Source organism: Lactovum odontotermitis (assembly GCF_054658595.1).
This window is the reverse complement of sequence record NZ_BAAGGQ010000015.1, coordinates 1-57,542: the sequence shown is the minus strand read 5'-3', so window position 1 is coordinate 57,542 and position 57,542 is coordinate 1. Positions and strand designations below refer to the sequence as shown.

The 57,542-nt window shown below is 44.8% G+C and carries 54 protein-coding genes; 12 read left to right on the top strand and 42 right to left on the bottom strand.

The genetic code is table 11. The features are described from left to right. Positions 1–106: 106 nt before the first annotated feature. Positions 107–1,057: a helix-turn-helix domain-containing protein gene (locus ACYQ2E_RS08740; protein WP_460017681.1), complete on the top strand. Its 951-nt coding sequence runs from the start codon at positions 107–109 to the stop codon at positions 1,055–1,057. Further along, a complete protein-coding gene (gene mscL / locus ACYQ2E_RS08735; protein WP_460017680.1) occupies positions 1,050–1,412 on the top strand; it encodes a large conductance mechanosensitive channel protein MscL in 363 nt (120 codons plus the stop codon). Before ACYQ2E_RS08740 ends, mscL begins: the two co-directional genes overlap by 8 nt. A 97-nt stretch (positions 1,413–1,509) precedes the next feature. Here mscL and nusG read toward each other — a convergent pair whose 3' ends face one another. From nusG to ACYQ2E_RS08705, 6 genes are all read right to left on the bottom strand, one after another. Further along, on the bottom strand, positions 1,510–2,073 hold the full coding sequence (gene nusG / locus ACYQ2E_RS08730) for a transcription termination/antitermination protein NusG (RefSeq protein ID WP_460017679.1): 564 nt from the start codon (positions 2,071–2,073) through the stop codon (positions 1,510–1,512). A gap of 59 nt (positions 2,074–2,132) precedes the next feature. Further along, complete coding sequence (locus ACYQ2E_RS08725; protein WP_460017678.1) at positions 2,133–2,600, bottom strand: NUDIX domain-containing protein; 468 nt, start codon at positions 2,598–2,600, stop codon at positions 2,133–2,135. A gap of 102 nt (positions 2,601–2,702) precedes the next feature. Beyond that, complete coding sequence (secE, locus tag ACYQ2E_RS08720) at positions 2,703–2,903, bottom strand: preprotein translocase subunit SecE (RefSeq protein WP_460017677.1); 201 nt, start codon at positions 2,901–2,903, stop codon at positions 2,703–2,705. A gap of 248 nt (positions 2,904–3,151) precedes the next feature. Further along, positions 3,152–3,301, bottom strand: coding sequence for a 50S ribosomal protein L33 (gene rpmG, locus ACYQ2E_RS08715; protein ID WP_460017676.1), 150 nt, complete (start codon positions 3,299–3,301; stop codon positions 3,152–3,154). A 39-nt stretch (positions 3,302–3,340) separates the two neighbouring features. Then, positions 3,341–4,084 (bottom strand): coiled-coil domain-containing protein, encoded by a 744-nt coding sequence (locus tag ACYQ2E_RS08710; protein ID WP_460017675.1) that lies wholly within the window; start codon positions 4,082–4,084, stop codon positions 3,341–3,343. Positions 4,085–4,106: 22 nt separating this feature from the next. Next, a complete protein-coding gene (locus ACYQ2E_RS08705) occupies positions 4,107–6,242 on the bottom strand; it encodes a transglycosylase domain-containing protein (RefSeq protein WP_460017674.1) in 2,136 nt (711 codons plus the stop codon). Positions 6,243–6,288: 46 nt separating this feature from the next. On the opposite strand from ACYQ2E_RS08705, the gene ACYQ2E_RS08700 reads away from it, so the two are divergent. Then, positions 6,289–7,161, top strand: a complete 873-nt coding sequence (locus ACYQ2E_RS08700; protein WP_460017673.1) for an RluA family pseudouridine synthase — start codon at positions 6,289–6,291, stop codon at positions 7,159–7,161. Here ACYQ2E_RS08700 and ACYQ2E_RS08695 read toward each other — a convergent pair. The 12 genes from ACYQ2E_RS08695 to ACYQ2E_RS08640 all read right to left on the bottom strand — a co-directional run bounded on the left by ACYQ2E_RS08695 (position 7,158) and on the right by ACYQ2E_RS08640 (position 15,520). After that, the gene (locus ACYQ2E_RS08695) at positions 7,158–7,388 is read right to left on the bottom strand and encodes a hypothetical protein (protein ID WP_460017672.1); all 231 of its coding nucleotides are present in this window, start codon (positions 7,386–7,388) and stop codon (positions 7,158–7,160) included. The genes ACYQ2E_RS08700 and ACYQ2E_RS08695 overlap by 4 nt on opposite strands. 2 nt (positions 7,389–7,390) lie before the next feature. Then, positions 7,391–7,873 carry a competence type IV pilus minor pilin ComGF gene (gene comGF, locus ACYQ2E_RS08690; RefSeq protein WP_460017671.1) on the bottom strand — a complete coding sequence of 161 codons (483 nt, stop codon included), beginning with the start codon at positions 7,871–7,873 and terminating at the stop codon, positions 7,391–7,393. Further along, the gene (gene comGE, locus ACYQ2E_RS08685; RefSeq protein WP_460017670.1) at positions 7,848–8,168 is read right to left on the bottom strand and encodes a competence type IV pilus minor pilin ComGE; all 321 of its coding nucleotides are present in this window, start codon (positions 8,166–8,168) and stop codon (positions 7,848–7,850) included. The genes comGF and comGE overlap by 26 nt, the downstream gene beginning before the upstream one ends. Next, positions 8,140–8,547 carry a competence type IV pilus minor pilin ComGD gene (gene comGD / locus ACYQ2E_RS08680; protein WP_460017669.1) on the bottom strand — a complete coding sequence of 136 codons (408 nt, stop codon included), beginning with the start codon at positions 8,545–8,547 and terminating at the stop codon, positions 8,140–8,142. The genes comGE and comGD overlap by 29 nt, the downstream gene beginning before the upstream one ends. Next, positions 8,531–8,845, bottom strand: coding sequence for a competence type IV pilus major pilin ComGC (gene comGC / locus ACYQ2E_RS08675; RefSeq protein ID WP_460017668.1), 315 nt, complete (start codon positions 8,843–8,845; stop codon positions 8,531–8,533). Before comGC ends, comGD begins: the two co-directional genes overlap by 17 nt. A 44-nt stretch (positions 8,846–8,889) precedes the next feature. Beyond that, positions 8,890–9,846, bottom strand: coding sequence for a competence type IV pilus assembly protein ComGB (gene comGB, locus ACYQ2E_RS08670; RefSeq protein WP_460017667.1), 957 nt, complete (start codon positions 9,844–9,846; stop codon positions 8,890–8,892). Beyond that, complete coding sequence (gene comGA / locus ACYQ2E_RS08665; RefSeq protein WP_460017666.1) at positions 9,800–10,807, bottom strand: competence type IV pilus ATPase ComGA; 1,008 nt, start codon at positions 10,805–10,807, stop codon at positions 9,800–9,802. The genes comGB and comGA overlap by 47 nt, the downstream gene beginning before the upstream one ends. A gap of 153 nt (positions 10,808–10,960) precedes the next feature. After that, complete coding sequence (locus ACYQ2E_RS08660) at positions 10,961–11,563, bottom strand: hypothetical protein (RefSeq protein ID WP_460017665.1); 603 nt, start codon at positions 11,561–11,563, stop codon at positions 10,961–10,963. A gap of 76 nt (positions 11,564–11,639) precedes the next feature. Continuing rightward, a complete protein-coding gene (locus tag ACYQ2E_RS08655; RefSeq protein ID WP_460017664.1) occupies positions 11,640–12,281 on the bottom strand; it encodes a hypothetical protein in 642 nt (213 codons plus the stop codon). Positions 12,282–12,356: 75 nt separating this feature from the next. After that, positions 12,357–12,878, bottom strand: coding sequence for a hypothetical protein (locus tag ACYQ2E_RS08650; protein WP_460017663.1), 522 nt, complete (start codon positions 12,876–12,878; stop codon positions 12,357–12,359). 30 nt (positions 12,879–12,908) lie between these two features. Beyond that, positions 12,909–15,131, bottom strand: coding sequence for a hypothetical protein (locus tag ACYQ2E_RS08645; RefSeq protein ID WP_460017662.1), 2,223 nt, complete (start codon positions 15,129–15,131; stop codon positions 12,909–12,911). 2 nt (positions 15,132–15,133) lie between these two features. Next, positions 15,134–15,520, bottom strand: a complete 387-nt coding sequence (locus tag ACYQ2E_RS08640; RefSeq protein WP_460017661.1) for a Spx/MgsR family RNA polymerase-binding regulatory protein — start codon at positions 15,518–15,520, stop codon at positions 15,134–15,136. A 348-nt stretch (positions 15,521–15,868) separates the two neighbouring features. On the opposite strand from ACYQ2E_RS08640, the gene ACYQ2E_RS08635 reads away from it, so the two are divergent. After that, a complete protein-coding gene (locus ACYQ2E_RS08635) occupies positions 15,869–16,423 on the top strand; it encodes a TetR/AcrR family transcriptional regulator (protein WP_460017660.1) in 555 nt (184 codons plus the stop codon). Between the two features lie 267 nt (positions 16,424–16,690). Here ACYQ2E_RS08635 and ACYQ2E_RS08630 read toward each other — a convergent pair whose 3' ends face one another. Further along, positions 16,691–17,161, bottom strand: a complete 471-nt coding sequence (locus ACYQ2E_RS08630) for a hypothetical protein (protein WP_460017659.1) — start codon at positions 17,159–17,161, stop codon at positions 16,691–16,693. A gap of 489 nt (positions 17,162–17,650) precedes the next feature. Here ACYQ2E_RS08630 and ACYQ2E_RS08625 point away from each other — a divergent pair, with 489 nt between their 5' ends. Beyond that, complete coding sequence (locus ACYQ2E_RS08625; RefSeq protein WP_460017658.1) at positions 17,651–17,977, top strand: hypothetical protein; 327 nt, start codon at positions 17,651–17,653, stop codon at positions 17,975–17,977. 282 nt (positions 17,978–18,259) lie between these two features. Here ACYQ2E_RS08625 and ACYQ2E_RS08620 read toward each other — a convergent pair whose 3' ends face one another. From ACYQ2E_RS08620 to ACYQ2E_RS08600, 5 genes are all read right to left on the bottom strand, one after another. Beyond that, positions 18,260–19,360, bottom strand: coding sequence for an SIS domain-containing protein (locus ACYQ2E_RS08620; protein WP_460017657.1), 1,101 nt, complete (start codon positions 19,358–19,360; stop codon positions 18,260–18,262). A 5-nt stretch (positions 19,361–19,365) separates the two neighbouring features. Continuing rightward, positions 19,366–20,133 carry a Cof-type HAD-IIB family hydrolase gene (locus ACYQ2E_RS08615; RefSeq protein WP_460017656.1) on the bottom strand — a complete coding sequence of 256 codons (768 nt, stop codon included), beginning with the start codon at positions 20,131–20,133 and terminating at the stop codon, positions 19,366–19,368. Positions 20,134–20,199: 66 nt separating this feature from the next. Continuing rightward, positions 20,200–21,513, bottom strand: coding sequence for a PTS sugar transporter subunit IIC (locus ACYQ2E_RS08610; RefSeq protein WP_460017655.1), 1,314 nt, complete (start codon positions 21,511–21,513; stop codon positions 20,200–20,202). Beyond that, a complete protein-coding gene (locus ACYQ2E_RS08605; RefSeq protein ID WP_460017654.1) occupies positions 21,474–23,924 on the bottom strand; it encodes a glycoside hydrolase family 9 protein in 2,451 nt (816 codons plus the stop codon). Before ACYQ2E_RS08605 ends, ACYQ2E_RS08610 begins: the two co-directional genes overlap by 40 nt. 16 nt (positions 23,925–23,940) lie before the next feature. Beyond that, entirely contained in the window at positions 23,941–24,885 is a 945-nt protein-coding gene (locus ACYQ2E_RS08600) for an ROK family protein (RefSeq protein WP_460017653.1), read from the bottom strand. 321 nt (positions 24,886–25,206) lie between these two features. On the opposite strand from ACYQ2E_RS08600, the gene ACYQ2E_RS08595 reads away from it, so the two are divergent. After that, a complete protein-coding gene (locus ACYQ2E_RS08595) occupies positions 25,207–26,265 on the top strand; it encodes a LacI family DNA-binding transcriptional regulator (protein ID WP_460017652.1) in 1,059 nt (352 codons plus the stop codon). 73 nt (positions 26,266–26,338) lie between these two features. Here ACYQ2E_RS08595 and ACYQ2E_RS08590 read toward each other — a convergent pair whose 3' ends face one another. Then, positions 26,339–30,826: a PolC-type DNA polymerase III gene (locus ACYQ2E_RS08590; RefSeq protein ID WP_460017651.1), complete on the bottom strand. Its 4,488-nt coding sequence runs from the start codon at positions 30,824–30,826 to the stop codon at positions 26,339–26,341. A 124-nt stretch (positions 30,827–30,950) separates the two neighbouring features. On the opposite strand from ACYQ2E_RS08590, the gene ACYQ2E_RS08585 reads away from it, so the two are divergent. Next, entirely contained in the window at positions 30,951–31,520 is a 570-nt protein-coding gene (locus ACYQ2E_RS08585) for a hypothetical protein (RefSeq protein WP_460017650.1), read from the top strand. Positions 31,521–31,644: 124 nt separating this feature from the next. On the opposite strand, the gene tgt is transcribed toward ACYQ2E_RS08585, so the two are convergent. Together tgt and ACYQ2E_RS08575 are read right to left on the bottom strand one after the other, a co-directional pair. Continuing rightward, positions 31,645–32,793, bottom strand: a complete 1,149-nt coding sequence (tgt, locus tag ACYQ2E_RS08580; protein WP_460017649.1) for a tRNA guanosine(34) transglycosylase Tgt — start codon at positions 32,791–32,793, stop codon at positions 31,645–31,647. 130 nt (positions 32,794–32,923) lie between these two features. Beyond that, complete coding sequence (locus tag ACYQ2E_RS08575; RefSeq protein ID WP_460017648.1) at positions 32,924–34,180, bottom strand: MFS transporter; 1,257 nt, start codon at positions 34,178–34,180, stop codon at positions 32,924–32,926. A gap of 313 nt (positions 34,181–34,493) precedes the next feature. On the opposite strand from ACYQ2E_RS08575, the gene ACYQ2E_RS08570 reads away from it, so the two are divergent. The 4 genes from ACYQ2E_RS08570 to ACYQ2E_RS08555 all read left to right on the top strand — a co-directional run bounded on the left by ACYQ2E_RS08570 (position 34,494) and on the right by ACYQ2E_RS08555 (position 40,419). Continuing rightward, on the top strand, positions 34,494–36,320 hold the full coding sequence (locus tag ACYQ2E_RS08570) for a PTS mannitol-specific transporter subunit IIBC (protein ID WP_460017647.1): 1,827 nt from the start codon (positions 34,494–34,496) through the stop codon (positions 36,318–36,320). Between the two features lie 126 nt (positions 36,321–36,446). After that, a complete protein-coding gene (locus ACYQ2E_RS08565) occupies positions 36,447–38,381 on the top strand; it encodes a BglG family transcription antiterminator (protein WP_460017646.1) in 1,935 nt (644 codons plus the stop codon). 165 nt (positions 38,382–38,546) lie between these two features. Next, positions 38,547–38,978 (top strand): PTS sugar transporter subunit IIA, encoded by a 432-nt coding sequence (locus ACYQ2E_RS08560; RefSeq protein ID WP_460017645.1) that lies wholly within the window; start codon positions 38,547–38,549, stop codon positions 38,976–38,978. 289 nt (positions 38,979–39,267) lie between these two features. Beyond that, on the top strand, positions 39,268–40,419 hold the full coding sequence (locus ACYQ2E_RS08555) for a mannitol-1-phosphate 5-dehydrogenase (RefSeq protein ID WP_460017644.1): 1,152 nt from the start codon (positions 39,268–39,270) through the stop codon (positions 40,417–40,419). 50 nt (positions 40,420–40,469) lie between these two features. Here ACYQ2E_RS08555 and ACYQ2E_RS08550 read toward each other — a convergent pair whose 3' ends face one another. From ACYQ2E_RS08550 to ACYQ2E_RS08515, 8 genes are all read right to left on the bottom strand, one after another. Continuing rightward, the gene (locus ACYQ2E_RS08550) at positions 40,470–40,904 is read right to left on the bottom strand and encodes a PTS sugar transporter subunit IIA domain-containing protein (protein WP_460017643.1); all 435 of its coding nucleotides are present in this window, start codon (positions 40,902–40,904) and stop codon (positions 40,470–40,472) included. 17 nt (positions 40,905–40,921) lie between these two features. Continuing rightward, positions 40,922–41,767, bottom strand: a complete 846-nt coding sequence (agaD, locus tag ACYQ2E_RS08545) for a PTS galactosamine transporter subunit IID (RefSeq protein WP_460017642.1) — start codon at positions 41,765–41,767, stop codon at positions 40,922–40,924. After that, positions 41,757–42,572, bottom strand: coding sequence for a PTS galactosamine transporter subunit IIC (agaC, locus tag ACYQ2E_RS08540; RefSeq protein WP_460017641.1), 816 nt, complete (start codon positions 42,570–42,572; stop codon positions 41,757–41,759). Before agaC ends, agaD begins: the two co-directional genes overlap by 11 nt. A 61-nt stretch (positions 42,573–42,633) precedes the next feature. Continuing rightward, positions 42,634–43,116 (bottom strand): PTS galactosamine transporter subunit IIB, encoded by a 483-nt coding sequence (agaB, locus tag ACYQ2E_RS08535; RefSeq protein ID WP_460017640.1) that lies wholly within the window; start codon positions 43,114–43,116, stop codon positions 42,634–42,636. 151 nt (positions 43,117–43,267) lie between these two features. Beyond that, on the bottom strand, positions 43,268–44,230 hold the full coding sequence (lacD, locus tag ACYQ2E_RS08530) for a tagatose-bisphosphate aldolase (protein ID WP_460017639.1): 963 nt from the start codon (positions 44,228–44,230) through the stop codon (positions 43,268–43,270). A 17-nt stretch (positions 44,231–44,247) separates the two neighbouring features. Then, complete coding sequence (gene agaS, locus ACYQ2E_RS08525) at positions 44,248–45,393, bottom strand: SIS domain-containing protein (RefSeq protein WP_460017638.1); 1,146 nt, start codon at positions 45,391–45,393, stop codon at positions 44,248–44,250. 299 nt (positions 45,394–45,692) lie between these two features. After that, complete coding sequence (locus ACYQ2E_RS08520) at positions 45,693–47,018, bottom strand: family 4 glycosyl hydrolase (RefSeq protein WP_460017637.1); 1,326 nt, start codon at positions 47,016–47,018, stop codon at positions 45,693–45,695. Between the two features lie 25 nt (positions 47,019–47,043). Then, positions 47,044–47,817, bottom strand: coding sequence for a carbohydrate deacetylase (locus ACYQ2E_RS08515; RefSeq protein ID WP_460017636.1), 774 nt, complete (start codon positions 47,815–47,817; stop codon positions 47,044–47,046). Positions 47,818–47,956: 139 nt separating this feature from the next. On the opposite strand from ACYQ2E_RS08515, the gene ACYQ2E_RS08510 reads away from it, so the two are divergent. Further along, on the top strand, positions 47,957–48,673 hold the full coding sequence (locus ACYQ2E_RS08510; RefSeq protein WP_460017635.1) for a MurR/RpiR family transcriptional regulator: 717 nt from the start codon (positions 47,957–47,959) through the stop codon (positions 48,671–48,673). Between the two features lie 52 nt (positions 48,674–48,725). Here ACYQ2E_RS08510 and ACYQ2E_RS08505 read toward each other — a convergent pair whose 3' ends face one another. From ACYQ2E_RS08505 to ACYQ2E_RS08475, 7 genes are all read right to left on the bottom strand, one after another. Then, positions 48,726–50,774 carry a glucose PTS transporter subunit IIA gene (locus ACYQ2E_RS08505; protein ID WP_460017634.1) on the bottom strand — a complete coding sequence of 683 codons (2,049 nt, stop codon included), beginning with the start codon at positions 50,772–50,774 and terminating at the stop codon, positions 48,726–48,728. A 223-nt stretch (positions 50,775–50,997) separates the two neighbouring features. Further along, entirely contained in the window at positions 50,998–51,657 is a 660-nt protein-coding gene (locus ACYQ2E_RS08500; protein ID WP_460017633.1) for an HAD family hydrolase, read from the bottom strand. Continuing rightward, the gene (locus ACYQ2E_RS08495) at positions 51,654–53,081 is read right to left on the bottom strand and encodes a DUF4874 domain-containing protein (protein WP_460017632.1); all 1,428 of its coding nucleotides are present in this window, start codon (positions 53,079–53,081) and stop codon (positions 51,654–51,656) included. The genes ACYQ2E_RS08500 and ACYQ2E_RS08495 overlap by 4 nt, the downstream gene beginning before the upstream one ends. 68 nt (positions 53,082–53,149) lie before the next feature. Continuing rightward, positions 53,150–53,641 (bottom strand): PTS system mannose/fructose/N-acetylgalactosamine-transporter subunit IIB, encoded by a 492-nt coding sequence (locus ACYQ2E_RS08490; protein WP_460017631.1) that lies wholly within the window; start codon positions 53,639–53,641, stop codon positions 53,150–53,152. A 33-nt stretch (positions 53,642–53,674) separates the two neighbouring features. After that, a complete protein-coding gene (locus ACYQ2E_RS08485; RefSeq protein ID WP_460017630.1) occupies positions 53,675–54,487 on the bottom strand; it encodes a PTS system mannose/fructose/sorbose family transporter subunit IID in 813 nt (270 codons plus the stop codon). Then, positions 54,474–55,376 (bottom strand): PTS mannose/fructose/sorbose/N-acetylgalactosamine transporter subunit IIC, encoded by a 903-nt coding sequence (locus ACYQ2E_RS08480; protein WP_460017629.1) that lies wholly within the window; start codon positions 55,374–55,376, stop codon positions 54,474–54,476. Before ACYQ2E_RS08480 ends, ACYQ2E_RS08485 begins: the two co-directional genes overlap by 14 nt. 235 nt (positions 55,377–55,611) lie before the next feature. Continuing rightward, positions 55,612–57,396: a glycoside hydrolase family 35 protein gene (locus ACYQ2E_RS08475; protein WP_460017628.1), complete on the bottom strand. Its 1,785-nt coding sequence runs from the start codon at positions 57,394–57,396 to the stop codon at positions 55,612–55,614. Positions 57,397–57,542 lie beyond the last annotated feature (146 nt).

Sequence of the window (57,542 nt, the reverse complement as noted above, 5' to 3'; positions counted from 1 at the left end):
GTTATGATTCAAGCCCTATCTGCAAGCTGAATTGTTTTTTTAATGAAATTTTTATTGTATAATTATGGAATAATTTATCCATTAACTCATTTCATTTTGGAGGTGTATGTCAAAAGTTTTAAGTAAAACAAGTCAAAAATTCGGTGAAATTTTCCGAGATTTCAGAAAAGCTAAAAAATTCACATTGGGTGAGACGGCCAATGGAGTTTTATCTCAATCCCAATTGGCCCGTTTTGAGAGTGGACAGTCAAAACTCTCAACTGATTTATTTTTTCAGATTTTACAGAATATTAATGTCTCCGCTCACGAATTCGAGGCTATATCCAGTAGTTATACTGCTTCAAAAGACATTTCTATCAGCACTTTCGGGATTAATATGGCTTTTTTGTCTCAGAATACTGCAGAGCTTGAGTATTATCTGAGTGAAGTTCAAATTAGGCTGAATAAAGAGCCGAAGAGTCTTAAGCTGCGGTTGAATAAAATTGTCATTGAAGCTGCAATTTTTATGGCTGATTCCAGCAAAAAAATTCCTAAACGTGATTTGGATTTTCTTAAACATTATCTTAAAAATATTGATATCTGGGGTGATTACGAGACTGGATTGCTGCAGTGGACTACCGGCGCATGGGATTCTTACACTTTGGCTGTTTTGACTTCTGCTATGCTGGCTCCTGTGCGGCTGGGGCAGAAAACCTATCAGAGCGAAATTTTTCTGATTCAAACTGTTTTAAATGTTATTAACACTTTTATTGAGCAGAATAATTTGAATCAAGCGCAACGCTATATTAATTATCTTAACGAGCGCGGAATCAATGAATATTTTTTGAATGAGCGTCTAACTTTGAATTGTCATCGTGCTCGATTGGCCTGGAAGTCTGGGGATAAAGCTGGCTTGGAGATGCACAGGAAAAATCTCGAAGTTTTCAATTACTGCGGATGTTTTAATTTGGCAAAACTAGTTGAAGCTGAGATTCGTGAGATGGAAGAGGAAGAGATGGAAAAAATGCGTGCTCACAAACACACTAGCAAAAGGAGAAAAATAATTGCGGATGTTTAAAGATTTTAAAAACTTTCTGGCTCAGCGAAGCATGCTTGACTTGGCTGTTGGAGTCATTATCGGCGGAGCCGTCACGACGGTTATCAGGTCCATTGTGGACAATTTGATTAACCCTTTAATCGGCGTTTTTGTAAGCAGTACTGCCCTGAAGAGCTTGCAATTCAAAGTTTCTACGGCAACTTTTTATTATGGTAGATTTTTAAATGATTTGCTCAATTTCCTGATTACGGCGTTCATTGTTTTTCTGATTATACGATTTATCCGAAGAGCTTTTCCTGCTAAGCCTGCCGAAGAAGAGACTGACGAGGGGCTCGAAACTTTGAAGGAAATACGTGATTTGCTTAAGGAAAAATAATCTTATGTAGCTAAAAAACTTGCAGATAAATGGTGTCCGCGCTGGATGTCATTTATCTGCAAGCTTTTTTGCCCGTTTTAATTATTTGGCTGCGTGTTTATTCCTTAACGTCCTCAATCTGATGAACATCCAGCTCCAGCGGGGTTCTACGGCCGAACATGTCAACTTCGACTTTGATGTGGTCCCCGTTTATTTCCGTGATTGGAGTTTCTAAGCCTGCAAAAGCGCCGTCCATGATGCGGATTTTCTTGCCGACAAAGAGGTCAAAGTCGATTTCTTGTGGCGCAGCCTCTTCAGAGCCCATGCCGCGCAGGATTTCCTGAATTTCTTCTTCAAAAAGCGGTGTTGGTTTCGAGCGGTTACCGTGGGAGCCGACGAATCCTGTGACGTTTGGCGTGTTACGCACAACAAACCAGGCTTCATCGGTCATGTTCATCTCGACCAGCACATAGCCCGGGAAAAGGTTTTCTTCAACGTCTTTCATTTTGCCGTTGACTTCTTTGCGGACAGTTTCCATGGGAATCTCTACGCGCAGGATTTTGTCGGCCATGTTGTAGGTGTCAGCCCGCTCAAGCAGGTCTTCTTTGACTTTCTTTTCGTAGCCAGAGTAGGTTTGTACAACGAACCAGCCTTGGTCTAAGTTGATTGAATTTTCATCCATTTTTTGTTTCTCCTTTAATATAGATAGCGCTCGGCCATGTTTTTATTATCTTTCAGTTGTCAGTAAAATACTTTTTTCCAGGTGTCGCCTTCTATCTCATAAGCAAACTCATCATATTTGTGCTCGAGCATGATTTCTGACATTTCGAGAAAACCCGAGGCGAGGTTCAAATTAGGCAGTTCATCAATATCTGTCCAGAACACTCGTCCCTCTTCAGTCGCTTCCAGCAATCGGCCGGAAAATTCGCTGCACTTATACAGGAAAACAATGTAACGACGATTCAAGTCTGTCTCAAACCAGTCCTTAATTCCACAGAGTGTCGGCTTTTTGATGTCAAGTCCAGTTTCTTCTTTGATTTCACGAATTGTGGAAGGAATGATTGCTTCGCCTTTCTCAACGTGTCCGCCGGGGAAGCTTATTCCAGGCCAGGATTTGACACGTTCTTGAACCAGGACTTTTCCGTTCTTTTCATCAATTATCGCGCACATGTTCGTCAATTCAACTGATTCTAATTCATGCTTTGTCATAATACAAGCTCCCGTGTAATGCGGTTTCCAGTCTGAGTGGCTTAGCATTATACTTTACTTCGAACTAAAAGAAAAAGCCTTTCGGCAATTTCCTATATTCTATCATTTTTTGCCGATAAATGGAAGCAAAAAGTCTATTGTTCTCTGTAAACCATTTGAAATAAGCCAATCAAACAGCATGATAAAAATCATGAAGAAGATGGTGTATTCAACAACCATCCAAAAATCATGCCATCCCTGCTTGCGGTTTGGCCAGGTGGTCATTTTCATTTCGTGTCCGATGGAACCTAAAAATTTAAACATATCTTTTAACAGAGTTCAACACGCCTGAAGCTAGAGAATTAGAAAAGCAGGCTGTTGCGGCTTCAGCTACTTACAGATTGCTTTCCCCACCACCGTGGGATAAATTTGTAACCTGCCTGACGGCAGAACTCATTTTTCCTATCTCCGCTGCTCTATAGCTTCGAATGTCCGTTTTCTCTACTTGATAAAGCAAGTGAGAAAAAGGCAAATTCTTACGCTTCAAAACGGGCGTGTTTCACATCTTCTCCTTATCTTGTTTCCTTGTGCAAGGTGTGCTTACCACAATGCTTGCAGAATTTCTTAATTTCTAGCCGCTGCTCGTGCCCGTTCGCTGAGAGCTCAATTGAATAATTTCGTGAGCCGCAAACTGTACAGGCTAAACTTCCCTTTTTTAACATCTTATTATTTTAACAAATTAAAACCGAATTGGCAAATAACTAGTACCAATGGTTGACAATCCAAAATTCCCAGGCTCTTGCCCAAGAGCCGTAACGTCCTTCAACATAAGCCTGTGCAGCCGCGTCCTGCTCAGCGGGCGGGGTGCCGGGTGTCATGTAGGCCATTTGATAGGCGCCGTACATGATGCCGTTCACTGCCTCATAGTTCCCGCCAGATTCACGCGCCACGATGTTTGCCCGCGCATCTTCTTCAGAAATATTTCCTAAACTGGCATATTCCGGATTCTGCGGTGTAAAGCTTGCTTGCGGTGTCGCAGCAGCTAAACTTTCTTTGAGTTTCTGGTCGTCCTGATCAAGCTTGACACTAGCAGCTTTTTGTTCTTCCAAAGTCTGAGACTTCGAAGTTTTAGACTCTCTGAGCTGCTTCAGCTGCTGATTAGCCGATTCATTGATAAGGTTAATGGCAACTATCTGCTCAATAAAATCTGAAATTGACTGCGAAGACAAAATAATGCTAATCGTTGACCGTGTCGGAGCAGAAACCTGAATCCCTCTGGCAATTTCATTCGCGGATTCCTGATCAGCTGCTATTTTGGCATCAAGCGCTTCAATTTCCTTCTGCAAAGTGTCAACCGTTTGACGAGTGGTATTTATCTTTGCAGTCAACTCCTGCTGCTGAGCCATTAAATCTGAGACTGTATCAGACTTTCCGCTCGCGGGAGTCAATAAAAGCAACAAAATCAAGGCGATACAGAACAGTTTTATAGAGTTCGTATGTCTCATCGGGCTATATTATACCATATCTTTACTTAAATAAGTTTGTGAATTTGTCCCAGAGGCTCTCTTTCTTGTCAGACGCGGTTTCTGAGCTTGAGGGAGTTGTTGACGCAGTGCCCGAATCGTCCGATGAATCTGCGTTGCCCGAAGTTCCAGTTTTTGCCTGCTCATTGTAGACGATATTGTTCTGCTGCTGGCGAAGACTTGTCCAGGCTGGGTATTCAGAGCCTATGTCATGCATGACGTAAGCATTTTTCTCGCTGAATTTCGTCCCGGCAGTATATGGGAAGACGTAGCTTGCTTCTTGCCGGAAAATCTGAGAGGCAACTCCGGCTGAGGTTCCGTCAAGTTGATAGGCCGAATCTGAATAGCCTAGCCATTCTGTCATGACAAGGTCCGGCGTGTAACCGACCACCCACTGGTCAACGTCTTCGTTGGTTCCGGTTTTCCCGGCTAGAGTATAATTGACAGGGTCCGCCCAGAGTCCTGTGCCGTTACTATAAGTGCCCAGCATCATCTCTGTCATCTTCTCGGCGGTGGAGCTAGAAATGACTTGTGTTGACTTGACATCGGCTGTTTTGATGACTTTTCCGGACGCATCTTCAATTTTTGTAATGAAATGCGCCTCATTCATCACGCCGCCATTTGCAAAGGTCGAATAAGCCTGTGCGATTTGCAGCGGATTCGTCTGCACAGCGGCTCCCAGAGCGGTGGGCAAAATGTCGTTTTTAGCAGTCAGCTTCAGACCGAATTTGCGGCCAAGCGCATTTCCAACGCTGGGACCAATTTCCTTGTAAGTATTGATGGCCGGAATATTGTAAGAGTTTGCCAGTGCCTGATAGAGCGGCATGTCGCCGTGGAAAGTGCGGTCGGCATTTTCAGGTTTCCAACCGTCATAATCGGTGGGCGCGTCATGGACGGTTTTGTCAATAGACCAGCCAGCTTCAATGGCCGGTGAATAAACAATCATCGGCTTAATGACTGAGCCTGGGCTTCGCTGAGATTGCGTGGCATAATTGAAGTCCGTGTAGGGATTGTAACCCTCAACCGGTGAATTTCCAACCAGAGCCTCGACTAACCCTGTCTTCGGGTCAAGTGCAACGGAGCCTGATTGAGCCAGTGTTCCGTCGTCAGCCTGCGGAAAGAGCCAGCTTTGAGAGTAGGCTTTCTGCATGCCTGTCTGCATGTCTTGATTCAGGCCTGTATAGATTTTGTAACCTTTGCTCTGAATTTCTGCTGCTGTCAGGTCATAATCTTTGATTGCCTCAGAAACAACTGCGTTGTAGTAGCTTGGATAAGCCATTTCAATCGTCTGCCCTTGATAATTATCGTTCAGCTCCTGCGTCATATCCACTGCCATGGCCGCATCTGCTTCTTCTTTCTTGATATAGCCGGCATCTACCATGTTCAGCAGCACTGTATTGCGGCGATTTGTGGCTTTTTCAACACTGTAGAGCGGATTATAAATCGCGGGGCCTTTCAGCAATCCAACCAGTGTTGCTGCTTCATCCAGCGTCAAATCTTTGGCATCCACACCAAAGTATTTATGGCTGGCGTCCTGAATTCCCACGATTCCATTGCCGTAGCCGTTTGAGTTCAGATACATGCTCAAAATGTCGTCTTTGCTGTATTTTTTGGTAATCTGCAGGGCCAGGAAAATTTCACGCGCTTTGCGGTCAATGGTCTGCGCCTGCGTCAGATAAGAGTTCTTGGCCAATTGCTGAGTAATCGTTGAACCGCCGCCGAAATGACCGGCAGTAAGCATCGCCAGGATTGTCCGCTGATAATTGACACCGCCGTTTTTGTAAAAAGTCCTGTCTTCTGTCGCAACTGCGGCATTTTTGACGTTTTGCGGAATCTCAGAAAAATCAATGGTCGTCCCTTTTTGGGTGGACAGGCTGCCTGCGACCTCTCCTTTGTAATCCATGACTTGCGTTGATGAATAGAGAGACTGTTTAAGTATACCGACATTGGCCACTTTAGAAAGATAGTAAAGATAACCTGTTACAAAAATCAGGAAAATTGTCACGGCCAACAGAAAGACACGCGTCAAATTGTGCTTTTTCCAGAAACGTTTAACCGGTTTTGGAATTAAGCTGAATCGCGCAGATTTCTGATTTTCAGACTCTTCAACTTGCCTTCTTCTGAAATTTCCATTATCCATTATGCTTATTTTACTAAAAAAGAAGTTATGATACAATAAAAACACTATGGAAACGATAGAAATAAGAGTTCCAGCGATTTTTTCCGGGCTGACAATTGATGAATTGCTGAAAAAATGGCTGATTCCACGCAAGGAAAGATACTTGCTGCATATGGAGAAACGGCTATTTGTCAACGATAATCTTCGCAATTTTTCTGAAAAAGTTCAGGCAGACGCTCAAGTGACCATTCATTTTACTGAACCTGAATCTGACCTGCTTTTCGGTGATTCTACTCTTGTCAATGTTCTTTATGAAGATGCAAATTTAATCGTTGTAAATAAGCCCTGCGGCATGAAAACACACGGCAACAGTCCTGATGAAATTGAACTGCAGAACCATGTCAGCGCCTACTGCGGAAAAACTGTCCATGTTGTGCACCGCTTGGACCGTGAGACTTCTGGTGCTGTTCTTTTTGCCAAAAACAGCTTTGTTTTGCCGATATTGAGTGCGCTGCTGGAACAACGTCAAATTCACCGCGAATATTCAGCACTGGTTGCTGGTCAGCTGAAAAAATCTCATTTCACAATCGATAAGAAAATCGGCCGCGACCGGCATGACCGCCGCAAACGCTGCATCAGCTCGAGCGGGCTGCCCGCAGTTACGCATGTTGAGCTGATTAAGAACTTTTCACATTCTGCTTTGGTGGGCTGTCAGCTTGAAACTGGGCGGACGCACCAAATTAGGGTTCATCTGGCAGACGCCGGTCATCCGATTATCGGTGACCCTTTATATAATCAGAGTCTGCCGAAGATAGGCGAGCGAATGATGCTTCATGCTGATAAGATGATTCTGACACTGCCGTTTACTTTTGAAAAACTGGAAGTCTCAGCGAAGAGTGCTTCTTTTGATGCGAGAATTCTCCAAGAAGAGTTAAGCTAATTTCCAAAAATATATTTTTTTCCGTCAGGAAATTGGACAGTGTAGACTCTATTGTCGCTTGTTTCAACACTACCTTTATCGAATTTGATACATTTTGCCTGTTTTTGTTTGGCAACGCTGTACATAATTTGTGCCGTCATGTACTGTTTTTCGACTTTCAAATCTCGGGCGTTTTCAAGTTGCGAATTCAGGAAGAATTCCAGGACTAGGCTGAAAATCGCCGCCATGATTAGGGAGTAGAGGAGAATTCCCCCTCTGCAGTATTTTCTGGATTTGTGTCTTCTGAAAATTTGTAAAGAAATTGTTTTTCACCTCCAGATGTCATTTGTAGGTTGATTGTCACAAGTCTCTGGTTCTGTGAAATCCGGACTGATTTAACGTCGTGAAGCATGGGCTGATAGCCGCGGCCGTCAGAATTTGTTTTTCTAAAATCCGAAGCACCGCGCGGGCTGCCGAAACGTAAGCCCGTTGCGCCTGTGACGTAAAGAAAATTGTTTTCGACCTTGTCAAATTTCGCCCGTTCCAGCTCGCTGCGTAATTGATGGCAGAAAATTTGCCAGTCTTTCTCCGCTGAATCCTGACTGCGCCTGATTTCTTGAGCCGCCAGCCTTGACAATCCTTCTATCACAAGTACAGAGCCGCTGATAACAAGCAGGGCGACTAGACACTCAAGCAGTGTAAATGCTTTATTTCTGGATTTCCAAAATTTCAAGACGCAGCTCTTCCTTTCCTGTGCTGTCAAAAATCTGCAAACGCTGGTCGTTCTGTTCTATATTGATGGAACTCCCATTGGCGGTTAAACTCGGCAAATTCACGTCCAATGCCATTTTTGCGACATTGAGATTTTCTATTGACCTGTTCATCTTTTGGCTGTAGCCTTGCGATTGGTTCACTTCCGACAGTACAAAAATACAGATGGCTGCCAATAAACTCAATGACAGCAAGCTTTCCAGCAAAATGTAGCCTTTATAGCGAGGGTTACTGAATTGTCTTTTTATATTTGCCACTTCCCATCTCTAATTGATAAATTACATTTTTGTGCTCATAAGGCAGACTCAGTGTGATTTTTTTCAGGCTTGAATTATTGCCGTACGAGTCAAATTTGACTGAAAAATCGCTGATTTCTGCTTCTTGTGGAATCTCAACTTTTTCGTTGCCTGCGGTTAAAAATCCTCCGGCTGACGAAAAAGTCAGAGCCTGGTTCGTTGCGGCTGCCTGAAACTGCGCATGTTTGTAACTATTTTCAAAGCGGGCGATAAACAGCTCGCCGCGCACCACATGAATCGTGCTGCCGATTGTCACTGAGAACATGATGGCCACAAAGCTGGTAATCATCAAAACCAGCAAGGTCTCAAGCAGAGTAAAGGCTCTAATTGGAGATTTCACGCTTCTCGTCACTGTGTTCGGCATAATATTCATTGTAGGCATCCGCCTGTTTCTGCGTAATCTTCCCGTCTGAAACGAGTTCTCCGAGTGTCGGCGCGTTTGTGTGGTCAAGTCCATAGAGCTCAGCCTGACTCACTACGACTTTTACGACGGCTGAACGGCCGGTATTTTTTACAGCGTCTTTCTGTTTGCTTAAATTTGGTACAAAAAGCAGGATTAGTATCGAAATGATAAGTAGGACAACGAGCATTTCTATTAATGTGAACGCTTTGACGTTCTTTTTTTTCAGTGTTTTCATTTTCTTCTCCTTAATAACGTTCGCGCAAGCGCTCGGTTTTAAATTTAGACATTTAAATCAATGTTTTGGTAAATCGGCAATAGCATGGCTGCATATATCAGAACGATTGCCAGGGCGACAAATAGGAAGACCAGGGGCTGAATCAGCTGCATTGCCCGCTCAATTTTCTGGAAGAACTTATCCCAACTTTCGTCCGAATAAATCATCAGCTCACGTCCCAGTTTTCCTTTCATTTCACCGTATTCGATTATCAGTGATAATTCTCCAGTGAAAATTTTCAGATTCTTAACGGCGGTATGAAACTCTTGGCCCTGCTCTAATTTTTTACAGAGTTCCTGCCCTACTTCTGCAAAAATTTTTGAGCTGGCTTTGGCAGATAAATCTAAAATCTGACGTAATTCTAGGCCCTGCGAAATTAACACACCCCATTCGCGTGCAAAATAAGCTGTTGAATAGAGTTTTGTAAAACTTTTCAAAATTGGTAGTCCTGCTCCCAGGCGATAGTTTTTCAGAGCTGAGTCATAATGTATTTTCAACCCGATTAAAAAGCTCATAATCACAATCGCCACTGCCGCGGCAAGAAGTATTCCCGGCAGGTTTGAGACAATTTCTACTGCAATGTTTGTTTTTCCTGTGTCATTCTCTGCTACTTGAGGAATCAGGTAATTTTTCATTCCGAGCATAATCATTACCAGAAAGAACAGTAGAATCACTGGATAGGTTGCTACAGAAATCAGTTTTTTTCTGACGGCCTCTATTTTTCGTAAATTCTTTTCAACTAGCTGCATCGTTTCTGTAATATTTCCGTGCGTTTCTGCCAATGCTATTTGTGTAACCACGGCCTGCGAGAAACCAAGTGCTGATAAGATTTCTGACAGTTTCTGCCCGTTTTCCAATCCTAAGCGCATTTTTTCAACGAATTTTTTATCCGTCAGATTTGAGCGCTCTAAAAAGTCAACAATTTCTGCAAGGTGGAAACCGCTGGTGAACAAGTTGTTCATTAATTGAATGAGTTTTATTTGCTTCACTCGGCTTAATTTTTTCGCGTTCAGCTTCTTCAGCCGTGAGAACGGCATTTTCTGCAAGTTTTTCGATTTTTGTGTTCCAATGTTTGGCCGAATGTGCGGCATAGTTTGTTTCGGCAAAGTCAATTACCCCCTTTCCGGCCAGCAGACGCTGATAAATCACACCGTTTAATGCATTGTCCATTTCTGCTTGTGTGACGCCAAGTTCTGTCATACGTGCCCAAACGCCTGGAATCGATTTGGCGTGGACGGTTGAGAAAACTGTGTAGCCTGTCAAGCTCGCGCGAATGACTGCCCGAGCAGTTTTTTCATCACGAATCTCACCTACAATCACTAGGTCCGGCATATGGCGCAGCGACAGTTTAATCAAATCATCATAGGAGTTCCCGATAATATCATTGCGCGCCAGCTGCAGGAAGTGCGTTTCAATAATCTCTACCGGGTCTTCAATGGTGATGACTTGTTGACCTGCAAACTTGTTCCGGGCAATCTGATACATCAATGAGGTTTTACCTGAGCCCACTGGTCCGGAAAATAAGTATAAACCGCGCGAGCTTATTAACTTCTCCGCTTCTAAATCATCCTGAAACCAAAAATCCAATTTTTCAGAAAAATCATGCAGCAGCCTGATGACCAAGCTTTCCTGCCCCTGAAAATCACCAACGGTTGATAAGCGCAGGCGGCGCCTCAAGCCTGCAAAGTTGTACAATACTGCACCCATCTGTGTTCGACGTTTTTCACCCACATTCATTCCGGCTACAAATTTGAAGTGTGAAATCAGAGCATTGGCTTTATCTGCCTCCAGCTCGGCGATTTTCTTGCGCTTGATGGAATTTCGCAGAAATACTTGGTAACGTCCGGACTGCGGCAGAATGTACAAGTCGCTCGCTGCAAAATCTACGGCTGTTTGTAAGTATTTGGTTGCTAAATCTTTCATTTTTCCCCCCTTAATATTTAATACGCAAAAAATCGCTAAATGTTTCCGGACAGTTATCAATAATTGTCCAAAATAGTCCGCTCACACACAAAAAAAGCTGACACAATTTAAGTCGTGTCAACTTTTTGACTGTTTCTGGCGCTGCTTATCACTTCATTCTTTGTTTTTCTTCCTGCCCTTCTTTTCCCAGCTGTAAACAACTATTGCAATCACTAAAATCACTATTCCAAAAGCAGCATAAGGTCCGCTGTTTTCTCCGGTTAGCGGCATGTCTTTTCCTGAATGCTTGTTTTCAGTTGTTATCAGCTGATTTCCTGTCTGGTGAGAAATAGGTTTGGGGATCGGCTTAGTAGGGCTGCCGGGAGATGGCTCTTCGTCTTTATAGACTGTCACCATAATCTCTTTTTTTACCTGCTCATCTTGAACAAGTCCGAATTCGACTTTGTAGGCTCCTGGGCTTTCTACAACGTCATTCTCTATAACTTTTATCCCGTCTGTACTTGTCTGCTGATTCAAAACATCATAATCGCTCGCCTTTGACAATGCCATAAGGTCCATATGTTTTACTTGAGCAAGCGGGATTGTGAAATCAGAAGCTGTTAGTTTATAATGTGGGCCGAGAAGTCCTGCAAGTTCAACCTGATTCTCATTTACTGCCCCTTCGGCTTTTACCTGCGGCGCAATAATTATGAATAAAGATAGAAAAGTAATGAAGAATAGCAGAAATACTGATTTGGTTCTGTTTTTTGTTTTCATTTTCTAAATACCTTTACTGAAAAGCAAGAGAAAAGGACAACGCCTTTTCCCTCCGCTTTTTTGAACGACAATGCTGTTATGGTGCTGGTACTTCATTTCCTTGTGCATCCAATGCCTTAAAGGTAAAGACCAGTTTGTTGTTCAAGGTCTTAGAGCCTGTCAGTGAATCGGCAACTGTACCTGTAATGGATAAGTTCCAGTCTTTAGAACCTGCCATCACTTGTCCGTTGCCGTCTTTGGCCGGAATTGTTCCTCCAGGTGCGAGTTTCGTGGTCAAGGCCGTAGCTGGGTCGATGGTTTGCAGTGCGGCATTGTCTACCAGTTTAAAGCTGTTGATGTTCAAAGTTTTAAGCCCTGCAATGTCCGGTGTGCTGCTGCTTTCTCCCTTAAACTCTTTTAAGCTTACCTGGACGGGATAGTTAGACAGGTTAGAAATGGTATGTACGGCTGATGTAATCGTTTTATGATTGCTTGCTGCGTCTGACCAATAAGCAATGCGTGTGGGCAATTTTACTTTAACCCATGACAAGTCACCTGCAGGCGGCAAGTCATCACCTGGATTGTGCGTTGAAGGGTCAAACTGGCCGAGTTCTCCGACAAATTCTGTTTCCCCTGATGAAACACCTGTGACAGTAGTGTCTGCAAGAGCTGAGCCGGCTGAAGCCAGTGTTCCTGCTGCTACTAAACCGATTAGACTGATTGCTAATCCTTTTTTCATGTTGCTCTCCTTTATGTTTGAGAAATTATTTTATATTCATTCACCTACTTAAAATAGGTGAAAAAATAACAAGAGTTAGTCCACGGTGATTGAAACATCCACCTTGGTTTGGCCGACTTGCTTTTTGCTTTTCAAGTCGTAAAAATTAACTGCGATTACTCCGGGATAGCTTCCTTTAGTTAATTTTCGTGTGAGTTTTATAGTGCTGACTTGGTAACCTGGCTGAATCAGGCCGGAATCATAGAGGAGTTCTCCATCTTCTGTCATTAGGCTGGCCTCTTGACCTGTTGAATTGACAGGTGGATTTTGAACCCACATTTTGCCGGTGACGCCGTCTGAGCTGATTGAAATTTTGGGGTAAACTTGAATGGTGACGTTGTTTTGGTCAACCACCTTGTCGGCGTATTTTTTCAGTTGACCTTCTGTCATTTTCTGAGTTTTTTTGATATCAGGCAACCCTGCTACAATTCTCGTTTCTGAATGATGAAAGGCGAACCAAAGGCCGAGACAGGCAAGCAGAAAGACGAGTGCGCTTATAAGTACAAATAATCGTTTTTGCCTTTTCTTTTTGTCGTTAGTTGCTTCCTTTTTGTGCATAAGTCCTCCACTTGTACAATTTCATACAATTTATTTCACTTTTGAAGTAAAATGCCAAACAAGGCGGCCGTCAAATTCTTTTACCGGGCTCTTTTCATCTGGTAAGTCACCGTAATATTTTCCGGCAAAGGTCAAATCCATGCTCTGTCCGGCGGTTAATTCTCCGGTGACTGTTTTGTCTGCAGCCAGAGAATGTTCTCCAAAACCTGGCAAATCCGATTTGAGGGTCAGATAGAGTTCTTCTGTCTTACTGTTGCCTTTTTTCGGCGCGGAGATTAAATGAATGCCGGCAGGATTTTTGTCAATTTTGACATCGTCTTTGGTGTCCAGTTTCAAAAGCAGTTTACTGCTGGTGGAATTATTTGTTATGGCGTAATTTTTACTTGAAATTGCTTTTGTTGCGTTGTTGCTGACGACAAATTTCATCGAAAGCGGCAGTGTGACGTTGAGGATATCATCATAAACAATCGTGATTTCAATTTCATTTTTTCCTTTGTCTGTAAAGGTCTCGGCTGTATTCATGTCATTGAGTTCAGACAGGCTGGGAGCTGTGTTTTTCGGCGCTCCTAAATACCAGCCTGTCGGGGATTTGCCGTTGAAATTGTCCAACTTAGACTGGTCAATGGTGTATGCTTGACTGTCAATGATTTCTTTCGGCAAAATTTTACCTTCCGGCGTGAGCGATTTGCCTTTGAAATCAACGTAATGAATCTTCAAATCGTAAGTTATTTCATGGAAGACATAAGTAATCTGACCTCTTCCATTTATTCGAAGATTCGGATTTTCTCCCGGATGGAAAGAGTTTTTATCGTGATTGATGTAATAGCCTAGGTAGGAAAAGCCCTTAAACAGTGATGAACTGCAGCCGTAAGAATAACTTTCATCAAAGTTTTCACCCGTATTCCATGGGGCTATTCTGGACGTTAATTGATTGTTCACTGGCGTGCCGTCTTCTTGCTCCCAGCTGCGCTCGATGTCAAAATCTTCTTTACCGTCTGAGCCTGACATTCCGTGCGAGCTGACCTTGTCCTGCCCGTATATTATGTCTAAGCTTGTGTCCTGCGTCATTGAAAGGGTACTTGGTTTTCCTTCAATAAAGATATTTCCGCTGTTTAAACGATAGGCGACCTGAACCTTTTCAGACACTGCAGGGGCGTATTTGTTATCCCATGTCCAGACTGAGCCTTTGTCCATCATCTCTATACGGCTTGGAATTCCTAAATCATTGAGGTCACGGTCTTTGTAGTTAATTGTCAATTTGGCCTGCATCGTCCATTGAGCATAGAGCTTTAGGGTTCCGCCGGGGCTAAGGTTGATATCCATGCTGGCAGGTGTGCGGCTGTCATTTAAGCCGATGCTGTCACCGTCTGGTGTTGTCCACCCTGAAAGACGATAGCCGGCTTTTTCAGGATGGACTGTTGTGGTTGTCATTTGACTCCAGATGTCAATGTTGTTTAAAGTACTGTAAAGTGTTCGGCCGTCTGAATCCCAGAATTCGACTTTGATATTCCCGCTTTTCTTTTGCCATTTTGCTGTGAGAGGAAGCTTTTTTGCAATGAGGTGGGCATTCTCGTCTGTGCCGTTATAAATTGTCGGGTCTGCTTCAACAGGTGTAATTTTAATTGAGCTGTCGCCTCTCCTGCTGGTTCCAACTTTATTTCCGTTGCTGGCGTACCAGGCGTCAAAGTTGTAGCCGTGGCGCTTTAAAACGGGTAAATCTGAATTGGAGAAGGTTTCGGCTGCAACTTTACTGCTTCTGTCTGCCGGATTCGTAACTTCTCCGTTGGAATTGCTATCGTAGGTCAATGTTAAACGGTCGTTGCCGTTGACTCTCCAGAGAAGATAAAGATGGGCTTCATTGCGAGAATTGCTGCCGAAAATTTCGTTAAAGGTCTTATTCTCAAATGATTGCCACAAGGTTCCGCCTTGTTCTCCGTTAGTGTTCCATTCTTGGTTATAAAGCAAATAGCCGGCTTTCCCAATCATTTTAGGCGGTCTGCCGATGTGACTTTTGGTTCTGTCTTTTAGACAACGGTAAACAACTGATTGATCTGTATCCTCGAACTCGTCCGCTTGTGCCAAATCTTTATTGTCACTCGGAGTCAGGAGTGAATTTTTGTCAAATTTCCCTCCCGATATATTAATATGAAAATCAATAATTCCTTGTGCCGCCGAGACAGGTTTGGAAAAAGCCATGCTTATCCCAAGCCCTGCAATAATCAGCATTATAATTAATCCTTTTACCTTTTTCATTTTCAAATTTTCTCCATTTTTATTTCCATTTTTCTCACTTGTGCCGGAATGAACTGCCGAATCTCCTCGCTGTTAAATCCGACTTGGAAGTGGCGCTCATCAAATAAAATCGGACGTTTGAGCAGGGAATTGTCTTTTTCAATCAAGTCCAGCGCCTCATCCAAATGCAAGTCTTCAAGTTTGGATTTTATTGTGTGATAGGAGTGACTTCGTGTTGAGATGATGTCACTTAAGCCGTTTTCGCTCACACGCAGAATTTTAATCAGGTCTTCTCTAAGCACTGAGGTCTTTGATAAATTAACGGCCTCAAACTCAATGCGATGCTTCTGGAGCCATTCCATGGCTTTTCTGCACGAACCGCAAGAGCTGCTTACGTAGACTTTAATCATTCTTTCATTCATCTCCTTGAATCGCGGTCACGGCAACCGCTCGACTTTACGTTTCTCATGATAATCTTATTTGGCTCTTTTTTCAATACTTTCAGGAGGCTAAAAAAGTTACAGTCTGTAAACTTTTTTTCGTATTTTTTTAGTCATTTTTCAGCTATATGACCACTTGCGCTGTTTATTTATGAGAAAAAAGTTTACAAAGTGTAACTTTTTCTTTCGAGAAAATTGATTGATAAAAGCGGGAACTTTTATTAAAATTATTTAAGAGATAAATTTAAGCAAAAGTTGAACGCTTATGCTTTTCAAAGCCTGGCATTTATGCGAATGCTATTCAAAGGAGTGAATTTTATGGTAAACGGCACACATCAGAGAATCAACAATGCTTTTCTGAAACTGGCCTCAAAACACCCGTACCAATATCACGTAACGCTTGCAGAAGTCGCAGCTGAAGCTCATATTAGCCGACAAGCGATTTATCGGAAACATTACTCAACTGTCGAAGAAATTATAGAAGACATACATAAAACCATTGCACAGGAGGTTGAACAAGTCCTTTCCCAGTATAGTCCTGAAGATACTCCCGCGCTTACTATTATCACTAAGTCTCTTCTGCCGACCGCTTACAGGAATCGAGAGACATTTAATATATTAAGCAAGAGTTATGTCGACCCCTCCTGGCCGCATTTCATTGACGGATGTTATCGAAAATGGTTCGGACCTTACATTGAACCGCAGCTGAATCCTAGCGGCGTGTCTAAAGAGTTTCTGCTTAAGGTTATCTTCAAGCAGATACGTGTCTTTCTCGCTAGCTGGCTCACTGAAGATGTGCCTCAGCCGCCTGAGGTGTTTGAAAAAACTTTTATAAAGCTGATGACGCATTCGATTTCTGAGCTTTTAGAATAAAAAACTTATTACTTATAAAAGAGGAAAAATAAGTTATCCTCTCTGTAAAAGCGGAATGGAGAAAAGGCTGACCCAAAAGTCATTCCAAATCAGTAAGAAAAAAGAAGAAATCCAGAAAGCTTGAATTTCTTCTTTTTGTATTTCTGAATTTCCAGAGAGACACGTGAATTCCTAGACGGCTTTACTCGCTAAGTTGCCGGATTCTTGTTCCCGGTCAATTCTTTGACTAATTTTCTGAAATTATGCGCCATGAAAACAATTCCCATTTCAAAGGAGATAATTCACTAAAAAGATATTCTCGTTTGGTGTAATTGAATAAGATGGGTCAATAAAATATAAAACAGAATTTATCCGTATTTTATCAAGCTTTAGCTTTTTATTATTTGGTTTGGCAAATAATTGTTCGTCAATTTGCCTGGATAATAATTTAAGCCGAGTAATATCCTGCTCCAACACTGCATCTGCAACTTCTGTACTGAATAAGAGAATATCTTCAGATTGCAAGTGTTTGTTATAAATATTTTGAAACTCCATCATACTAACATTAATATTATTAAGCAAAACAATAAAGTGATGAGTCCCCACAATAGTTCTTCCATGTTCAAAATTTGAAAGCTGCGGGACGGAGATTTCGTTTCCAGCGGCTTCCTCTTGTGAAAAAGATTTTGCCGTCCTTAATTTTTGGTAAACTTTCCCTATTGCTAATTCTTCGGGTGAATATTTTGCTTCTTTCTCCATAAGGTCTTTCCTCACTTTTATATTATTTGGGTAGAGTTTTTGAAAATATTGGCTGCAATCCCTGAAGCAGAGACAACAGGCGGGCTCTAAGAATAAAATTCCGACTTTTATATTGATTAAAAATTTGTTTATTTTCGGAATTGACTTTTTCTTTTTGTTATTATACAATAGTTTTACAAAAAAATAAAGTATTCTAAAAAATACATTTTTTGATAAGTCAATCAAATAAGAATGACAAATGCAAACCAAAAGGAGTGAAGAGGTCATGGAGAAATATAAGTTTACTCAAGTGCTATCGTATTGGCAGCGATTACAGCGTTAACCTATCCGATATTACTTTTTAGTGCTACTCGAATCAGTTAAGCATTATTTTATTTATCAATACAAATTTTGCTTTTATCTAATAAGAATGATTCTGATTTTCCTTGGGAAGATAAAAGGCAAACAATGACTGCGCATAATTTCCCAATACATTCATAGGAGGCAAACATGATTAAAAGAGTAAGAAAAGACTTAGGGGCTCTACTCGTTCTCATCCTATTCATTTCAACGCTATCCGCCACGATATTACAATTTGTCAAGGGGAATCTTTTCCAGCAGGCTCTGGCAGGTAACGCTTCAGAATTGAGCCGTTCAATCGTTCTTGTGGTTGCCTTGGTCGCAATTGAACTGCTGTTCTTCTGGAAATTACTAACTCAAATCAAGACAAAACACTTCATCATCTCCCACTTGACACCTGAAGCGTTTGTCGAATTCTTCGATGAAAAGATTGATTTTTCTGAGTTGGTAGTAAAAAAGGATAGGCAATATGATTAATGGTGAGATTGTGGTAATCACTAAAGGGCATATTAGCGATTATCTTTATCAATACGGAATAATTGTGAAAGAGAACGTGGATAGCCTAAAAATCTGCTCTAACAAACAGCTTTTCGTGACTTTTGAACTGAATTGCTCCCACAAGAGGAGAAAGCGACCTGTAAGCGGCTGAAGCCGCTAGGCAAAATCACGAAATCTGAGTTTTTAGAGGTTCCCTCAACTTAAAAGAGGAAAGCGCTGCCTTCCCCTTTTAAGTTTTTTATTTATTTTGGCGTTGACTTTTTAGACATAATCCTGCACAACTGTCTTGCTCTTCACAGCCTGAGAAAAATCTGTATAGATACGATGTCTCAAATCATTGCCTTTGGCTTCTGAAATGTACCAGGCCAGTACTTGAATCGGTGTAATCAAGAGCAATGGGCATTTTTCTTCGTCTTCAATTTGTTTTAGGACAAGTTCTTTCTCATTGTCTGCTTTTTCTTTGACGACAGAAATTAGGAAAATGTCTGATGTTATCTTTTCTTCGTACTTTTTCAAGAGTTCTGCTTTTTCGCGGACATGCGCTTTGGCTGGTGTATCCAGGAAGAACAGCCGGTAGTCTGCTTTCATTTCCAGATATGGGCCGTGCATGAATGCTTCTAGGTCAATTCCGCTTGTGGGAACACGCACTGTTTCTGAAAATTTTGTTTCCATTTCCTTGGCTGTTCCGAAAGCTGAGCCGTAAGCGATGGTCATAAAACGTTTGGCTTCTTGTAAAATTTCCTTGTTTTGTTCAAAAAATTTCTTCGTTTTTTCAATTGTTTGGTCAATATTGAGGATAATGTCTTTAAACTCGTCCAGCTCCTGCTGCTCGGTTTTTTCGTCAATCTGTCCTTTTTTTACACCGAGGCGAAGGCCGAATAGCATCAGGCTTAGAACAGTGGCTGAGAAGCCGACTGTGACATAGCCGACTCTTTCGCGTCCGCTTAATACATCAAGTGTGCTGTCTGCGACTTCTGTAATCTCGCTGTCAGGAATGCTTGTCACGGCAATTTTTACATTGCTTTCGTCTAGTATACGTAGGGCTGCAATGGTTGAGGTGCTTTGTCCGCTTTGTGAAACACCGAGAACTATTTGATTTTCTGCGCGATGTTTGCAGTAATTCAGATAATTATAGGGCTCTTCAATGTCTATTTGTACGCCGGCTTTTGATTCGATGTAGTATTTTGCACTTAGTGCGGCATTGATGCTTGAGCCTGTTGCAAGGACTAGAATTTTCCCGTTTTCCGGAATTTTAATTTTATCTAGGGCTGCGTCAATGTTTCGCGGATATTGCTCGAGTGCTTTAAGCAGCGTTTCTTGTTCCTGGTAGATGTAGCTTAGCATTGTTGGTTTGTTTTCCATAGTTGTTAACCTTCTCGTTTGTTGTTCAATTTGTTTAAAAAGTGACTGATTCCGCTTTTTCTGTTAGATAAAGTCTGATAGCCGGCATGTGCTTTGACTGTGTCGGGCGCATTGTCCATTGCCACGGAGTATTTTGCGCAGTTGAACATTTCAATGTCGTTCACGCCGTCACCAAAGGCGATTGTGTCTTCTTTGCTGATGCCGTATTTTTTCTGCAGTGCCTGAATCGCTGTGGCTTTGCTGATTCCTTTGGGCATCAGCTCAATGTTGTTAATGTTAGATGAGGAAATGGAAACTTTTTCTGAAAGCAACAATTCTTTTCTGATTTCTTCCAAAATTTGATAATCATTTTCAGAAATAATGATGCCGTTGACGATTTTTTCTGCATATTTGCTTAATTCATCCAAATTCGAAATCTTCACAAAACGTTTTTCCTTTTCGGAAATAAGCCGAGCCTGGTTTTCTTTAGTGAAATAATCCGGTAAGTCACGGTTATAATAGGTCTCTGACAGTCCAAAGAAAAATACGGAGGCATTTTCTCTTTCTACAAGACGGTAAATCGTCTCTAGGGCAAGCCGCGTGAAATGGGTCTTGAATATTTCTCCTGCGTAATCATAGACGCTGCCGTTTGAGGCGATGATTTGCACGTCAGGATGAAGGCTCTGCGCGACCATTTTCGCGGCCGCATACTTTCTTCCGGTGGCTAAATAGACTTTAGCGCCTTTGTCAATCGTCTGGGCGATTGCAGTCTTGTCGGCGAATGAAATTTTCATGTCTTTGTCCACAAGCGTGCCGTCTATGTCTGTAAAAATTAATTTCTTGTTCAGTGATAGTTCCTCTCATTCCTGTTCTTCGGCTGCTTGTTTCTTGCCGACTTTGTTTGACGCCAGCACAAATGGTGCATAGATGAGAATACCTAAGACAATGTTTACTATTTGGACAATGGAGCCTCGAATGTCGCCTGCTGTTGCCAGGTAACCTCCAATGATTGGCGGGGTGACCCAGGGAATCGAGATGTAGGTCGGTCCCACAAGTCCTAGAGAAGTCGCGAAATAGGCTACTAGGGTTGAAACTAACGGTACGACACAGAAAGGAATGGCATAAACTGGGTTGAATACAATCGGCAGGCCGAACATTATCGGCTCACTGATGTTGAATAAGCTTGGCACACCGCCGATTTTCGCGATGGTTTTTTCGTCTTTGCGCTTAGAAAAGATAAGGAGGGCAATGACGAGGCAGATCATGGTTCCGCCGCCGCCCATGTAGACGTAGACGTCCAGGAAGGGCTGCGTCACAATGTTTGGTGCAGCGTCTCCAGCTTTGATGGCATCGAGGTTCTGCTGCAGGCTGGTCAGAAGAATCGGACCTGAAATCGCGCCGAATACATAGGCGCCATGGATACCGAAAATGAAGACAAAGGTTGCAATGAAGACATAGAACAGGATGCCCGGAAGTGACTGGAAACCGCCTACCAGCGGAGCTTGCAGGAACTTCACAATCAAGTCCGGCACGGACTGGCCGCTTGCTGTTCTGATTGTTTCTTCCACAATTGCAAAGATGGCAACGACCAGAAATGATGGAATCAATTTGTTAAACGAATTAGCAATTGCAGGCGGTACGCTGTCTGGCATTGAAATTTTCAGCTTTTTGCTTTTTGAAAACTTGCAAAGCAGCGTCACGCCGACCAGCGAGGCAATGATGCCTAAGAACATGGTTGACGAACTTGTATAGGTCTGCGTTAAAACAGCCGCCGCCTGAAAACTTTTTCCTTTCATGTCTGTGACGCTGACAACATTAGGAATCATGGTGACAAGACAGGCAACGGCAACAATTCCTTCTAGAGAACCGTCTGAGCCGAATGACTTCGCCAGGCGGTAACCAATCAGAAAAGTGACCATGAGACCTAGAATACCTAAAGTTCCGTTATAGCCCTGCACAGAGAGATTTGAAATAAATTCTCTTCCTGGGATACCTTTTAAAAGTCCGGTATCCGGATTTAACAAAAGGTTGTTGATTAAGAGGAAAACTGCAGCGGTGATTGTAATCGGAATTGTGCTTGCAAATGCATCACGGATTGCAACAATATAGCGATTGGCTGAAATTTTTCCTGCAATTATACTGAGCTGTTCAGAAAATTTTCGTGTTTCTTCCATAAAAACTCCTTTTCGGGTGGTTCTGTTGAACTCCCATTTTTATTTTGTAATAATTTTGATGCCAAAGTAAACCATTTTCCGGCCAGGCCGACCCAAACTTCTTTGTATGTGGCATTGTTGAACTGCGGCCAGTAGGGTGCGTCTTCATTTTCAAAGGTCTGCATTCCAACTGGCATCTCGCCTATCATTTCCCCGGAAGAGGCGGTATACATGTGCGGATAGTTATTTCCCTCGCCAAACATCATGGACTGGGAAAATGGATTTTTTCCCAGCAGCCATTCGATTTGCTGAAAAGCTATTTCCTGAAGTTCTTTGTCTTCTAGAAGTCTTCCGAGTACGGCTGCGCTTTCTCCCATTGACAGGAGAACCGCATTATTACCCCGGAAAGAAAACCAGACTGGGAAACGCTTGATAAAGTAGTGTTCAGCGACCTTGGCCCCCTGAGAGAGCTGCTCCTGGTATGCGCTTTTTGCTTCTTCTCCTGCCAGCAAATGCTGTTTGCGGAATGAAACTTCATCCTGCCACTCATTCTCCTGATAAATGCCGCTGGCAATCATCGGATAGGGTTGAGTAAACTGCATCAGGTATTTTAAATAGGCCCCGTAATTGGCTGCTGCGCTTTTTAACTGCTCTGATAATTTTTCATTTTGGACAATCTTTTGCGCTTCTTCCAAGGCGTAGGCATAAAGATGTTCTCTGGCCTGATGATTGAAATGCTGGAAAATCTGTCTGCTTTCATCTCGATAAAACATCCCCTTCAGCGAAGTGCCGTCAAACAATGAAATTCCTTTTGTTTCCTGACATGCCAGCAGCTCAGCAAGTCTTTTTTCGGCAGTTTCCCGGTAATGCTCTTCGCCTGTCAGCTGGTACATCAGCGAACTTGTCCAAACCATCGTAGCAAGATACAAGCTTTTCGAGGTAGAATAAGTATGTTCCCAGAAAATCGGTTCATGTACAAATGGGGCTTTGTCAAATCCTTTCATTGCATCCTGGTAATCTATTTCCAGAATTGAATCAATTCGTTCATTCCATTCATGCTTCGGCGGCAGGGAAAGACGAATTTTTGCCAGAATGCCTGTGATTAGGAAATTATCATAGGGACTGTTGTGCACACGTGCAGCGGCATCGTCCATCGTGCCAATCTGGTTGTCTGTCCAGCGGCTGACGCCCGCACTAGTGACGCGCCAGCCATTTCCCAGCCGCGTTTTAAATATGAAGTCCAGTCCCCATTCACCCTCTTCCATGAGGCGGGAATACAAAGCGGGCTCTTTTTCTTTTACTGCGTCTGCGAGTTCAAACAACCCCAGCGTGACTTCGGCAGACTGCACCAGCTGCTGAGACAAATCGCCGGCATCATGCCAGCCGCCGTTGAAAATAATCTTTCGTCCCTCAAAATCCGCAAAGACGTCCTGATGACAAGTCCCGTGAATGCTTGGAACCGGGCTGCCGCAGCGCTCACAGAAAATAAAATTAAGAGACTTCCATAATGATTTTTCCAAGAGCTGCTCATAATCGCTTATTTTAAAAGGCTCACTTTTTAAATCTTCAAGCTGGAAAAAATATTCACCTTCCTGATTAAGCCCGGAAAAGTCAGCAACAGCATAATCAGCGATTGTAGACGATACAGGAAGCATTTCTCCCCGATAAACAATTTTCTGACTTTCCAAAGTTTTGACAACAAATGTTTTCCCGCTGTATTGCTTCGCTGCAATCACTGTTTTCGGGTGATTCAGCGGATAACCCGCATGAGAATAGCACAATTCGTTCTGCGAAATCTGCCAGCCTTTTGCACTTGTGGCCTGCTGATTGTTTTCCAGACAAATCTGCTCCACGACAATGTCCCAAAAGCCGGGCAAATTCATGTAAGAGCCGTTGGCATTAAAAGTAACTGTCAGTTTGGTCATGGCATCTCTTGGAAGATTACTTAAGTCTAAAATATATTCTCTGCTTTCATGATTTTTCAGACAGATATTATGATGACCTTCGCGGTTATAGACGTCCGGAATTTTGATTTCTCCATCATTCGTGAAACTCAGTGTAATCGCAGGATTAACGAGATTCTTACAATTTGAGCGAATCACGAGTTTTAATTGATTAAAGCCCTCCCAGTTCTCTTTTGGAAGTGCCATTTCTGCACCAATCATGCCAAAGGAGGTATAATCGCCGTCTTGCGGCCAATCTTGCGGATAAGTTTCAAACCGCGACGGACTTGTTAAATGCAGAAAATGCTGGTCTTTTAGCAGCTTACCTCTACCGATATGCTGCCAATTGCCTTTGATTTTTCGTTTTTTGCTTATTTTTTCTTGAGAATACAGGCGCTTTTCAAAGCTTCTGTTTTCACAGTCTTCATCAATGACCAGCGGTCTGTGAAGATAATTGCTCTCAAGCAATGCTTTTTGGAAATCCTTCATTTTCACCTTCTTAATGTTAAAGATTTAAATTCGCATGAACGGCGCAGCCTTTTAAGGCAATTAAAGCCGGGTCAATTGTTGTTTGCCTGACACCATAACTGACAAATCGCATTGTCTTCGAATACAGTTTTTCTAACACGAGCTGATAAAACAAAGGATTGCTCATCAGACCGCCGCCGACAACGACAGCCTCAGGGTCAGAGACGCGTACAAGATTCATAATAAGTTCCGCAAGACCTTTTGTGGCATGGCCTACAACTGCTGCAGCCAGCACATCTTTCTGCTGAAAAGCTGCCAGAATGGCTTCTCCGCTCACTTTTTCTCCTGGCACAGGCTGCATAGAAGAGTCAGGAAAATTTTCTTTCAGGCGATGAATTTCGTTGCTCATTCCAAAACCGGAGGCAAAGCTTTCAACACAGCCGTAACGTCCGCAGAGGCAGGCCTGGCTGAAATTCATATCTACTACAGTGTGTCCGATTTCTCCGGCGTCAAAATGGCTCCCGCCAATCAGACAGCCGTCTGTAATCGTCCGTCCTGCAATTCCTGTGCCGACATTAAGATAGACAAAATTCTGCGTTTGTTCACCTATTCCCAGATTCATCTCTGCAAGAGCCGCGTTTGTCACGTCATTATTGACAATAACCGGTAAATGAAATTCTTTCTCCAGCTCCTTGGCCAGCTCAATTTTTTCTGCTTTCTCCGGATTGATTTCAAACCAGATGCCGGTTTTCGAGTCAACACGGCCGACAACGTCAAGACTTATTGCCGCTAGCTTTTCCTGAAGTGTCACCTTCTCCAGATAGAAATGAATTGCATTTTTAATTGATTTTACTGCCGCTCTTTGTGAACTGACATCAGACGGAAAAGTCCGGCTGTCCAAAATTTCGCCTTTTCGACTTAACTCTCCAACCAAAATTTTAGTTCCGCCAAGGTCAACACAAAGAAAGGTTCCTTCTCCCATATTTTTTCCTTAATCAAGATTCGCATAAGTACTTGATTCTGTTCTCTTTCAATTTTTTCGGAAATGTTACTAGTAATGTAAATATCGCAAAAGTATCGTAAAACAATTTTTATTCCGGTAACGTTTCCGATAAACACAGTATACGCTTACATTTTTTGGTTGTCAAGCTGAAAAGGCTTTATTTTGACAACTTCCAAATATCTGTCTATAAAAACATGGCAAAATAAGATAAATTCTGGCAACGTTACCGAAACAATTGACTATTTTCAAAAAAAGTTGATAATAGAGTAAATAAAATCATTCTGAAAAGGACACAGCAACATGAAAAAAATAACAATCAAAGATATTGCCCGTATTGCTGGAGTTTCCGTCAGCACTGTATCTAGAGTCTTAAACGGCGACTCTGAAGTCTCTGAAAAAACCAAAAAAAGAGTCGAAAAAATTATTTATGAAAATAATTATCATCCAAGCATGCTGGCCAGAGGAATGGTTTCAAAGAAAACGAAAATGATTGCAATTATCGTTTCTGACATCACGAATCCTTATTTCAACCAGTTCGTTTCCCACATTGACACTGAGCTGATGAGTCGTGGCTATACACTTTCTCTGTTTGATACTCAGACTGCAAACAGATATTCTCACAAAGAGGATATTGACACAGAAATAAATATTTTTCGTCAGATTCAGGAAAATAATTTTGAAGCTGTTCTGCTGCTGGGCGGCTTGATTGACTATTCTGATGTTGACCCGGTTTATCAGGCAGCTCTTCATACTTTGTCCAAACAGGTTCCGGTTATTGTGGTGGGGCGCGATAGGATTGAATCTTTGCCTCAACCTCAAGCTCAGAACATCTTTTTTGTAGCCCGTGACCAAAAACTGCCGACACAGCTGCTTGTCTCGTATTTGATTCAGAAAAACTATAAGCAATTAGCCTTTGTAGGCGGTTCTCCAGGTGTCTGGATTACCCAGGACAGAACAAAGACATTTCGTCAAGTTTTGTCCGCCCATCATCTGACAATTGATAAAAAGCGTATCATCAATAACGATTTCTATGCCAACAGCGGTTATGAAGCGGTGACGCGACTTATAAACGAAAATGTAAAATTCGATGCTATTGTCGCAATTAATGACCGTGTGGCTCAAGGCGCTTTACGCGCGCTTAAAGACTTTTTAGGGCACACCGTATCAAAAGGCGTTGCAAGTTGTGAATATTTTTCAGAAAACATTTTCAACATTCCCCGCATTACCTCCGTCGACCATAATGTTTATGAGCTGAGCCAGAGAACGGTGAATTTATTAATCAGTATCCTCCAGCAGGACAGTGAAAATGAAGCTGTCGAAAAGTCTGTTCCTAAGCTGATTATCGGCGAATCCTGTTAAATGCCGGAAATTCGACAAAAAAATAAGAAATTCAGTCAAACTTTGAATTTCTTATTTTTTATGGGCTAAACATTTAAAGCATCGCAAACAAATCCAGCTGGTTATCCTCCGGCAAATCGCCCAGAGTTCCCAGTGCATCCAGCGCTTCAATGTTGGTCTGTGTCAGTTTGGTCTTCTGCTTCAAATCATTTTTGCTCAGGAATTTAGTTTCTTTACGCGCTTCAACCACTGACTCTGCAGCAGCCTCACCCAGTGCGTCCATGACAACAAAAGGCGGAATCAGCGTGTCGCCTTCAATGACGAAGTCTTTGGCCTGGCTCTCGTAGAGGTCGATTTTTCCGAAATTGAAGCCTCGCTCACGCATTTCGTTACAGATTTCAAGGGCGGGCAGGAGGTCTTTTTCCAGGTTTGTCGCAGGGTTTTCACGGTCGTTGCCGCGTCGGCGGATGTCTTTGATTCTTTCTTTTATGATGTTGAGCGGGCCGGACATTAATGCAAGGTCAAAACCTTTGGCGCGGATTGAGAACCAGGCGGCGTAATAGTACATGGGCTCGTGCACTTTGAACCAGGCCACGCGCAGCGCCATCATGATGTAGGCGGTCGCATGGGCTTTCGGGAACATGTATTTGATTTTCGAGCAGGACTCAATGTACCAGTTCGGTACGCCGTGGGCTTGCATTTCTGACACGTAGCCTTCGCGCTCTTCGTCGGGAAGCTTCATCCACATACCTTTACGGACTTTTTCCATAATCTGGAAGCTCATGCCTTCGTCTAGGCCTTTGTGAATCAGGTAGGTCATGATGTCGTCACGGCAGCCGATTACAGTCGAAAGTGTGGCAACGCCGGATTTAATCAAGTCCTGCGCATTGCCTTTCCAGACGTCGGTTCCGTGCGACAGGCCGGAAATCTGCAGCAGGTCGGCAAAGGTTTTCGGCTTGGCTTCGGCAATCATGTTCATCGAGGTGAAAGTTCCCATTTCGGGAATGCCGAAGGTTCCAAGGTCGGCCATGGCTTGCTCTTTGGTTAGTCCAAGCGGCTCCGGACCGGTGAAGAGTCCCAGGACTTCTTTGTCGTCAAATGGAATGGTCATCGGGTCCATGCCAGACAGGTTCTGCAGCATTCGTATCATCGTGGGGTCATCGTGCCCGAGAATATCAAGTTTCAGGATATTGTCGTGAATGGCGTGGAAATCAAAGTGGGTCGTCTTCCAAGTGGCATTGACATCGTCAGCTGGGAATTGAATCGGCGTGAAGTCGTAAACGTCCATGTAGCTTGGGATAACGATGATACCGCCGGCGTGCTGACCGGTTGTGCGTTTGACGCCGGTAATGCCTGTGGCCAAGCGTTCAAGTTCTGCACCTCTGAATTGCTGCAGCGTGTAATCGCGCTCGTAGCCTTTAACGAATCCAAAGGCGGTTTTATCTGCGACAGTGCCGATTGTGCCGGCACGAAAGGCATAATCTTCGCCGAAAATATCACGGACGTCCAGGTGGGCAAAGGGCTGGTCAACTCCTGAGAAGTTAAGGTCAATATCGGGGACTTTGTCGCCTTTGAAGCCGAGGAAGGTCTCAAACGGGATGTCCTGGCCGTTTTTGACCAGTTTTTCTCCGCATTCCGGACATATTTTATCCGGCATGTCAAAACCGGAGCCGTAGGTGCCGTCTGTGAAGACTTCAAAGTGGCGGCATTCTTTGTTCGGGCAGATGTAATGCGGTGCTAGAGGGTTTACTTCAGTTATGCCAATCATGGTTGCAACGAGTGAAGATCCGACAGAGCCTCGACTTCCTACTAGATAACCACGCGCATTCGAGCGGTGAACCAATTCCTGCGCGATAATGTAAATCACGGAGAAGCCGTTTCCCACGATAGAGCGGAGCTCTTTTTCCAAACGCTCATCAACGATGTCGGGCAATGGGTCACCGTAGATTTCATGCGCTTTTTCGTATGCCAGGCGGATGATGCGCTCCTCGGAGCCTTCGCCGCCTTCAAAGGTCATGACTGGCGTGTAGAGGTCGTCGCGGACGGGGGTTAAGACCTCGAATTTTTCGGACAAAGCTTGTGTGTTTGTAACGACAATTTGCTTGGCCAAATCCTCACCGAGGAAAGCGAAGTCTTTCAGCATTTCGTCGGTTGTGCGCAGATGCGCCTTGGGCAGCGGCAGGGGCTTGGCGTCTTCACCGTGGCCTTGCGTCCAGTTGATTTCAGCGCCTACCAGCGAGCGGACAATGATTTCCCGGTAGATTTCGTCTTCCGGCGCTAGGTAATGAACGTCGCCACTTGCAATTGCGGGAATGTTCAGTTCATCAGCGACCTGAATGAGTTCGTTAATCGTCTCTTCGACTTCTTTTCTGTTTTTGAATGAACCGCCGGCCAGCAGTGGCTCATAGAGCGCAGGCGGCATGACTTCAATGAAATCGTAAAACTCGGCAATCTCGAGCGTTTCCCGGTGCGTCTTGTTCATGGCTGCATCAAAGACCTCGCCAGTTGAGCAGGCAGAGCCGACAAGTATATCCTGACGATTGGCCTGCAGAACAGAGCGCGGGATACGCGGGACATCAGCAAAATAATTGATATTGGAATAGCTGATAAGTTTGAAAAGATTTTTCAGTCCTAGCTGTGTCTGCGCATACAGCGTCATGTGCTTTGGACGGACTTTTTTGTAGGAATCTGCCGCGACCAGCTCGGCATTGAGCTGCAGCAGATTCGTGATTTCAGGGTGATAAAGACGAAGTTCTTCTAGAAAGGCGTAGTAGAGGCGTCCCGTGGCTTCAGCATCCGAATCCGCCCGGTGATGGGCATCTCCTAGATTAATGCCGAATTTCTTTGTGAGCTGTCCCAGACCGTAGCGTTTTAAGTCAGGCAGGAGATTGCGCGCAAATTCAAGCGTGTCGATAACCGGCTGGGTAATGCGCGGCAGACCGTTTTTCTCGTAGTTGAGATTCATGAAACCATAGTCAAAAGTCGCGTTGTGGGCTACCAGGATGGAATTGCCGCAGAATGCCTGAAATTCTTCCAGCACCTGCTTCAGCGGCTTTGCGCCGGACACGTCGTCATCTGTAATACGAGTCAATTGTGTCGTGAAAGTACTCAGCGGATAACCCGGGTCAATGAATTCATCAAAGTAAGCAATTGGATTGCCTTTGTGCATCTTTGTGGCCGCGATTTGAATCAGGTCATTGTGAACGGCTGAAAGTCCTGTGGTTTCAACGTCAAAGATGACATAAATCTCTTCAAAGAGGTCACGGTCTTCTTCGTTGAACACAATCGGAATTTTGTCTTCAACCAGATTGGCTTCAACGCCGTAAATAATTTTTACGCCGGTCTTTTTACCGGCCTTGTGAGCTTCAGGATACGACTGCGCATTGCCGTGGTCAGTGATTGCAATGGCTTTGTGTCCCCATTTTGCGGCCTGTTCGACCAGCTGAGCGGCGGTGACGGTGGCGTCCATGGCGGACATATTGGTGTGGGTATGAAATTCGACGCGCTTTTCATTTTCTGCTGCCAGGTCTTTACGCACATTCTTGGGGGCGATTTCTTGCAGCGACTGGATTTGCAGGACCATTTCGCGCTTGAAATTGTCCATTTCCAGATTGCCTTTGATGCGTACCCAGAGGCCTTTTTTCTGGGCATCTACGATATTGTCAAAGACTTCTGAGTCGCCGGCGCGCGCCCATTTCTGGGCAATAAAACTCGTCGTGTAGTCGGAGAAATAAAGCTCCAGCATCTGCGAAACCTTTTTCGTGGTGCGGTTTGTAAACTCTTTTTTCTCGACTTTAAAGACATAGCCTTCAAAAATAATGCCGCGCTCCGGATTCTCCGCGTGAATCATCGGTGTGGTCTTCTCCGAAGCCTTAATTTCACGGCCTAGAGACAGTCCTGAGTCCTTGGTCACACCTCTTGCGGCAGCTTTAGCTGCGGCTTTTTTGACAGCAGGCTCCGCCTTGAAGCTGGAATCCGGATTTTCGCCCGGCTCCGATGCTACCAGCGAAGCCAGCGCCGCATCCGATAACTGCTTCTCAACCGCTTCCTCGTGGGCCGCAATGACCTTTTCTGTCTGCGCTTCATCCACTTCGGCCCTAATCTCGATATCCTTAAACCCAAAATCCTGGAAAAGCGCATTGATAATGGGAAGATGTTCCCCCGCCAAACGGTCAATCTGCGGCAGATTCGTCACAAGCAGCTTGACGGACTTATCGTCAGCCTGTATGAGTTTAAATTTTTTGAAAATATTAGTAAATGATGGGCTCGCGCACTCCGGATACCCGAAAATCAGCTGATAGTAGGCATTCAGCTCCTCAGTGTCATAATGGGCATTGTCAGAGCGTGCAATCACAGTCAACCGAGTTTCGGCAATATCCTTGAAAGCCGCCGCCGTCAAGTCTGACAAGAGCTTGAAATCCGCCGCCGGCAAAATTTGCTCAAAAGCCAGAAAAAAATGCCAGAGCCGAGATTCCGTATGCACCTCAACCTTGTCAATTTCCGCATTTACAAAAGCCGGCGAATCCAGTACTTCCGCAGGAAGATGGATTTGCTCGGCCAATTTATCGAAAAGATTCTCCATTGTTTTATTATACTACATTGAAATGATTTTGCTGTGCTAATTTTTTCCTTTTTGCCGGTAAGAGGTCCTCAAGTTCAAGCTGAAAAATTGAATTTTTTGGACAGTTGTGTTTCAATAGTACAATATGGAGCAATTAAAATCTTTCTTTCGCACGCTGCCGCACATTATTTTAGGAATTGCGCTCGGTGTTATTCTCTATCTGTCCGCGACGCAGCTGGTCAATCTCCTGCTCGCGCATGGAAGTCTGCCGGAGAAATCGTTCATTTTCAAGTATCTTTCTATCTCTGCCTATTTTTACAACAATTTCATCCAGAACTTTGTCATCTGCTATATCGTCTGCCTGATTTATTATACAGCTTTTTGGATTTTCAAATACTTAGATTTTCGATTTGCAAAAGCGCCTATATTTAAAACGCTCAACTGGAATACCCGGCAATTTTTCCTCAACCTTATCGTCCCTGCTTTGATACTCACGATTATGTTCAGTATCCACGAGGAAGATTCTGTCAAGTTTATTTTTCCGGTCACGCTGCTGCTCGCGATTAACAATACGCGCCTGCTTTTTCGTACTAGTTCGCTCAAAAAAGAGACTTCTGTCCAAAAAGTCTCTGCCAAGAGTTCTGCACTGCGGCGGCGTAAAAGATCATCTCAGTTGATACGAAGAAAAGCGGGGAATCGAAATCGGGTGCGGTAAATGCTGTTTATCCAATAATTGAACATGCATTGATATTGTTTGCTTTGAGCAGTCATCAAAAGGCACTGTAACGTTGATGTACAGTGCCTTTTGCGTGTTTTCCGAAGCCTTGTTTCACAATATTTTAAAAATCTTTAGCATTCGGTAAATTATAACCATATTTTTCACAGAAATCCTCTCGGAATTCCAGCAGATTATCATCCATAATCGCCTGACGCACACGCGCCATCAGGTTCACCAGGAAATAAAGGTTGTGATAAGTGCAAAGACGCAGGCCGAAAGTCTCATCTGCTTTGATTAGATGGTGCAGGTAAGCTCTCGTGTAATTCTGGCAAGTATAGCAGCCGCATTCCGGGTCAAGCGCTGTAAAATCGTGCGCATATTTGGCGTTGCGGATGTTACAGCGGCCAAAGCTGGTCATGAGTGTGCCGTTGCGCGCAATGCGGGTCGGCAGCACACAGTCAAACATATCCACGCCGCGGATGACGCCGTCAATCAGACTGTCCGGCGAGCCCACGCCCATCAAATAACGCGGTTTATTTTCAGGCAGCAAATCCGTCACATAGTCAAGCACAGCATTCATCTCGGCATGCGTCTCGCCCACGGCCAGTCCGCCGATTGAATAGCCGGAGAAGTCCATGCTGGTCAGGTCGCGCGCCGATTGTTCCCGCAGCTCACGATAGCCGGCGCCTTGTACAATTCCGAAGAGTCCCTGGTCATGCCAGCGTTTGTGAGCTTCTAAGCCGCGTTCTGCCCAGCGCGATGTCCGCTCCACAGAAGCCTTGACATAGTCAAAAGGCTGGAAGAACTGCGGGCACTCGTCAAACGACATCATGATGTCGCTGCCCAGATTGTTCTGGATGGCAATGGCCTTTTCAGGCGAAAGGAAAAGCGGTGCGCCATTCAAATGGTTCTTGAATTTGACGCCCTCTTCCGTAATATTCTTCTTATTCTCGACCAGCGAATAAACCTGAAAACCGCCGGAGTCAGTGAGAATCGGCTGGTCCCAGTTCATGAATTTATGCAGACCGCCGGCCTCGGCAATCAGCTCGTCACCTGGCCGAATCCAGAGGTGGTAAGTATTTGCCAGGATAATCTCGCTGCCGATGGTCTTTAATTCTTCCGGTGACATGGTTTTGACCGTGGCTTGAGTACCCACCGGCATAAACATGGGCGTCGGCCAAGTCCCGTGCGGTGTGATGATTTCGCCCAGCCGCGCGCCTGTGTGTTTCTCTTTTTTTATTAATCTGTATTTTATCGCGTGTTCAGTCATGTTTATATAGTATAGCAAAATTTTGCTCAAATTTGGCCGGAAATTCTTTGATTTAAGCCAGATTTAGGTTCTGAAAAACGACATGAAAAAAATCCGCGAAAGCACGGACTCCATCATTATTCGGACGAACTTACAAACCTTCGGATGCCTCTTCTTCTATCAGATCCTCCTCCAGCTCGTCTTCAATCTTCTCGTTCAATTCCTCAAATTCAACTGAAGGTTTAGGCGCTTTGCGTCCGTGTATAAGGTAATAAAGCAGAGCTACAAATAGTAAGAACACTGCGGATAAGAAGTACAGGTTTCGGTATCCTAGCGTAGGTTGGACTGCTCCCAGCAAGAATGGGCCGACACCGACGCCTAAATCAAACAGCCCATAAATCGAGGACGTAGCAATGCCGATTCTCTCAGGGCTTGCATGGCGGATGGCTATGGCTTGTCCAAATGGCAGAAATGAACCATAACCCAAGCCCACAAAGGCCGCGGCGGCAAGCAGGACAAAGCTGTTTGCTGCAAGACCTGTCATAGCAAGGCCTAACGAGAAGAACAGGAAAGTTGGTATCAGCACGAAATTGTCGCCTTTTTCATCGAACAATCGGCCGGAAAATGGGCGCGAACCCAGTATAAATAAGGCATAAACCAGATAGAATAAGCTGCCCGCTGTTACCAGCCCGATTGAAGCGCTGTAACTTGCCAGGAAGCTCAGGATGCCCGCATAGCCGACACCAATCAGGAAGCCGATAAATGAAATCGGCATGGCTGTTTTTTCAAAGAAACTTGACAGCTTGAAGGGCAGTTTTCCCTCTGTAGAAGGCTTGGCATATTTCTCAGGAACTTTCAGGAAGAAAACGCCGATTAGGGCAATCAGTATAAAGGCTGTCGCGATGATGCGCAGCGCATTGTAGTTCATTGCGTGATAAACCGTGATGGACAGGAAAGGTCCGAAAGCTGAGGCTATGGTGATGGACAGAGCAAAATAGCCGATTCCCACACCGCGCCGTGCAATGGGCACAATCAAGCCGGCCAGAGTTGAGGCCGTAGTTGCCGCAACGCCGAAGCCGATGCCGTGGAAAAAGCGCACCACCATCAATATCGGCAGACTAGGGGCAGCAAAGTAAAGCAAAGTCGTTATCAGGTAAAAAATTGCGCCGAAGAAAAGCAGACGCTTCACGCCGATGCGCATCACCGAATAGCCGGCAAACAAACGTCCAGCGAAACCGCCGACAACAAAAATGCCTGACAAAATTCCGGCAATACTGGCCGAAGCATGAAACTGCGTCGAAGCCACCGTCGCCATAATCACTGTCAGCAAATAGAAAACGAGGTAAAAAAGTAAATTAATAATAAGTGTGAGCGTAAATGTGCCCGTCCAAATTTTATCTTTCTGCATAAATTAAATCATCATCGGCATTTCTTCAAAAAATGCCATCCTTTCTTAAAATTGTTTAGCTGCAGAAAATCTGTGGACTGTTCTTGTGCTTGAGAGTTCTATAATACATACTCTTAGTATAGCACTTTTTGCGGGGACTGGCACTGTCTTTACAGAAAAAATGTAAAGATAATGAAAATTGTACAGTTTTTTTCAATTTTAAAACGGTTTCACCGTAAAATCATGGCACATGACTCTGTGACAATTTTTCTATTTACTTTAACTTTTAAACGGTTACAATTAAAGTATAAAAGAAATAAAGGAGGCTTTAAATATGGCTGAAAAAACAAGTGCGAAAGTAAAAGTTCAGCGTTTCGGAACGTTTTTGTCAATGATGATTATGCCGAATATCCCGGCTTTGATTGCCTGGGGATTCATTACATCTTTGTTCTTGACACCCGGAGGCTGGATTGTCTCGCTTTGGCCAAATACAATAGGTTTTACAAAGGAAATGGCCAACATGGTCGGCCCAATGCTGGGCTACATGATTCCGCTGCTGATTGCTTACACAGGCGGTAAAAATGTCTACGGCAGCGACCGCGGCGGTGTAGTCGGCGCAATCGGCGCCATGGGCTGTTTCATTGCGGCTCAAGTCGGCCCTGGTATCCCAATGATTCTCGGCGCAATGGTAGTTGGTCCGCTCGGCGGCTGGCTGCAGAAGAAATTTGATAACTGGGTACAACCACATATCAAGACAGGTCTTGAAATGCTGGTGAATAACTTCTCAGCTGGTTTCATGGGACTTTTCCTGGCTATTATTTCCTACAAGATTGTTGAACCATTTGTCACATTCTTCACTAATATTGCCCACGACGGCGTTGAGGTGCTGATTAATGCACACTTGATTCCTCTGGCAAACCTGTTCATTGAACCTGCCAAGATTCTTTTCCTGAACAATGCCATTAACCACGGTATCTTAACACCGCTGGGACTTGACCAGGCCAAAGAAGCCGGCAAATCAATTCTCTTCCTGCTGGAAGCTAATCCTGGTCCTGGTCTTGGTATTCTGCTGGCCTTCTGGCTCTTCGGCAAAGGCACGGCAAAATCTACTGCGCCTGGTGCCATCATCATCCAGTTCATCGGCGGTATTCACGAAATTTACTTTCCTTATGTAATGATGAAACCTGCACTCTTCCTGGCTGTTATGGCCGGCGGTGTCTGCGGTACATTCACAAATAACATTTTAGACACTGGACTCGTTGCGCCTGCTGCGCCTGGTTCAATCATCGCAATCTTTGCACAGGGCTCGTCTCCAGCGGCCGGCGGCTTAATGAACTTTGTGAAAATCTTCATCGCCGTCGCAGTGGCTGCAGCCGTTTCATTCATCGTTGCAGCATTCATCTTGAAGCACGACAAATCAATGGTCGACGATTCTGCCTTTGCGGAAGCTCAGGCCGGCGTTGAAGCCGACAAGGCTGTTTCTAAAGGACAAGCCGTGGCTGCTGCAGTTGCAGGCAATTTCTCAGATGTTAAGCACATCATCTTTGCATGTGATGCAGGTATGGGAAGCTCCGCAATGGGCGCGTCCATCCTGCGTAACAAGGTCAAAGAGGCTGGTCTTTCCGGACAAATTGATGTCAAAAACGTTGCCATCGCCAACCTGAAAGCAGGCGGTGATACTATTGTCGTCACTCAGGAAGAATTGGCTGACCGTGCGGCCGCAATGGCGCCGGAAGCGATTCGATTCGCAGTGGACAACTTCCTCAGCTCACCAAAATACGATGAAATCATGTCAGATTTAAAAGGCAGCGGAACAACTGCTTCTCCTGCCGCTCACAACACAGATTCAGGCGATTCCGCGATTGATTTGAACCAGATTGACCAGGTTGTATTTGCACACGACGCAGAGCACATGGGCTCTGCCACAATGGGCGTAGAGACATTAAAGGCAATTTTCCAGAATCATCATGTCAGCATCCCTGTTTCTGAAGTTGAATTCCCAGGCCTCGGCAGTTTCAATTCTCCGAACATCATGGTCGTCACGACAAAAGACTTCACTGACCGGGCGAAACAAGCTGCACCTGGCGCTCAGCACCTTTCTGTGGACAGCTTAATTACGACTGCTGAATACGACAAGATGGTCGCCCGCATGGACAAATAAATCATCAGCTTCTACTACTGAACTTTCCGTCTCATCCCGGGAAGTTTAGTATTTATAACAAGAAATTTTTAACAAGAAAATGATAAAATAAAAGAAAAATTATCTTGTATAACGAAGGAGGCTACTATGCTGGTAACCAGTCGCGAACAGAAGATAATTCAAGCTTTTATCAAAAAAGGTACTTTGACTGTTGCTGAGATGCTTGACATCACAGGAACCAGTCGGCGGACACTTTACCGTGACTTAGAAAAACTGCAGAACTCGCTGCCGCAGTCAGTCGACTTGAGAACCTCCGACGAAGGTTATTATCTGACCGGAGATTTGTCAAATCTGACCACGCACGAATTGGTTGAATTCACTGCCACAGAGCGGCTCTACGGCGAATTGATGCTGTTAATTCAGGGCAAGGCTTCTATCAGCAGTTTGACTGAGACTTTTGGTATCAGCCAGCCGACCGCCACCAATGACCTGCGTCTCATTGACCAGGCCCTGCAGGAAAATAATTTGACCCTGCGGCATGAAGGCGGTTTGAAAATTCTGGGTGACGAGGAAAAGATTCGCTCAATACTAGTAGCAGGCATTTTCAGCTCTTGCAGCATCACAGACGCACTCAGCGGCCAATTTTCAGAAAACATGATTCTCTCGTTCCTGGATTTGGCTCCCTTCAACGCGGCAAAATCGGTTTTTGATAAAAATGAATTACCTGGAATCGTGGATAAAACACGTGTCCTGATGCAGTTTTTCCTGACAGCCAGTCTGCTGCGCCTGTCAGAGGAACATTTCATCAAGTCCAACAATGTGCACAGACCTAGCAAAAATGCGCTGGCCTATGTCAAAAAACTCATCACCGGACTGGAAAATTTTACTTTTACAATCGCCGAAATCACTTATCTGGCGTCAATCTACGATGTTTTGTACTTTGGCTTCGGACGCGATGTGCTCTTTATTGAAAAATTCGATGCTGACTTTTCTTACAAAATCCGCGAATTGATTGATGATGTTTCAGAAGCGCTGGAACTCGAATTCAGCAAGGACGATAAGCTTTACGGCCTGCTTTATGCCCATCTGAAAGAGACGGATATTCTGCCGGAGCTTTTCTCCAATAAGCAGAATGACTTCGTCAAAAAAATTGAAAAGGACAATGAAAAAGTTTTCAATGTGGTCAAAAAGATTTTACCAGATGTTTTTGAAAAGAAATTTTCAAACATGGAAGTCGCTTTCGTCACTTTGCATTTCGTTGCCACACTGGAGCGCAGTGATGCTGTTCTGCCGCTGAATGCCGCTCTGGTCACAAGCCGCGGCCGGATTTCCTGTGAATTTTTAATCAGCAGTTTACGTAAGAATTTTCCTTTTTTGAGGCGGATTGATATTATCCAAACCTCTGCCAAATTCGACAAATCCCTCTACGACGCGATTTTCACAACGGAAAAAGAGCTGGATGACTACATTTACATTGAGCGTTCGCTGGAGCCTAAGCACCTTGACAGCATTCGTCATCAGCTGCGCGAGATTCAGCGCCACACAAAAAAAGTCAAATCTGACGATAGCGTCCAGAACTTTATCAATCTCAATCAGCTTTTCAATATCGGAAATGATATTCAGACAAACTTTACAATCGAAAAGATTGATAATTTACCAAACTTGACAGATGTTGTCAACCAAGTTGTCAAGAGTGTAAACCTGGTTCAAAGCAAGAAAATTGCAGAGCTTCTGCTGATACGCTTTGAAGAAACACACCTTGCCATTCCGGAAACACAAATCGCGCTGCTGCATGCCGTGCACACTTCAATCAAAAAACCGCTCTTCAAAATTTTTGACCTCAGCACTGAAGTCGAAGTAACCGCAATGAACCGCGAAAAAATAAAAATAAAACGCGTCCTGCTGCTGCTTTCACCACCTGAGATTACTGATTATGCCACTTATCTTTTAGGAAAAATCTCCAGCTCAATTATTGAAAACAAACTCTACACGGCCATTTACGACTCAGGAAATTTTGCCGTCGTCAGTGAGCTCTTGCGGCAGATTATCACTGAATCCATCCGCGAATACGGCAACAAATAAGATGTGAAGCACGCCCGGTTTGAAGCGTAGAAAATTAGGAAATCGCGGTTCTGCCCGTAGGGCAGGTTCCGATTTATCTATTTTCCTAGCTTCAGGCGTGCTGAACTCGATTCGAATTAGAAGAAAGGAAGTTTACAGTTTACTGTAAACCATGTAAACCAAATTATGGAAATTCAAAAAAATCTTATCAAACTCAATCAGAATTTCGCAGACAAAGAAGAAGCCATCACATTCTGCGGCCAGCTTCTTGTTGACGGCGGTTATGTCAAGCCTGACTACATTCCGGCAATGATAAAACGCGACCAGGACCTCTCCGTCTACATGGGAAATTTCATTGCTATTCCTCACGGAACAGATGCGGCCAAAAAAGAAGTGCTGAAAACCGGTATCGTCGTTGTACAGGTTCCGCGCGGCGTTAATTTCGGCACAGAAAACGAGCCGAAAGTTGCCACCGTTCTCTTCGGAATCGCAGGCATCGGCAATGAGCACCTCGACCTGATTCAAAAAATCTCTCTCTTCTGCGCAGACGTTGACAATGTCGTCAAACTGGCAGATGCACAGTCGGTCGACGAAATCGCGTCTTACTTTGCAGATTAACCAACTCTAAAGCTTGTAAAAATTGGCACAAACATCTGTGTCAATTTTTCTATTTACAGCCCTCAAAAAGTGACTTATAATAAAATTACAGTAACTAATAGATAAGATGTGAAACACGCCCGCTTTGAAGCGTAGAAATTTACCCCCAAAGGGGAAAGCGACCTCTATACCGCTAAAGCAGTAAGAGTCTGCTTAGGGAAATTGGGTTCTGCCGCAGGCAGGTTCCAATTTCATCTAATTTCATAGCTTCAGGCGTGTTGAACTCAGTTAAAATTTCAGGAGGTTCTTAATGAAAAAAGCAGTACATTTCGGCGCCGGCAACATCGGGCGCGGTTTTATCGGTGAAATTCTAAGTCAAAACGGTTTTGAAATCACCTTTGTCGACGTCAACGAAGCCATCATCGACGCCCTGAACGCGCGTCACAGCTATACGATAGAGCTGGCGAACGATGCCCATGAAAAGATTGAAATCTCAGGCGTTTCTGGTATCAATAACGGCAAAAATCCTGAGGATGTCATCACAGCAATTGCAGCCGCGGACATCGTCACAACCGCCATCGGCCCTAACATCCTGCCTTTCATCGCAGAATTGATTGCAAAAGGCATCAAAAAACGCCGGGAAGAGGACAATGCCTCTGCGCTCGACGTAATCGCCTGCGAAAACATGATTGGCGGCTCCGACTTCCTCTGGAGCAAGGTTCGTGATTACCTTGAGCCTGCCGATTTGGACTATGCCGAGGCGCATGTCGGCTTCCCGAACGCGGCAGTCGACCGCATTGTGCCTAATCAGAAGCATGACGATGTTCTCTACGTGACAGTTGAACCTTTCCACGAGTGGGTCATCGACGAAAGCCAGCTTAAAAACAAGAGCTTCAAGCTTGACGGCGTGCACTATGCGGCTGACCTCGAGCCCTACATCGAGCGCAAACTCTTTTCCGTCAACACAGGACACGCCACAGTCGCTTACAACGGCGCCTACTACGGCTATAAAACCATTCTAGAGGCTTTAGGGGATGAAAAAATCTTGTCTGCACTGAAGAGCGTACAGGCAGAGACACGCCAGCTTTTGCTGGCTAAGTGGGACTTCACAGAAGATGAGCTCATCAAGTATCACGAGACCATCATTTCACGTTTCGCGAATCCGCAGATTATTGACGACGTCACACGCGTTGCCCGTACCCCTATTCGTAAATTAGGCTATGACGAGCGTTTCATTCGCCCGATTCGTGAACTGAAAGAGCACCGCAAGGGCTACGACGCCCATCTTGATGTCGTCGGAAAGATTTTTGCCTATGACGACCCTGAAGATGCACAGTCTGTCGAATTAAAAAAGAAGCTGGCGTCCGAGGAGCTGCAGCCCGTCATTAAGGAAGTGACCGGTTTGTCAGACGCAGACTTGATTTCTGAGATTGAAGCTGTTGTACAAAAATACGCAAAATGATTTAAAATTAAAACTCGAATTTTGAAGTGAAATTCGAGTTTTTTATATTTTCAGATGCCGTCCTCAAACTCATCATCATCGTCGTCCTGCACATGCTCCACATGCACATAACGCGCAATGGCCGCTTTTCCCTCTGTAACAAGGCTTTCCGCCATCTCAAACGCCGTGTCTGCCGGCGTCAATGTCGACATCAGGAGAAGCGGGAAATTCGTGCCTGAGATGACCTCAATGTTTTTCTCCGGCAGCTGCATCTTCAGCATGACAGCCTCTTTGTAAGGGGAGCCTCCCTGCAAATCGGCCAGAATCAGGACTTCTGAGCCGGTTTTGGCCAGTGCCTCAGATAGGTGCGCATGCAGCAGTTCTGTGCTGTCGGACTCTTCAAAATTCACGTTTTGTACATTGGCTTGCGGGCCTGCAATCAGGTCCAGTGCGGATAGCATGCCTTCTGAGAAATGGCCGTGGCCTGTGACGATAATGTTTACCATAAATTTCCTTTCTTTAATTAAAGTATGCCGAAGAATGACAAGATTAAGACTAGAACGAAGGTTCCGACGATTAGGATAATCGGGTTCATCTTCTTTTTGCGGATGAGGTAGTAGAGCAGGAAGACGAAGGCAAAGGGCAGGATATTCGGCAGGATGTGGTCGAAGAAGCCGGTCTGCAGGTCGAGTTTGCTGTCTTTGTTGATGACGAACTTGGTTAGAACTGTGATGTGGACATATGAAGCAATCAGGCCGCCGATAACGGTCACACCGAGGACAGTTGCCGCGTGGCCGATTGTCTCAGACTGCTGTTTAATCATCGGAATAGCTTTGACGCCGAGATTATAACCTAGACGTGTTGTAAAAAAACGTGTCGCAAAAATTAAGCAATAAGCGACAAAAAACAGAATTGGGCCAAGAATGCTTCCGCCGATTGCCATTGATGAACAAATTCCCGCTAAAATCGGCAATATCGTAAACCAGAAGATGGCATCGCCGATTCCCGCCATTGGTCCGAAAATCGCATTTTTCAGGCCGCGGATGGTTGCCCGGTCTTCGTGTCCTTCTTCCATTGACAAAAGGAGTGCCATCAGAAAGCCGGCCAGATGCGGGCTCGTGTTGATAAACTCAATGTTATCAACCATTGCGGCCTTTAAGCCCTCTTTGTCATCCTTATAAATTTTCTTCAGATAAGGCAGCTGCGAGAACATGAAACCGCCGGCCTGCATACGCTCATAGTTCATGCTGGCCTGCAGGTAGACAGAGCGCACCGCCAGATGGTTGATGTCTTTTTTCGTCAAAACACGCACAGTTTTAGCTGCTGCAGGCACTTCTCCTGCTTCATTTTTAATTTCATCAGATGCCATTTGAGAAGTCCTCCTCGTCCGGATTATTTCCGCCGCTGTTGAGCGGAGGCATGGTCGGCTTATTATTCTTGATTTTCTGGTCAATTGTGTAAGTAAACAGTGCGAGTGCAAAGCCTACAACGGCAACCGGTAGTAAATTCGAAAAATTCAGGAATGTGGCCAGAATAAAACCAATCAGCAGGAAGGGCATGAATTCCATCTTCAGCATGGTATTCAGCAGCATGGCAAAACCAATCGCCGGCAGAATACCTCCGATAACTTCAAAGCCGTGCGTCAGCCAGCTCGGCAGAGAAGCCACAAACTGTTTCATCGGCGTCTGAGCCAGATAAGCCGTCAGGAAAACCACGACGCCGTAAGTCACTGCCACAATTCCCGTCGTCACGAAGTGAATCTGGGCGACTTTCTTGGTGTCTCCCTCATGCGCAGCCGTATCAATCTGGCGCATAAAGAAAGCAAAAGCAGAATAGAAGAACAGGATGACATACTGCATCAGCAGTGAGAATGGCAGTGCCAGCGCCATCGCAGCCTGAGGCTCCGCACCAGTTGTATGCGCAATGACGACGCCCATCACAGCTGCCAGAATCGGGTTAGGCGGCTGTGTTCCGCCTGCAGGCGTTAAACCTGCAAAAGCCAGCTCCGTCACACCGCCGACAATCAGACCTGTCTGCACATCGCCTAGAATAATGCCGGCAACCGTCGCAACAATGATAGGGCGGAAAATATAAAGCCCCTCCAGCCAGAAGTCAACCCCTTGAATGATTGCTGCAACCGCAAGAAGAAGACCTTGAACCAATGTGATTTGCATTCCTTTACCTCCTACTATTAATTATTTTAAACAGTCTGTCCACTTTTACAAACTGCTTTCATTACTTGACGTCTTTGAGCACATCTTTCGAGTCGCCCGGCACATCCTGAATATAGACCTCGACGCCGTCTCTGATGATGGCGTTCAAATCTGCGGCTTCCTGCTCGTCGACATAAACTTTCTTGCTCAAGGCATGCTTGCCCTCTGAAAAGTGCATATTCCCGACATTCAGCTGTTTAATCGGGACTCCAGCTTCAATCAGCACACGTGCAGAGTGCGGGTTTCTGACCACCAGAAAAATCTTCTGAAACGGTGCAGCTTTTCCGATAATGTCAATCGTGCGCTGCAGTGTGAAAAAGCGGACGCCGGCGCCGGAACTCTCTGCAGTCATAGACATCAGCTCCTGAGCTACCGTATCCGTTGCAGCCTCGTCATCTGCCACCACAATCAGATTCGCCCCTAAAGTTTTTGTCCAGGTGACGCCGACTTGTCCATGAATCAGGCGATTGTCAATACGTGTTAATAAAATATTCGGTTCCGTCATTTTTTTCTCCTCGAATAGCATTCGCCCAAGGGCTCGGCTTTCCACAATAAAAATAAAATTATAGACAAATGAGTCTATAACTTTATTATAACGCTTACATTCAGGAAAATTTCCACATCATCCAACATTTTCCTGGAAAATTTTCCTAATTTTACAAATTAACAGCAGTCGCTGTTTTCAACAGTGTCTCGTTTAATGTCTCAATATTCTGGCGTCCGACTTTTTGGCACCAAGCTCTTGCGCCTGCTTCCCCCTCTTTGATGAAGACTTCGACAGCACCTGCCCAGGTCGCGCGTCCGCAGAGCACACCATTAAATGTGCTGCCTGCTTCTTTGGCAAAATACAAGGTCTCGTTGAAGAGCTCGGGGCTTACACCAGCAGACAAAAAGATAAACGGCAGCTGTGTTGACTCGGCCTGAGCCTTAAATGCGGCCTGCGCCTCTTCTTTGCTGTAAACAATCTCCCCCTCACCATAACCCTCAACAAATTTCATATTGACAGGCACTTCGACCTTCAGGCAATCAATGCCGTAACGAGAATCTGAGAAAACCTTCATCATTTCATTGACCTTAGCTGGCTTGATTTTTGCATACTCGGCTGACGCAGCATCTGTGATATTAGCGTCATAGGTCACAACTTCCAGAAAGAATGGGAGTTCTTCAGCTGCACATTCTGAACCGATTCGCTCAATAAATGCCTTCTTGCGCTCATTGATGGCGTCAGGCTCGTCCACATCGTAGTAAAGCAGGAATTTGCAGGAGTCAGAACCAGCTTCACGCAAGCGGCGCACTGACCAGACGTCCAGAATATCCGGGAAACGGCCGGGCTGAGTGGCATCATAGCCTGTTTTTTCGTAAGAAGTCAAAAGTCCGCAGCTGGCGTGACGCTTCCGACTGGCCTCAATGCCGTATTCAGCGTCCAGCAGGATTGCCGAGGCATAGGGCGTCAGCTCTTCGGAAATAATGGACTTGAAAGCCTTAATCTGGGCATCTGTCGCCGGCATTGGCTGGTCTTTTTCCATCATTTTACGTAAAGCCCCGCGCTGGTCGATGGCCAGTGCCGCAATCGTGCCTTCACTGCTCAATAAGTTTTGAAAATGTTCTTTTCTTGTCATCTAAAATCTCCTTAAAATCACAGCGGATAAATCGTCACGCCTTTAACGACACGGTTGACAGTGCCTGTGACTGACGGTGTGTCCGGCGTATTGCCGACATTGAGCGAAGCGGTCAAGGCGATGATATGAGCAAAGACAAGGGACGGGAAGACTTGGTAGGCCGGGTGAATCTTTTCCGCTGCTTCATAGCTGAAGCCTTCTTCGACAGCTTGTCCAATCAGCACAGTCCTTGCTGCAATCCCGTCTTCTTTTACTTCTTTGTAGAGGTCAAGGTCATATTGGCGCGTATAGTCATTGTTTGAGCCAAAGACAAAGACGGCAGTTTTGTCGTTTATGAAGGATTTCGGTCCGTGGCGCAGGCCCATTGAGGAGTCAAAGACAGTTGCGACTTGGCCGGCGGTCAATTCTAGAATTTTGAGCTGGGCTTCGCGTGTCAAGCCGGCCAGAGGACCAGAGCCGACGTAAACCACGCGATTTAAGCTGTCCGGCAAATAAGCCGAGATTTCCGTCTCACGCGCAATCACGCCTTCAACCGCATGCGCCGCCATTTCAACCTGCCGGCTCTTCTCATCGTCTGATTCGTGCGAGAAAATCAAGGTCGCAAGCAGCGTCATGGTTGAGAATGAGCCTGTCATCGCAAAGCCCAAATCCAGTGACTCCGGCGGTAAAACATAATTCAGCGCATTGGGCATACTGTCCAATTTCTTTGAAAGCTCCCCGTCGACCGCGCAAGTGATTGACAGCTGATAAGAATTCTTGACATACTGTTCAACAACCTCAACTGCTGCCGTCGACTCAGGAGAATTCCCGGAGCGCGCAAATGAGACAAGCAAGGTTGGTGTGTCTTTTTCAAGTGTTGACTGCGGTGCAGAAACAATATCCGTTGAGCCGATACTTTCAAAGCGGAAACGCTTCGTGTCGCCAAGCTCTATCAAGCTCTTCACCACTGTATCGCCAACATACTGCGAGCTGCCCGCACCCGTGAAAATCACGCGCACATAAGGATGCTGAGCCGAAATCATATCCAGAAATTCAGCAATTTTTTCCTTATTGTCCAGATATTCTTTGAATGCCTTACGCCAGAGTGCCGGCTGCCCGAGCACTTCATGCACCGTATTGAGCGCACCTTTGGCTTTTAATTCGTCGTCTGTAAGTTGAAACATTTTACCTCCTGCATGTTGCTTGATGCATTTAAGGGGACGCACTGTACCCTTCTTGTAAAAAGTTTATCATGCACAAATCGGAAAGACTTTCAAATCCAGCAATGGTTTTCAGGAAATTTTTCCAAATCAAAAACTAGATGACATCGATTGCACCTAGTTTTCATTTTTTCGGGAAAAGTTTTTCAGTTTTTGTGAATTCTGACAGAATATTTTCAAACCTGTGAAAATTCACGACAACTTTGCACTGTTTTTCTGCAATCAATCCCATCTTTCATGCAAACTGTCTCAAAGTAAAGCAATTATTTCCATTCACCCCAATAGTCCACGTTTGCTTCGTAAAGCTCGTCAAGTACTTTTTTACCAATGGTGTAATCTGGGACTGTTTTGTTCAGCATCATGGCTTCAATGGCCGTCTGATAGGAATCTGTCATGGCTGCTTCTACTGTTTTCTGCTCGTAAGCTTTTTGCATTTCCATCAAACCTTTCTGGAAAACTGGTATTTTTCCGATGTTGATTGTTTCTGCACCGGCACTCCCGATGTAGGCCGGGACTTCAACTACGGCTTCTGCGTCGAAGTTGGAAATCGCGCCGTGATTCTTCTGATTGACGACAAATCGCTCGCGGGTATTGTGGATGATGGCGTAGGCAATGTCGACGATATAGTTGCCGTGAACGCCCGCATGAAGGCTGGAATCTTTCGCACTGCCGTTTGCGATAACGCGTCTGCATTCGTCATAGATTCGTTTCTCGCGCCCTTGCATGACATAGTCACCGCGTGTGAAGCCGGCGTCAAGATGCTTGAAGGCCTCGTCCGGCGTCAGATAATACTGCAGGTAACAGTTGGGAAAATATTCAGGGAAACGTTTAAATATGCTAATCATTTGCTTGTAGGTTTCAACCCAGTAATCGTCGCCGATTGTTTCTTCGTTTGACATCAGGAGCGTGTCAATTTTTCCGGTGACAACGTCTTCACGAAGCTGCGGCAGCAAATCAGTCCCATTTTCATCAATAATCTGCGTCCACCAGCCGAAATGATTCAGCCCGAAATACTTGAAAGTCAAATCACGGTGTGCTTTCCCGAAATATTTGGCAATCGCGCCCTCAATCGAAATCGGCATGTCACAGATGCAGAGAACTTTTGCTGTGGGAAATTCTTGATGAATAGCCTCAGAAAGAATCGCTTCCGGATTGGTATAATTCAAAATCCAAGCGTCAGGACAGATTTCCTTGACTTTACGAATGATTTCCAGCACTGCCGGAATGACACGCATTGCAAAAGAGAAACCGCCGAGACCACAAGTTTCTTGACCAATCAGGCCATTTTTAATGCAGATTTTCTCATCGACTGCACGCTGCTTGTTAAGTCCTGGACGAATCTGCATGAACAAGAAGTCTGCATCTTTCAGAGCCAGGTCAATGTCCGTTGTATATGTGACATTAACGGTTGAGCCCGTTTCTGCATAATACATTTTCGTGTACTGCCCAAGCAGGTCAACACGGCTTTTGTCAATGTCGTATAAAACCAGGTCAGTCAGATTGAGCTCTTCTGCGCGCTGACGCAGAACTTCCAGTATCCCTGGCGACTGTGTGGAGCCGCCGCCAATCATAACAAATTTATTTCCCATTTGATTTTTTCCTCTTTTTTGTTTTTTAGTAGTGGATAATTTCCAGTTCATTTGCTTCAAACATTTCTTTCACCTTCGGGTCTGTCAATATTTCGACTTCCCGCATTCTCTGAAGATTAAAAGATGAACCGAAGTATAAGGCTTCATCGATAAAGGCCGGATGTACCATAAGTTCTGTGACATCTTCCGTTACATTGTCCAGAACTTTTTGAATTTCTTTGTAGCAGTCTTCTTTGACAATCTCGTAGGACTTTTCCATATTTCTGATAAAAGGATAATTCATCAAGTCTGCGAATCCGCGAATTCCCTGTTGATTCGGAAGTTTTACCCTTTCCTCTAATCCGTCATAATTTCTGAATGTTAGATGGTACTTATTTGCCAATTCCAGTACAATGCATTCATTTTCCGGGAATGAATGCACATGATGATGGCTGTCCAAGTGCGTCAGGGCAACTCCAGCATTAAGCAGATAATCAATTTGAGAGGACCATTCCTCATAAATTTCCTGGTCCAGCATTTTTTTCCTTGCCACTGGATAATCAGCCAGGCGATAAAATTTGCCTTCTTCAGTTGTTAGACTTTTTCGCGCTGACATTGGCCTGCCGCAGGTCAGAACCAGATGTGCACCTACACCTAATTCTGGATTCTCTTTTGCTAACTGAATAGCCTCATCGCGCCCCGGCATATTCGCCATCAGTGTCGTTGAAGACACCAGTCCTTCTTGGAAAGCTTTAAAAATTCCACGAGTAACTGTAGATGAGTAACCAAAATCATCCGCATTAATAATTACTTTTTTCAATTTATCTCCTTTTTCATTTCATTTATTGGATTTTCATTACAAATAAAGTATACTAGTATAAGTAAGCGTTCGCAATAGCTTTCCATGCGGTTGTGCATGCTTTCAACAACTGAAAATATTTTCACATTACGGAGTGATAATGACAAAAATTTACTACTTGGACCGGCTTCTTCCCGGCAACTCTCTGCGTCCTGAAGACGAGCCGGTGATTGAAACCATCGTCCAGTCCATCCAGCAGAATGAACCTCTGGATATTCGCGTCATTGCCAAGAAGACTTTCTCTTCTCCTGCCTCAATCAGCCGTTTGGCCAAACGAAGCGGATTTAACAACTTCAAGGAGATGATTTTCTTTCTGTCAAAGGAATTTGGAAGCACTGAGCTTGAAAAAATCGAAGTTCTTCCTTTTGTGTCCAGCAACGCTAATCCGGAGGAGATAAGCCAGCTTTTGCAGCAAACTTTTTCTGATAAGCGAATTTACCTTTATGGAGAAGGTTTCTGCCAGTTTTTAGTAAACTACCTTTACCGCAAGCTTCTCTTGAAAAAAATTTACGCCGTTGATTTAGACGGCGTAGAAATCAGCCTAGTCTCAAACGGTCTTCCTCACACCTTATTTATCTTTTCTCAGTCTGGCGAAAACAGCCGAGGCCTGATTAAAATCGAAGAGTGTAAAAAATCCGGCGGAAAAGTTGTCGCGTTCACAGCTTCCAAAAACAGCCGTTTCACACAGGAAACAGACCTATCTTTCATCATTGACAACGGTCCTGACAAGCTTGAACGAGAAAATCAGGGGCTTAATTATTTTTATGGAAATTGTCTTAATCTGCTTGAGTACCTCGTTAAGCAATATGGGAAATAAAACTCCGCTCTCTTAGTTTTCTGCTAAAAGAGCGGAGTTTTTTTCAATCTTTCTAAGCTGAAAATACAGCATTTTTCAGACTAAATTCCCCGGCCTGCTTAACAAGTGCACCTTCTAAATTCTGCATGAGCACAACAATAATCATTGGATCTTTCTTTGCTGCTCTTATTGATTCATTGTCCATCTGCGCAAGAAGCTCTCCCTGCTTGACTTTCTGACCTTCTTTGACCTTTATCGTGAAAGGTTTACCCTGCAAATCCACAGTATCAATCCCCATGTGAATCATGACTTGATTTCCTTCTTCTGTTTCGAGACCAATCGCGTGAAGTGTGGGAAAGATATTCGTGACTTTTCCATTTGCAGGTGAATAGACCTGTCCATCATGATTTTTAACTGCAAAGCCGTTACCTAATGCCTTGCTGGAAAACACCGGGTCTGGAACATCTTCAATGGCAATCACTTCCCCATTTGCCGGACTGTATAAATCTTGAGAGTTATGCATGTTTCCTGAGACGGGTGCTGAATCTGCATTAGCCTGGCTAATCGTTTCTGGAAGAATTTTTTCTCCCGTTTTCAAATCCTCAATATACGCTTCAAGAGATTCTCTGAGCTCCTCAACGCCAATGCCGATAATAATCTGGATGTGTTTTTGCTTGTCAACCACACCTGAAGATGGATAGGTTTTCAGCAACTCTATATCCACCTTGCTTGCATCTTTTACCTCTAGGCGCAGTCGGGTGTAGCAATTGTAAACCTCAGCGATATTTGAAACGCCGCCGAGTCCTTTAACGATGACAGCAAGCCCCGCCTCTTTGTTTTTTGAAATAACAGCCGAATTTACCCCGCTTTCTTGAGTTTCCTCTGCCGCCGCCCGTCCAAGCGTGGGAAGATTCAGTTTGACAATCAAAGTCTTGAAAGTAAAATACTCAAGCAGTGCAATTCCAATAATAATTGGAATAATCATATATTGATGCCCAAGCTTCAAAGGCACAAACAGTGACGGAATTGTTTCAGGAATACTTCCAACCATGACTCTTAGCCCTAAAATATTAGAAACAAAGAAACTCAGTCCAAATATGATGGCATGCGCCAGCCACAGCACAGGAGCAGTGAAGAGAAAAAGGAATTCAATCGGTTCAGTCACTCCAGCCAAAGCTGCGAGAATAACCGTTGGAAAGAGAATGGCTTTGACTTTTGTCTTATTTTCCGGACGTGCGGTTTTGATGAATGCTGCTGCGATGGCAATCGGAAAGGCCAATGGGCCAAAATTAGTCAGGAAGCCAATCGCCGGATTCATCTGAGTCACACTGTCAATATTTCCAAGCTGAGCCAGCCAGATATTGTAGGCACCGCTAACCGTATGACCAGCGACTTCAGCTGTTCCACCCATCGGTGTATAATGGAGCGGCATCCAGAGCAGGTGATGCATCCCCACCGGAAGAAGCATTCTGTTTAAGAAACCATAGCCGAAAAAGCCGAAAGGTCCAGTTTTTGCCATCCCGCTCACAAGGATGTTAACGCCGGAATTAATCAGCGGCCAAATATAAGTGATGACAATCGCGAGAGCAATCGTCGCAAATATCGTCAAAGCAAATGAGAATTTTGTCCCCTCATAGGGCGAAAGGTATTTGTTAAATTTCACGTTTCCAAAACGATTGACCATAAAACCAACCATGCAGCCAAGAATAATTCCCAGGAAGACCCCCATGTCATTGACCTGAACGCCCATGACCATGTTTTGTCCTGTTCCGAAGAGCCCTTGTTCACCCGCCTTAGCCAGCCGATGGGTCAGATTAAGCCAAGAATTATTGGCAAATAGAAAGACCATAAAAGCTGTGACAGATGTAATCGCAGCATCCGTCTTCTTTTTAGCCAGAGCCGTGGCAATTCCGATACAGAAAATGATGGACAGAGACCCTATTACACCTGATGTGGTAATCCCGAAGAAGAAATCACCGATGCTCTTTAGAAGCTGCGGCATAAATCCCATGCGCATAATCGCTGCGACAGAGATGATGAGTCCGGACACCGCCATAAACATAACGGGCTGGATGATGGCACGCGCAAAAGTCTGCGTGGCCTTCTGGAATGTTTCTTTCATAACTAACTCCTTTGAAAAATATTTTGTGATAGCTCTAGTTTACAGAAAAGGCAGCGGTTACACAATACTTCTGAGACATCTAAATTTCATTTTCAATAGTTGAAAACATTTTCACATATTTCCCTACAAAAAATCGGAGTACAAGTACTCCGAACAGTTCTTCAGATTCTTCCAGAAATATTTCCAAACCAGTGAGAATTCACGACAACTTTGCCTATTTTGTTCACAAAAGTGCAAGCAATGCCTGTAAATTGTCAATCAGTAAATCCGCCTCAGACTGGTCAATATCAATGTCTTTGTACTCAATCGCCCAAACAGTGGCGCCAGAAGCTTTCCCAGCTTCGATGCCGATTTTTGAGTCTTCGATAATGAGCGTTTCTGTCGGTTCAACCTTCAGCCGTTTCATGGCTGTCTGGTAAATCTCGGGATTCGGCTTGCTCTGCTTGAAGTCCTCGCCTGATAGAATTTCATCAAAATAGTGTTCGATTTCGTTCGTCGTCAGGACGTTTTCGATTTCTTCATAGGTGGAGGACGAGGCCAGCGCGAGCTTGCAGCCTGCGTTTTTCAGAAACTCCAATGTCGGTTTGACCTCTGGAAACAGCAGCTCTTTCACGGGCGCATGGACGTTTGCGAAATAGGCTTTCCATTGGCCGCGCAGTTTCTGATATTCTTCCTCGCTGTAGGTCGGCATGAGCTTCATCAGGACTTGTCTGGCCTGGCCGCCGAAGATGTCTTTTTCGGTTACCAGATTCGGGTCAAAGCCTGCGGAGGCAAAGAATTTCTTCCAGTGCTTCATGTAATAGCGCTCGGTGTCGACTAAAACACCATCCATGTCAAAAATGACAGCTTTGTACTTTTTGTTCACCTTGTTCACATTACTCACAATAAAACATTGACTCCATTTACAAAATTTATCTCATCATTTGCCAGGCGATTAGCCATGCCGTCTTTCGCAATCAGGGCGATGCCGTAATGAGCTGCGCGGCCAGAAAATTCACGGCTGACCTGCTCCAATGTCTGAAAATCCGACAAATCCGCAAACTTGCAGCTTTCAATCTTCTCGAATTTTTCATTCAACTGAACAAATTCAATTGCTTTGAGGCCGTGCGGTGCACTGAATCCGTAGTTTTTCAGACTTATCGTAACCACTGCCGAATCCTTGATTTCAATTGACTCTGCCTGGATGCGGTAGCCCAGATAATCACGGAAATATTCGTAGAAACTGCGCCTGCGGCTTTGTCCATTTTCGTCCAGCAGCCATTCTTTCTGCACGGGAAGCTTGTTCTCCGCGATGATTTGCGGCGTGATGAGGATACGCTTCCATTGTATCATAGATGAGTAGTCTGTGTAATTCTCCAGCGAAATTTCTTCTGCTTCGCTGTCAGGACGCCCGTTGCGGCGTAATTCATTAATCCAGGTCTGTTTCTCAAAGCTGCCGAATTCCATTTCCCGGTAATTGTGCGCCAGGCTCAGCGAGGTGAAATGTCCGCTCGCAAGGCGTCTGGCAAATAAGACAGGGTCAATGATTTTCGTGTCCAGATAAATCGGATTTGCCCACCACCAAATCATCTCGCCGTCATTGATGACGTTTTTTGAGTCCTGGCTGAGCTGGCGGTACTCAAAGGAAAACTCATTCTTGCCCGCAGAATTCCAGACGTGCGGGATTCCAATCAGAAAGTCGTCATGGAAGCCGATTTTCTGAAATGCCTTGCTTTCGCAGTCAACATTACGGTTACGGATGTTGAGATAACGGACTTGGAGCGGCATCGTCTCCGGCATGATTTCCAGTTCTTTCTGAAGCACCGCAGTCTCATCTATGCGTTCACGCGCTTTAAATGCCCATTCGCCCCAGGCGCCTATGATGCCTGCCTGCAGAGTCAAAATCTGATTTTCGTGTGCAGCCAGGAAGTCCTTGAGCTGGTCCAAGTGCCGCAAAATCCATTTGAGCTCAGGCTCCTGCGCTTGTACCTCCCTATCTTTCCAGACATAGGCAAAGCGCAGCACTGCCTTTAAATTCAGCTTTTTCAGTGCGTCAAAATAAGCTTCCATTACAGCAAAGGCCTTTTTGTCCAAATCCTGAGCCTTATAGCCGGTCAGGTAAAAGTAAACTTGAGCCAGAACGGGATGGTCATCCTGATAGAGCCTGTACTCTCTGTTAAGCGCGTCAATAGCATCCGTTTCAGCGTACTGATAGATTCCCCGGCCGTTTGACAAATCGCAGTAAGTTTCTAGACGAAAACCGCGGTCTGTGTTATTTAATAATTCCCGGTCATCCGCTGAGAATCCTTTAAAATATTTTTTTGTCATTTTCCTGCTTATTCTCAGAAAAAGGGGCGATTTTTCACCCCTTTCACATTTTTTCACAGCTTACAGCATTACTGCGGCATTTTTTCATTCAACGTTTTCATAAAATCTTCCGCAGCCACTTGCGGTGTCATCTGATGCACAAGCTTCACGCCGAGCGAATCAAGCTCGCGCAGCTCTGCTGCCTCTTCAGGCGAGAGGGAAACAGACTTGTAAATCATGGTTTTTCCGTCAGCGTTTGAAACATTTCCGACATTAATCTCTGAAATGTCCACACCAGCTTTTTTCATCGCGACAAGCGCTTCAATCTCGCGTGTGACAATCAAGAGCCTTTGCGTGTCATAGCGATGCGCGAGGATATTATTGATTGCTTTTTCAACAGGCAGAACAGAAAGATGAACACCAGCCGGCTTTGCCAGCTTCAGCGCCTCTTTGCCGAAATCATCCGCCGCAATGACATCGCCCACCACCATCACACGGTCAATCTGAAGTGAGGGTGTCCACAGCATGGCGACCTGCCCGTGAATCAGGCGCCCATCTATACGTACATTAATAATTGTCATTCAATTCTCCTTTACAAAAATATATTCTTACCTTTACTTGGTGACCCAGCCAGTCGCACCAAGGATAACCGCACCTACCAGCACAATGAAGAGCACTCTGAGGTTCGTCATGCCTTTCTTGCCCAGCAGCCAGTAAATCAGCCCTACAAGCGCTGCCGGCAGCAAACCAGGAAGAATAAGATTAATCGAGTTCTGCAGGTTGAACGGCACTTTACCAATCATTGGTGTAACATTCAGCTGGACATGGACGATTGAAGCAATCATAGCACCTACCATGAAGACACCCATCAAAGTAGCTGAATTAATCAGAGAGCCGAAGCGCGCAGACAAGTCAGAGACGAGTGATGTCCCTTGCTTGTAGGCCCACTTAACCTGCGACCAGCGAAAGACAATCCAGACAATCTGCACTGCCACCATAATCGCAACACCGGCAGGATTTTTCTGCAGTGCCATCGTCGCTGCGAGCGCCCCAGTGACTGTTGAAGTGATTGACGTCAGCGAATCACCAATAGCCGCAAACGGCCCCAGCAGACCAGTTTTGATACCTTCAACAGCCGAGCGGGACTCAATGCCTTCTTTTTCTTCCACAGCCAAGTCAATACCTGTGATAATCGTATTGAAAAAGTTTGAGGTATTGAAGAACTGCGTGTGACTGCGCATCATTTCTTTCAGCTCTGGTGTATTATCACCATAGATTTTACGCAGCTGAGGCAGAATGTGATAGAGATAACCTGACCCCTGCATACGCTCATAGTTCCAGCCTGACTGGAAAAAGAACAGACTGCGTTTGTTGATTTGACGGAAGTCTTTATCCGTTAATTTGTACTTTGGCTTAGAATTCGTCATCTTCAATTTCTCCTTCTTCATCTGGTTTTGGCTCAGTCGGCGTATTAGTTTTTCCGCCGTCAGCAGACTCGCGCTGATAATTGAGATAAGCAAGTGCACCGGCAATCAGAGCGATTGCAAGCATTGGCAAGCCATTGAAGGTGCCTGTCGGCGTAAAGCCTTTCACCAGACTGCCGAGACTGGCAACAGAGCCGCCGATTGTCTGAATGCTGGTGAACACAGTCGCCAGAAGCGTCGTGATGGTAAAGCCGAGAATGAGATAGCCGACATGACGCTTTGTAGGCAGAAAACGAAGCAGAATCGCGAAACCAACAGCCGGAAGCACACCGCCCGCAAGCGTCAGACCGTCACCCAGCCATTTCAAATCGCCCGTCAGGACATTTACCAGTGAAGTGACCAGACCGCTGCCGAACGCCAAGGCAAAGAACACAGGTATCATACGACTGAATGTCCATGAAATAATACCAGCAAGAAACCAGTGTTCAATCGCACTATAGTTCTCTTTTTCAACCTCTGTGTCGATTTTGTGGGCAAAGAAAGTGTTGGCCATACGCCCCAGAATATCCGTGTAGACAAGCAGAGCAGCAACCGGCACCGCAATTGTCGTCAGCGCCAGCGACGTGTTCATGTGCAGTGAGACTGAAAAGGCCGTGCCGAGAATCGCTCCGGACTGTGCATCAATCTTGCTGGCACCGCCAGGCGTTCCGATTCCAAGCACCATCAGCTGCATGCTGCCGCCGATGAGAAGCCCCGCACCGACATCACCCATGATGACTCCGCTGACAAGCCCTGCAGTAACTGGGAAGTTAAAGCCGGTCACAGGTCCCACATCATCGAAAATCACCCATCCGCTGTAAAGGGTAAGCAATAAAATTTGCCACCAAGCCATTTTTGTATCCTCCTAAAAATTTATTTTTGTTAAGGGCACCTCTAAAAACTGCTTTTCGTGACTTTTGAGATAAATTTACGAAAGTCAAGGAAGTCCGACGACGGCTTACAGGTGTAAGTCTAGGAGGTCTGACGCAGGATTTCGGAAATTTAGCCAAAATCACGAAATCTGAGTTTTTAGAGGTGCCCTTAAGACCAAATCTAACAAACACAATTTAGAAGTGGCCCTAAAGCCGTTAATTATCTTCATCCAGATAAACCGGATGGTCTGTGAGTGAAAGTTTTTCTGAAAATCTGCCTTCTGTTTCAAAGACAATGATTTCATTTTCACCCTCATGTAAAAAACTCCTTGACAAATACAGTGAAAGAACAGGCCCCTTCTCCCAATAACGCCCGATATTCTTGCCATTCACCGTCACGAAGCCTTTCCCAAAGCCCGTCATATCAACATAGCAATCCTCAAAATCCATATTCAACTCAAAGTTGAATTTGTACAATGCCGGCACATTTGTCTGCCAGCCCTGACTAAAATCTGCCTTTGAAAGCTTTTCATCCAGCAGCGAATAATGGCGCCAGTTCCCCGTCATATAGTGAATGTCGCTCATCAGACCAGAGCGAATGCCCTTGCGTTGAGAATCCGCCAGCAGCCGCGCGCCATAATTCACACGTCCCATATTTTCGACAAGTATAGAGACTTTGTTCATTTCTGACTTGATTTCCGTTTTAATCTCCGCACCAATTTCTTCCTGATACTGCGTACAGATAAATTCCTCGTTCAGATAGAACTGGACACGGTCAGAGGCATCAATAATCCTGAACTTTTCCTCCGACCCGTCTCGCAGATAATCATTCTCATAAAGGACATATCCGTAAGAATGTCCAAGTTCTTCCATGGTCAAAGGATGGGCATTCGTCCGAATTTCAGAAATCTTGTCCTTCGTGTTGAAATACGAAACCTTGTCCGTAAGCGTCAGCTCGCGCGTCATAAAACTCTTAATCAGAGGCTCCCACTGCTCAATTTCAGGGTAAAGCTCATGAATCACGCGCTGCAGCTCATAAAATTTCTGCGTCGGATTGCCGGCTTCATCAAGCGGGGCATCATAGTCGTAGCTTGTGATTTGCGGCAGGTCAGTTTTCCCTCGGGAAGAACAGCCGTTCATAAAGCCGTAGTTTGTGCCGCCGTGGAACATATAGAGATTCACCCCGCTGCCAGCCGTGAGAGCCTCCTTAAACGACTCTGCCAGCTCAACCGGGTCCCGGCGGATAATCTTTTCACCGTAGCGGTTAAACCAGCCGTCCCAGAACTCCATGCAGACCAGCGGAAAGTCCTGAGCGTAAAAATCCTGCATTTTCTGAAAGTTTTCCGGTGCATTGGAGCCGAAGTTTCCAGTCGGCAAAACGTCTTTATTGACAAGATTTCCCGCGCGCTGTGCTGCCTTCCATTCGCCGTCAGCTGTGAAAATCGGCACTGTACAGCCGTTTTTCAGCATCAAACTGTAAACCGCTTCAAGGTACTTCTTATCATTTCCGTAAGAGCCGTATTCATTTTCAAGCTGCATCATGAGTACCGGGCCTGCTTCTGTCATCTGTAAAGGCGCAATTTCCTTGAAAAGCCGCTGATAGTAGTTGGCCACTTTTCTGATGAACTTCGGGTCTGAGCTTCTGATTCTCATGTTGCGGTCATTTAACAGCCAAGCGGGCAAACCTCCGAATTCCCATTCCGCACAGATGTAAGGCGAGGGACGGAGAATCACGAAAAGTCCCATTCTCTCAGCTGTTTTCACAAATTTTCGAACATCAAGATTTCCTGCAAAATTATATTTGCCTTCAAGCGGCTCATGCAGATTCCAGGGAATATAAGTTTCCACTGTGTTTGCGCCCATTGCCTTGAGATTGTATAGTGAATGACGCCAGCTCTCTGCTGGAAGTCTGAAATAATGAATCGCGCCGGAGATGAGTTTAAATTCCTGATTGTTTAAGAAAAATTTGTTATTGCGGATTTCAAAGGTGTTTTTTGTCATAAATTTTCTTCTGTTCTCTTATGTCATTGTTTGATTTTAAGTTAAACTGCCAGGTTGTCTTAATTAACCTAATATATTAACATTATAAGTCAGGAAAATTTTAAAGTCAAATAAAATGAAAGCGTTTTATACACTTTCTTAACTTC

Excerpts from the sequence above, each read along its gene's own strand:
- ACYQ2E_RS08740 (WP_460017681.1), top strand. The coding sequence starts at position 107 with ATGTCAAAAGTTTTAAGTAAAACAAGTCAAAAATTCGGTGAAATTTTC.
- mscL (WP_460017680.1), top strand. The coding sequence starts at position 1,050 with ATGTTTAAAGATTTTAAAAACTTTCTGGCTCAGCGAAGCATGCTTGAC.
- nusG (WP_460017679.1), bottom strand. The coding sequence starts at position 2,073 with ATGGATGAAAATTCAATCAACTTAGACCAAGGCTGGTTCGTTGTACAA.
- ACYQ2E_RS08725 (WP_460017678.1), bottom strand. The coding sequence starts at position 2,600 with ATGACAAAGCATGAATTAGAATCAGTTGAATTGACGAACATGTGCGCG.
- secE (WP_460017677.1), bottom strand. The coding sequence starts at position 2,903 with ATGTTTAAATTTTTAGGTTCCATCGGACACGAAATGAAAATGACCACC.
- rpmG (WP_460017676.1), bottom strand. The coding sequence starts at position 3,301 with ATGTTAAAAAAGGGAAGTTTAGCCTGTACAGTTTGCGGCTCACGAAAT.
- ACYQ2E_RS08710 (WP_460017675.1), bottom strand. The coding sequence starts at position 4,084 with ATGAGACATACGAACTCTATAAAACTGTTCTGTATCGCCTTGATTTTG.
- ACYQ2E_RS08705 (WP_460017674.1), bottom strand. The coding sequence starts at position 6,242 with ATGGATAATGGAAATTTCAGAAGAAGGCAAGTTGAAGAGTCTGAAAAT.
- ACYQ2E_RS08700 (WP_460017673.1), top strand. The coding sequence starts at position 6,289 with ATGGAAACGATAGAAATAAGAGTTCCAGCGATTTTTTCCGGGCTGACA.
- ACYQ2E_RS08695 (WP_460017672.1), bottom strand. The coding sequence starts at position 7,388 with ATGGCGGCGATTTTCAGCCTAGTCCTGGAATTCTTCCTGAATTCGCAA.
- comGC (WP_460017668.1), bottom strand. The coding sequence starts at position 8,845 with ATGAAAACACTGAAAAAAAAGAACGTCAAAGCGTTCACATTAATAGAA.
- comGB (WP_460017667.1), bottom strand. The coding sequence starts at position 9,846 with ATGAACAACTTGTTCACCAGCGGTTTCCACCTTGCAGAAATTGTTGAC.
- comGA (WP_460017666.1), bottom strand. The coding sequence starts at position 10,807 with ATGAAAGATTTAGCAACCAAATACTTACAAACAGCCGTAGATTTTGCA.
- ACYQ2E_RS08660 (WP_460017665.1), bottom strand. The coding sequence starts at position 11,563 with ATGAAAACAAAAAACAGAACCAAATCAGTATTTCTGCTATTCTTCATT.
- ACYQ2E_RS08655 (WP_460017664.1), bottom strand. The coding sequence starts at position 12,281 with ATGAAAAAAGGATTAGCAATCAGTCTAATCGGTTTAGTAGCAGCAGGA.
- ACYQ2E_RS08650 (WP_460017663.1), bottom strand. The coding sequence starts at position 12,878 with ATGCACAAAAAGGAAGCAACTAACGACAAAAAGAAAAGGCAAAAACGA.
- ACYQ2E_RS08645 (WP_460017662.1), bottom strand. The coding sequence starts at position 15,131 with ATGAAAAAGGTAAAAGGATTAATTATAATGCTGATTATTGCAGGGCTT.
- ACYQ2E_RS08640 (WP_460017661.1), bottom strand. The coding sequence starts at position 15,520 with ATGATTAAAGTCTACGTAAGCAGCTCTTGCGGTTCGTGCAGAAAAGCC.
- ACYQ2E_RS08635 (WP_460017660.1), top strand. The coding sequence starts at position 15,869 with ATGGTAAACGGCACACATCAGAGAATCAACAATGCTTTTCTGAAACTG.
- ACYQ2E_RS08630 (WP_460017659.1), bottom strand. The coding sequence starts at position 17,161 with ATGGAGAAAGAAGCAAAATATTCACCCGAAGAATTAGCAATAGGGAAA.
- ACYQ2E_RS08625 (WP_460017658.1), top strand. The coding sequence starts at position 17,651 with ATGATTAAAAGAGTAAGAAAAGACTTAGGGGCTCTACTCGTTCTCATC.
- ACYQ2E_RS08620 (WP_460017657.1), bottom strand. The coding sequence starts at position 19,360 with ATGGAAAACAAACCAACAATGCTAAGCTACATCTACCAGGAACAAGAA.
- ACYQ2E_RS08615 (WP_460017656.1), bottom strand. The coding sequence starts at position 20,133 with ATGAAAATTTCATTCGCCGACAAGACTGCAATCGCCCAGACGATTGAC.
- ACYQ2E_RS08610 (WP_460017655.1), bottom strand. The coding sequence starts at position 21,513 with ATGGAAGAAACACGAAAATTTTCTGAACAGCTCAGTATAATTGCAGGA.
- ACYQ2E_RS08605 (WP_460017654.1), bottom strand. The coding sequence starts at position 23,924 with ATGAAGGATTTCCAAAAAGCATTGCTTGAGAGCAATTATCTTCACAGA.
- ACYQ2E_RS08600 (WP_460017653.1), bottom strand. The coding sequence starts at position 24,885 with ATGGGAGAAGGAACCTTTCTTTGTGTTGACCTTGGCGGAACTAAAATT.
- ACYQ2E_RS08595 (WP_460017652.1), top strand. The coding sequence starts at position 25,207 with ATGAAAAAAATAACAATCAAAGATATTGCCCGTATTGCTGGAGTTTCC.
- ACYQ2E_RS08590 (WP_460017651.1), bottom strand. The coding sequence starts at position 30,826 with ATGGAGAATCTTTTCGATAAATTGGCCGAGCAAATCCATCTTCCTGCG.
- ACYQ2E_RS08585 (WP_460017650.1), top strand. The coding sequence starts at position 30,951 with ATGGAGCAATTAAAATCTTTCTTTCGCACGCTGCCGCACATTATTTTA.
- tgt (WP_460017649.1), bottom strand. The coding sequence starts at position 32,793 with ATGACTGAACACGCGATAAAATACAGATTAATAAAAAAAGAGAAACAC.
- ACYQ2E_RS08575 (WP_460017648.1), bottom strand. The coding sequence starts at position 34,180 with ATGCAGAAAGATAAAATTTGGACGGGCACATTTACGCTCACACTTATT.
- ACYQ2E_RS08570 (WP_460017647.1), top strand. The coding sequence starts at position 34,494 with ATGGCTGAAAAAACAAGTGCGAAAGTAAAAGTTCAGCGTTTCGGAACG.
- ACYQ2E_RS08565 (WP_460017646.1), top strand. The coding sequence starts at position 36,447 with ATGCTGGTAACCAGTCGCGAACAGAAGATAATTCAAGCTTTTATCAAA.
- ACYQ2E_RS08560 (WP_460017645.1), top strand. The coding sequence starts at position 38,547 with ATGGAAATTCAAAAAAATCTTATCAAACTCAATCAGAATTTCGCAGAC.
- ACYQ2E_RS08555 (WP_460017644.1), top strand. The coding sequence starts at position 39,268 with ATGAAAAAAGCAGTACATTTCGGCGCCGGCAACATCGGGCGCGGTTTT.
- ACYQ2E_RS08550 (WP_460017643.1), bottom strand. The coding sequence starts at position 40,904 with ATGGTAAACATTATCGTCACAGGCCACGGCCATTTCTCAGAAGGCATG.
- agaD (WP_460017642.1), bottom strand. The coding sequence starts at position 41,767 with ATGGCATCTGATGAAATTAAAAATGAAGCAGGAGAAGTGCCTGCAGCA.
- agaC (WP_460017641.1), bottom strand. The coding sequence starts at position 42,572 with ATGCAAATCACATTGGTTCAAGGTCTTCTTCTTGCGGTTGCAGCAATC.
- agaB (WP_460017640.1), bottom strand. The coding sequence starts at position 43,116 with ATGACGGAACCGAATATTTTATTAACACGTATTGACAATCGCCTGATT.
- lacD (WP_460017639.1), bottom strand. The coding sequence starts at position 44,230 with ATGACAAGAAAAGAACATTTTCAAAACTTATTGAGCAGTGAAGGCACG.
- agaS (WP_460017638.1), bottom strand. The coding sequence starts at position 45,393 with ATGTTTCAACTTACAGACGACGAATTAAAAGCCAAAGGTGCGCTCAAT.
- ACYQ2E_RS08520 (WP_460017637.1), bottom strand. The coding sequence starts at position 47,018 with ATGGGAAATAAATTTGTTATGATTGGCGGCGGCTCCACACAGTCGCCA.
- ACYQ2E_RS08510 (WP_460017635.1), top strand. The coding sequence starts at position 47,957 with ATGACAAAAATTTACTACTTGGACCGGCTTCTTCCCGGCAACTCTCTG.
- ACYQ2E_RS08505 (WP_460017634.1), bottom strand. The coding sequence starts at position 50,774 with ATGAAAGAAACATTCCAGAAGGCCACGCAGACTTTTGCGCGTGCCATC.
- ACYQ2E_RS08495 (WP_460017632.1), bottom strand. The coding sequence starts at position 53,081 with ATGACAAAAAAATATTTTAAAGGATTCTCAGCGGATGACCGGGAATTA.
- ACYQ2E_RS08490 (WP_460017631.1), bottom strand. The coding sequence starts at position 53,641 with ATGACAATTATTAATGTACGTATAGATGGGCGCCTGATTCACGGGCAG.
- ACYQ2E_RS08485 (WP_460017630.1), bottom strand. The coding sequence starts at position 54,487 with ATGACGAATTCTAAGCCAAAGTACAAATTAACGGATAAAGACTTCCGT.
- ACYQ2E_RS08480 (WP_460017629.1), bottom strand. The coding sequence starts at position 55,376 with ATGGCTTGGTGGCAAATTTTATTGCTTACCCTTTACAGCGGATGGGTG.
- ACYQ2E_RS08475 (WP_460017628.1), bottom strand. The coding sequence starts at position 57,396 with ATGACAAAAAACACCTTTGAAATCCGCAATAACAAATTTTTCTTAAAC.